This is a genomic window from Flavobacterium turcicum (genome assembly GCF_011365745.1).
Classification (GTDB): Bacteria; Bacteroidota; Bacteroidia; order Flavobacteriales; family Flavobacteriaceae; genus Flavobacterium; species Flavobacterium turcicum.
The window spans coordinates 115,344-173,014 of record NZ_JAAOBY010000003.1 but is presented as its reverse complement, the minus strand read 5'-3'; the positions used below and the strand labels follow the sequence as shown (position 1 = coordinate 173,014).

The 57,671-nt window shown below is 34.9% G+C and carries 49 protein-coding genes and 2 tRNA genes (2 of these 51 cut by a window edge); 28 read left to right on the top strand and 23 right to left on the bottom strand.

What is annotated here, in order from left to right:
• The 4 genes from G9Q29_RS07560 to def all read right to left on the bottom strand — a co-directional run.
• On the bottom strand, positions 1–915 hold the 5' portion of the coding sequence (locus G9Q29_RS07560) for an APC family permease (protein WP_166135144.1). The gene continues 540 nt to the left of window position 1, outside the view; 915 of the gene's 1,455 nt are visible here — the first part of the coding sequence; its start codon is at positions 913–915; its stop codon lies beyond the left edge, outside the window.
• A gap of 50 nt (positions 916–965) precedes the next feature.
• Entirely contained in the window at positions 966–1,739 is a 774-nt protein-coding gene (mazG, locus tag G9Q29_RS07555) for a nucleoside triphosphate pyrophosphohydrolase (protein ID WP_166135141.1), read from the bottom strand.
• Between the two features lie 80 nt (positions 1,740–1,819).
• Positions 1,820–2,293, bottom strand: a complete 474-nt coding sequence (locus G9Q29_RS07550; protein ID WP_166135138.1) for a DUF5606 family protein — start codon at positions 2,291–2,293, stop codon at positions 1,820–1,822.
• Positions 2,294–2,375: 82 nt separating this feature from the next.
• Positions 2,376–2,963 (bottom strand): peptide deformylase, encoded by a 588-nt coding sequence (gene def, locus G9Q29_RS07545; protein WP_166135135.1) that lies wholly within the window; start codon positions 2,961–2,963, stop codon positions 2,376–2,378.
• A gap of 193 nt (positions 2,964–3,156) precedes the next feature.
• On the opposite strand from def, the gene G9Q29_RS07540 reads away from it, so the two are divergent.
• Entirely contained in the window at positions 3,157–5,364 is a 2,208-nt protein-coding gene (locus tag G9Q29_RS07540; RefSeq protein ID WP_166135132.1) for an FUSC family protein, read from the top strand.
• Between the two features lie 62 nt (positions 5,365–5,426).
• Here G9Q29_RS07540 and G9Q29_RS07535 read toward each other — a convergent pair whose 3' ends face one another.
• Both G9Q29_RS07535 and ruvX read right to left on the bottom strand, forming a co-directional pair.
• Positions 5,427–6,923 carry a malate:quinone oxidoreductase gene (locus G9Q29_RS07535; RefSeq protein ID WP_166135129.1) on the bottom strand — a complete coding sequence of 499 codons (1,497 nt, stop codon included), beginning with the start codon at positions 6,921–6,923 and terminating at the stop codon, positions 5,427–5,429.
• A gap of 120 nt (positions 6,924–7,043) precedes the next feature.
• The gene (ruvX, locus tag G9Q29_RS07530; RefSeq protein ID WP_166135126.1) at positions 7,044–7,457 is read right to left on the bottom strand and encodes a Holliday junction resolvase RuvX; all 414 of its coding nucleotides are present in this window, start codon (positions 7,455–7,457) and stop codon (positions 7,044–7,046) included.
• A 195-nt stretch (positions 7,458–7,652) separates the two neighbouring features.
• Here ruvX and G9Q29_RS07525 point away from each other — a divergent pair, with 195 nt between their 5' ends.
• The 4 genes from G9Q29_RS07525 to G9Q29_RS07510 all read left to right on the top strand — a co-directional run bounded on the left by G9Q29_RS07525 (position 7,653) and on the right by G9Q29_RS07510 (position 11,410).
• Positions 7,653–8,468 carry a 2,3,4,5-tetrahydropyridine-2,6-dicarboxylate N-succinyltransferase gene (locus G9Q29_RS07525; protein ID WP_166135123.1) on the top strand — a complete coding sequence of 272 codons (816 nt, stop codon included), beginning with the start codon at positions 7,653–7,655 and terminating at the stop codon, positions 8,466–8,468.
• Positions 8,469–8,493: 25 nt separating this feature from the next.
• On the top strand, positions 8,494–9,477 hold the full coding sequence (locus G9Q29_RS07520) for a glycosyltransferase family 2 protein (RefSeq protein ID WP_166135120.1): 984 nt from the start codon (positions 8,494–8,496) through the stop codon (positions 9,475–9,477).
• 18 nt (positions 9,478–9,495) lie between these two features.
• On the top strand, positions 9,496–10,560 hold the full coding sequence (locus G9Q29_RS07515; protein ID WP_225872908.1) for a glycosyltransferase family 9 protein: 1,065 nt from the start codon (positions 9,496–9,498) through the stop codon (positions 10,558–10,560).
• 64 nt (positions 10,561–10,624) lie between these two features.
• Positions 10,625–11,410, top strand: coding sequence for a glycosyltransferase family 2 protein (locus G9Q29_RS07510; protein WP_166135117.1), 786 nt, complete (start codon positions 10,625–10,627; stop codon positions 11,408–11,410).
• Here the strand turns inward: G9Q29_RS07510 and G9Q29_RS07505 are convergent.
• Both G9Q29_RS07505 and G9Q29_RS07500 read right to left on the bottom strand, forming a co-directional pair.
• Positions 11,393–12,127 carry a Kdo domain containing protein gene (locus tag G9Q29_RS07505; RefSeq protein WP_166135114.1) on the bottom strand — a complete coding sequence of 245 codons (735 nt, stop codon included), beginning with the start codon at positions 12,125–12,127 and terminating at the stop codon, positions 11,393–11,395. The two genes, G9Q29_RS07510 and G9Q29_RS07505, sit on opposite strands and share 18 nt — an antisense overlap.
• Positions 12,128–12,137: 10 nt before the next feature.
• On the bottom strand, positions 12,138–12,923 hold the full coding sequence (locus G9Q29_RS07500) for a DUF5672 family protein (RefSeq protein WP_166135111.1): 786 nt from the start codon (positions 12,921–12,923) through the stop codon (positions 12,138–12,140).
• A gap of 174 nt (positions 12,924–13,097) precedes the next feature.
• Between G9Q29_RS07500 and G9Q29_RS07495 the strand changes: the two genes are divergently transcribed.
• From G9Q29_RS07495 to G9Q29_RS07475, 5 genes are all read left to right on the top strand, one after another.
• Positions 13,098–13,664 carry an L-threonylcarbamoyladenylate synthase gene (locus G9Q29_RS07495; protein ID WP_166135107.1) on the top strand — a complete coding sequence of 189 codons (567 nt, stop codon included), beginning with the start codon at positions 13,098–13,100 and terminating at the stop codon, positions 13,662–13,664.
• A 57-nt stretch (positions 13,665–13,721) separates the two neighbouring features.
• Complete coding sequence (locus G9Q29_RS07490; protein WP_166135104.1) at positions 13,722–14,105, top strand: GxxExxY protein; 384 nt, start codon at positions 13,722–13,724, stop codon at positions 14,103–14,105.
• A 32-nt stretch (positions 14,106–14,137) separates the two neighbouring features.
• Complete coding sequence (locus tag G9Q29_RS07485) at positions 14,138–15,553, top strand: CCA tRNA nucleotidyltransferase (protein ID WP_166135101.1); 1,416 nt, start codon at positions 14,138–14,140, stop codon at positions 15,551–15,553.
• A 125-nt stretch (positions 15,554–15,678) separates the two neighbouring features.
• Positions 15,679–16,704, top strand: coding sequence for a COX15/CtaA family protein (locus tag G9Q29_RS07480; RefSeq protein WP_166135098.1), 1,026 nt, complete (start codon positions 15,679–15,681; stop codon positions 16,702–16,704).
• Positions 16,705–16,751: 47 nt separating this feature from the next.
• Positions 16,752–17,525 (top strand): CDP-alcohol phosphatidyltransferase family protein, encoded by a 774-nt coding sequence (locus G9Q29_RS07475; protein ID WP_166135095.1) that lies wholly within the window; start codon positions 16,752–16,754, stop codon positions 17,523–17,525.
• A 487-nt stretch (positions 17,526–18,012) separates the two neighbouring features.
• Here G9Q29_RS07475 and G9Q29_RS07470 read toward each other — a convergent pair whose 3' ends face one another.
• From G9Q29_RS07470 to G9Q29_RS07440, 7 genes are all read right to left on the bottom strand, one after another.
• On the bottom strand, positions 18,013–18,939 hold the full coding sequence (locus tag G9Q29_RS07470) for an SMI1/KNR4 family protein (RefSeq protein ID WP_166135093.1): 927 nt from the start codon (positions 18,937–18,939) through the stop codon (positions 18,013–18,015).
• A 43-nt stretch (positions 18,940–18,982) separates the two neighbouring features.
• The gene (locus G9Q29_RS07465; protein WP_166135090.1) at positions 18,983–19,750 is read right to left on the bottom strand and encodes a LytR/AlgR family response regulator transcription factor; all 768 of its coding nucleotides are present in this window, start codon (positions 19,748–19,750) and stop codon (positions 18,983–18,985) included.
• Positions 19,751–19,816: 66 nt separating this feature from the next.
• The gene (locus G9Q29_RS07460) at positions 19,817–20,125 is read right to left on the bottom strand and encodes a 2TM domain-containing protein (protein ID WP_166135087.1); all 309 of its coding nucleotides are present in this window, start codon (positions 20,123–20,125) and stop codon (positions 19,817–19,819) included.
• A gap of 5 nt (positions 20,126–20,130) precedes the next feature.
• Complete coding sequence (locus tag G9Q29_RS07455; RefSeq protein ID WP_166135084.1) at positions 20,131–20,442, bottom strand: 2TM domain-containing protein; 312 nt, start codon at positions 20,440–20,442, stop codon at positions 20,131–20,133.
• Positions 20,433–21,764, bottom strand: coding sequence for a 2TM domain-containing protein (locus G9Q29_RS07450; RefSeq protein WP_166135081.1), 1,332 nt, complete (start codon positions 21,762–21,764; stop codon positions 20,433–20,435). The genes G9Q29_RS07455 and G9Q29_RS07450 overlap by 10 nt, the downstream gene beginning before the upstream one ends.
• Before the next feature lie 52 nt (positions 21,765–21,816).
• Positions 21,817–22,437: a hypothetical protein gene (locus tag G9Q29_RS07445; protein ID WP_166135077.1), complete on the bottom strand. Its 621-nt coding sequence runs from the start codon at positions 22,435–22,437 to the stop codon at positions 21,817–21,819.
• Between the two features lie 231 nt (positions 22,438–22,668).
• Positions 22,669–24,828 carry a TonB-dependent receptor gene (locus tag G9Q29_RS07440; protein WP_166135067.1) on the bottom strand — a complete coding sequence of 720 codons (2,160 nt, stop codon included), beginning with the start codon at positions 24,826–24,828 and terminating at the stop codon, positions 22,669–22,671.
• 280 nt (positions 24,829–25,108) lie between these two features.
• On the opposite strand from G9Q29_RS07440, the gene G9Q29_RS07435 reads away from it, so the two are divergent.
• From G9Q29_RS07435 to G9Q29_RS07405, 7 genes are all read left to right on the top strand, one after another.
• Entirely contained in the window at positions 25,109–25,666 is a 558-nt protein-coding gene (locus tag G9Q29_RS07435) for a sugar O-acetyltransferase (protein ID WP_166135535.1), read from the top strand.
• A 72-nt stretch (positions 25,667–25,738) separates the two neighbouring features.
• Positions 25,739–26,134, top strand: a complete 396-nt coding sequence (locus G9Q29_RS07430) for a hypothetical protein (RefSeq protein WP_166135064.1) — start codon at positions 25,739–25,741, stop codon at positions 26,132–26,134.
• A 47-nt stretch (positions 26,135–26,181) separates the two neighbouring features.
• The gene (gene gloA2, locus G9Q29_RS07425; protein ID WP_166135061.1) at positions 26,182–26,571 is read left to right on the top strand and encodes an SMU1112c/YaeR family gloxylase I-like metalloprotein; all 390 of its coding nucleotides are present in this window, start codon (positions 26,182–26,184) and stop codon (positions 26,569–26,571) included.
• Between the two features lie 131 nt (positions 26,572–26,702).
• Positions 26,703–27,242 (top strand): plasmid pRiA4b ORF-3 family protein, encoded by a 540-nt coding sequence (locus G9Q29_RS07420; RefSeq protein ID WP_166135058.1) that lies wholly within the window; start codon positions 26,703–26,705, stop codon positions 27,240–27,242.
• Positions 27,243–27,326: 84 nt separating this feature from the next.
• Positions 27,327–27,686: a four helix bundle protein gene (locus G9Q29_RS07415; RefSeq protein WP_166135055.1), complete on the top strand. Its 360-nt coding sequence runs from the start codon at positions 27,327–27,329 to the stop codon at positions 27,684–27,686.
• Positions 27,687–27,734: 48 nt separating this feature from the next.
• Positions 27,735–28,793: a nucleoid-associated protein gene (locus G9Q29_RS07410; RefSeq protein WP_166135052.1), complete on the top strand. Its 1,059-nt coding sequence runs from the start codon at positions 27,735–27,737 to the stop codon at positions 28,791–28,793.
• A gap of 154 nt (positions 28,794–28,947) precedes the next feature.
• On the top strand, positions 28,948–31,311 hold the full coding sequence (locus G9Q29_RS07405; RefSeq protein WP_166135049.1) for a GAF domain-containing protein: 2,364 nt from the start codon (positions 28,948–28,950) through the stop codon (positions 31,309–31,311).
• Between the two features lie 2 nt (positions 31,312–31,313).
• Here G9Q29_RS07405 and G9Q29_RS07400 read toward each other — a convergent pair whose 3' ends face one another.
• Positions 31,314–32,483, bottom strand: coding sequence for a Pycsar system effector family protein (locus G9Q29_RS07400; RefSeq protein ID WP_166135046.1), 1,170 nt, complete (start codon positions 32,481–32,483; stop codon positions 31,314–31,316).
• 25 nt (positions 32,484–32,508) lie between these two features.
• Between G9Q29_RS07400 and G9Q29_RS07395 the strand changes: the two genes are divergently transcribed.
• Complete coding sequence (locus tag G9Q29_RS07395; RefSeq protein WP_166135043.1) at positions 32,509–36,240, top strand: metallophosphoesterase; 3,732 nt, start codon at positions 32,509–32,511, stop codon at positions 36,238–36,240.
• Here G9Q29_RS07395 and G9Q29_RS07390 read toward each other — a convergent pair.
• Positions 36,223–37,098, bottom strand: a complete 876-nt coding sequence (locus G9Q29_RS07390; protein ID WP_166135041.1) for an SdiA-regulated domain-containing protein — start codon at positions 37,096–37,098, stop codon at positions 36,223–36,225. The genes G9Q29_RS07395 and G9Q29_RS07390 overlap by 18 nt on opposite strands.
• Before the next feature lie 58 nt (positions 37,099–37,156).
• A complete protein-coding gene (locus G9Q29_RS07385) occupies positions 37,157–38,221 on the bottom strand; it encodes a hypothetical protein (protein WP_166135039.1) in 1,065 nt (354 codons plus the stop codon).
• Positions 38,222–38,521: 300 nt separating this feature from the next.
• Between G9Q29_RS07385 and G9Q29_RS07380 the strand changes: the two genes are divergently transcribed.
• The 7 genes from G9Q29_RS07380 to G9Q29_RS07350 all read left to right on the top strand — a co-directional run bounded on the left by G9Q29_RS07380 (position 38,522) and on the right by G9Q29_RS07350 (position 50,164).
• The gene (locus G9Q29_RS07380) at positions 38,522–40,351 is read left to right on the top strand and encodes a sensor histidine kinase (protein ID WP_166135037.1); all 1,830 of its coding nucleotides are present in this window, start codon (positions 38,522–38,524) and stop codon (positions 40,349–40,351) included.
• On the top strand, positions 40,341–40,742 hold the full coding sequence (locus tag G9Q29_RS07375; protein WP_166135035.1) for a response regulator: 402 nt from the start codon (positions 40,341–40,343) through the stop codon (positions 40,740–40,742). Before G9Q29_RS07380 ends, G9Q29_RS07375 begins: the two co-directional genes overlap by 11 nt.
• Before the next feature lie 64 nt (positions 40,743–40,806).
• Positions 40,807–41,703, top strand: coding sequence for an ABC transporter ATP-binding protein (locus G9Q29_RS07370; protein WP_166135033.1), 897 nt, complete (start codon positions 40,807–40,809; stop codon positions 41,701–41,703).
• A gap of 72 nt (positions 41,704–41,775) precedes the next feature.
• Positions 41,776–42,612, top strand: coding sequence for an ABC transporter permease (locus G9Q29_RS07365; protein WP_166135030.1), 837 nt, complete (start codon positions 41,776–41,778; stop codon positions 42,610–42,612).
• A gap of 12 nt (positions 42,613–42,624) precedes the next feature.
• Positions 42,625–44,730, top strand: a complete 2,106-nt coding sequence (locus G9Q29_RS07360) for a choice-of-anchor L domain-containing protein (RefSeq protein ID WP_166135027.1) — start codon at positions 42,625–42,627, stop codon at positions 44,728–44,730.
• A gap of 24 nt (positions 44,731–44,754) precedes the next feature.
• Positions 44,755–49,704, top strand: coding sequence for a T9SS type B sorting domain-containing protein (locus tag G9Q29_RS07355; protein ID WP_166135024.1), 4,950 nt, complete (start codon positions 44,755–44,757; stop codon positions 49,702–49,704).
• Between the two features lie 103 nt (positions 49,705–49,807).
• Positions 49,808–50,164, top strand: a complete 357-nt coding sequence (locus G9Q29_RS07350) for a hypothetical protein (RefSeq protein WP_166135020.1) — start codon at positions 49,808–49,810, stop codon at positions 50,162–50,164.
• 465 nt (positions 50,165–50,629) lie between these two features.
• Here G9Q29_RS07350 and typA read toward each other — a convergent pair whose 3' ends face one another.
• Positions 50,630–52,426 carry a translational GTPase TypA gene (gene typA, locus G9Q29_RS07345; RefSeq protein ID WP_166135017.1) on the bottom strand — a complete coding sequence of 599 codons (1,797 nt, stop codon included), beginning with the start codon at positions 52,424–52,426 and terminating at the stop codon, positions 50,630–50,632.
• A gap of 164 nt (positions 52,427–52,590) precedes the next feature.
• Here typA and G9Q29_RS07340 point away from each other — a divergent pair, with 164 nt between their 5' ends.
• Together G9Q29_RS07340 and G9Q29_RS07335 are read left to right on the top strand one after the other, a co-directional pair.
• The gene (locus tag G9Q29_RS07340; RefSeq protein WP_166135014.1) at positions 52,591–54,306 is read left to right on the top strand and encodes a PAS domain-containing sensor histidine kinase; all 1,716 of its coding nucleotides are present in this window, start codon (positions 52,591–52,593) and stop codon (positions 54,304–54,306) included.
• A complete protein-coding gene (locus G9Q29_RS07335; RefSeq protein ID WP_166135011.1) occupies positions 54,306–54,707 on the top strand; it encodes a response regulator in 402 nt (133 codons plus the stop codon). Before G9Q29_RS07340 ends, G9Q29_RS07335 begins: the two co-directional genes overlap by 1 nt.
• Before the next feature lie 107 nt (positions 54,708–54,814).
• Here the strand turns inward: G9Q29_RS07335 and rpsT are convergent, their stop codons facing one another.
• The 4 genes from rpsT to proS form a co-directional block, all read right to left on the bottom strand.
• Positions 54,815–55,066, bottom strand: a complete 252-nt coding sequence (gene rpsT, locus G9Q29_RS07330; RefSeq protein WP_166135008.1) for a 30S ribosomal protein S20 — start codon at positions 55,064–55,066, stop codon at positions 54,815–54,817.
• 129 nt (positions 55,067–55,195) lie between these two features.
• Positions 55,196–55,267: transfer RNA gene (locus tag G9Q29_RS07325), tRNA-Glu, on the bottom strand.
• Between the two features lie 46 nt (positions 55,268–55,313).
• Positions 55,314–55,385: transfer RNA gene (locus G9Q29_RS07320), tRNA-Glu, on the bottom strand.
• A 78-nt stretch (positions 55,386–55,463) separates the two neighbouring features.
• Entirely contained in the window at positions 55,464–56,942 is a 1,479-nt protein-coding gene (gene proS, locus G9Q29_RS07315; RefSeq protein WP_166135005.1) for a proline--tRNA ligase, read from the bottom strand.
• Positions 56,943–57,042: 100 nt separating this feature from the next.
• Here proS and G9Q29_RS07310 point away from each other — a divergent pair, with 100 nt between their 5' ends.
• Positions 57,043–57,671 carry the 5' portion of a hypothetical protein gene (locus tag G9Q29_RS07310; RefSeq protein ID WP_166135002.1) on the top strand. It continues 403 nt past the right edge of the window, so only the first 629 of its 1,032 coding nucleotides appear in the window; its start codon is at positions 57,043–57,045; its stop codon lies off the right edge, out of view.

Below are 57,671 nucleotides of genomic sequence, written 5' to 3'. Positions count from 1 at the left end.
AAACATAATTCCGTTGGCAGCAATATCAGTAGCTGCAGGCGTTCCTTGCAAAGGTAATAATGCCAAATAAGCCACATTGGCTAAAACGTAAACCACGGTAACGATTAAAGTTCCCAGAAACAAACTACGTGGAATATTCTTTTTGGGATCTTTGATTTCACCGGCAATAAAAGTCACATTATTCCATGCGTCACTAGAAAATAAAGAGTTAATTATTGTTGCTCCAGCTGCTCCCAAAAGCGCTATCCCGGCAAGTTTTGATACAGTAACTGAACCGTCAGGCTGTATTACGGTTTTACTAGCTTCCCACATGTTTTCGAAATTATCCGACAAAACGTTGGTTTGCAACCCCACATATAATCCTAAAATAATCAATGCAAATAGGGCAATCAATTTGGCAGATGTAAAAATAAGTTGGACTGTTTTACCGCTTTCAACTCCTTTGGTGTTGATGTAAGTTAGTAAAACAATACTAAAAATAGCCAGTACTTTTTGATAAGAAAAAACAAAATTTTCGCCTACTGTAAATAACGTTTGATCTAATACTGGAAAAAAAATAGCGGCATAATTTGCAAAAGTTACTGCTATCGCTGCAATAACTCCGGTTTGAATTACCGTAAAAACTGTCCAACCGTACAGGAAAGAGACCAACCTACCGTAAGCGCGCTGTATGTACACAAATTGTCCACCGGCTTTTGGCATCATGCCTGCCAGTTCCCCATAGCTCAATGCTGCAGCCACAGTAATGATTCCGGTTATGATCCAAATGACTAACAACCAAGCAGCAGAACCAATATCTCTGGCCATTGCTGATGTTACAATAAAAATTCCAGAACCAATCATGGAACCAGCAACTAAACTCGTTGCATCAATTAATCCTAATGATCTTTTTAACTCGGTTTTATCTTCTGACATTGGTAATTTTTTATAAATCTAAAACTAAACTTTAACTCTGAAAACAAAAACTACAACTTCTTTGCCTCTTCCCAAAAAACATCCATCTCTGCTAATGTCATATCCATGAGAGGTTTTCCCATTTCACCAGCTTTACTTTCTAAGTACTGAAAACGTTTGATGAATTTTTTATTGGTTCTTTCTAATGCATCTTCGGGATTCACTTTCAAGAAACGCGCGTAATTGATCATAGAAAACAAGACATCGCCAAACTCAGCTTCTATTTTATCTTGATCGCCAGCTGCAACCTCAACTTGTAATTCTTGCAATTCCTCTTGCACTTTGTCCCAAACTTGTTGTGGTTCTTCCCAATCAAATCCAACACCTTTCACTTTGTCTTGAATTCGGCTGGCTTTCACTAAGGCTGGTAAACTTTTTGGGACTCCTTCTAAAACTGATTTCTTGCCCTCTTTAAGTTTCAGTTTTTCCCAATTTTGTTTTACTTCTTCTTCATCTTCAACAACCACATCCCCGTAAATATGTGGATGACGGTGAATCAATTTCTCTGAAATTTCATTACATACATCAGCAATGTCAAAATCATTAGTCTCACTTCCTATTTTGGCGTAAAAAACCAAATGTAACAACAAGTCGCCCAACTCTTTTTTTACTTCAGTCAGATCATTATCTAAAATAGCGTCGCCCAACTCATAAGTTTCCTCGATGGTAAGGTGACGTAAGCTTTGCATGGTTTGCTTTTTATCCCAAGGGCATTTTTCACGCAAATCGTCCATGATGTCCAATAATCGTTCGAAAGCTTTCAGTTGGTTTGCTCTAGAGTTCATCTGTATTGTTTTTTAGTAAAAATAAAAAAATCCTGTTCAGAAAAAACTGAAACAGGATTAATTTGTTATTTAGTTATGCGCTACTCTTTCTTAGCTTTTGCTTTTTTAGCAGGCGCTTTTTCTTCGGTTGCTTCCGTTGCTTCTTCTTCTGGAGTTGCCTCTGTGGCAGTAGGACTTACCAATAAATCTTTTGCTTGTAAAATACCGTACCAATTTAAAATTTTCTTGATATCTGATGGGTACACGCGCTCTTCATCGTAATTTGGCAAAATTTCTTTAAAGTAAGCTGCTAATTTAGCGTTGTCTTCTTTATGTGAAAGTGCTGGACCATTATTTTCTTTATCAGCAATAGTTTGCATGATTTCGGCCAACGGTTTTTCACCTTCGTACGTATAAATTGAAATTTCAGAAAGCAAACTTACATTGCTTTTTAAATTTACTGTAATTTTTTTTCCATCAGCCAATGATTCAGCTACGAATCCAGTTCTGGTTTGTACTCTCAAAATGTATAAACCTGGTTTCCCAGAAATAGCTAATATTTTTTCTAAATTCATGTTGGTGTAATTAGTATTAAGAATTTGATTAATTAATTGCTGCGTGTGGACCAAAAATCATTCCACTTGTCGCGTTTGGAATTTATCTTCCTTTTTTACCAAAAAATTTCATTCGGTATTCTTGGAATGTCTTTCCTTCAAGGATGTTTTTTAATTTCTTTTGAATCAATCTTTTTTTCAAGGAAGATATTTTATCGGTAAATAAAATTCCTTCAATGTGATCGTACTCGTGTTGAATTACGCGAGCGATGAGTCCGTCAAAAACTTCTGTTTTTACCACAAAATCCTCTTCACAATATTCTACAGTAATAGTAGGATTACGATATACGTCTTCACGAACGTCAGGAATACTCAAACATCCTTCGTTAAAAACCCACTCTTCGCCTTCTTCTTTGACCATTTTGGCGTTGATGAACGTTCTTTTGAAACCATTCAATTTTTGTTGTTCGGTAGCCGCTAAATCGTCGTCATCACTAAAAGGAGTAGTGTCGATTACGAATAATCGCAAAGCCAAACCTACTTGAGGAGCAGCCAAGCCCACACCATGCGCATTATACATGGTCTCGTACATGTTCGCGATAGTTTCTTTTAAATTAGGATGCTCAGGTGTTACCACCTCGCCTACTTTTCTTAAAACGGGATCACCGTATCCTATAATTGGTAAAATCATGGTGTTGAAATATTAATGATAAACGGAACCAAGACAGTATTGCCTTTTGTTTCGGTGTGCAAAAATAGTAAAAAATTAGACATTGAATAATGCGTAGGTCATTATTCGTAAGTAATAGTCATTTTTAATAAATCAGATCGGGATTTCTTTTGCAGGAGAGCGCTAAAACGTATCTTTGTTTCAATACGGTTATATGTTACAATCTATCTCAAAAGTTACCAACACTACTTATTTTACCAATGCTGTAAAAGTGACATTGGCAGCGGTCATCCCGGTACTAGTCTTGTCCTACTTTGATCATTTTCAATGGGGATTCACAATGGCTTTGGGAGCAATTTTTGTGTATCCCACTGATATACCATCGAGCTTACAACACAAAATAAGAGGGATGCTTTTTACAGCAGTCCTAGTAAGTACCTTAACCGGATTTGTGCAATTACTAATGCCGTACTCTGTTGTGTTTTATCCTTTAATGCTACTTTTGCTGTTTTTTATTTCAATGCTTTCGGTATACGGGCAGCGAGCGAGCATGGTATCTTTTACAGGACTCATAGCTATTTCTTTGGCATTTGCAAATGTAAGCACGGGTGCAGCAATTTTTACACATGCCGCATTTGTTTTAGTTGGGGGACTATTTTATTCACTTATCTCTGTTATTTTTCATTATATCAGACCCAACCGCTATGCTGCGCTTGAAATGGCTTCTTGTATTAAGCTTACTGCGAAGTATTTAAAACTAAGAGGTGACTTATGGAGTATTGATGCAAACCGAAAATCTATAATAGAGCAACAATTGCATTTGCAAGTTGACCTCAATACCACACAGCAAAATTTAAGAGAGGTCTTGATTGGTAGTCAAACTGCTGCCGGTTCCTCTGAACAAAATAGAAAAATGCTATTGATTTTTATTTCCTTAGTTGAAATTCAAGAATTGGCTCTTTCTACTGCATTTGACCATGATACCTTACATCAAAAATTCGATGCCCATCCGGCAGTATTGCGTACTTACCAAAACCTAGCTTACAACCTAGCGGCTAGCTTAAAAAAATTATCAAAAAACATTAAAAAAAGTAAGATACATCAAAGCGAGCACACTCTGAATAGCGATTTAAATGCCTTGCAAGAAGCTATTATGAGTTATCAAAAGGAACTTGGTACAACTGCAGCTGCAGAGGGTGTTTTGATGTTAACCACTATGTTGCACTACGCTGAAAAGCAAGTTGAAAAGATAAAAATTGTTGAGCGAGCTTATTCTTCGACATTTAGTAATGCAGATTGGAAAGGAATTGACAAGGACTTAGAAAAATTTTTAACCCCAGAGTATTATCCTTGGCGAACTTTAGTTCAAAATTTTAGTTTTTCATCGATACTTTTTCGACACTCCTTACGATTAACGCTAACACTAGCCGCAGGTTTTGCATTAGGCCATAGCTTTGATTTTCAAAATGCCTATTGGATTTTGCTCACCATCATCGTAATTATGAGACCTGGTTACGGCCTGACAAAAGAGCGTTCTTTTCAGCGAACACTTGGAACTATATTTGGCGGTGTTTTAGCATTTGGCCTTTTGTTTGTGGTTAGTAGTACGCCATTTCTTGCGCTACTATCCATTATTTGCATGCTATTGGGATTTACTTTTACACAAGTCAATTATAAATTAAGTGCCACTTTTGTAACTATGTATGTGGTATTTATTTACGGGATTTTGACACCAAACAGCAGTGATTTAGTACAATTTCGAATTTTAGATACAGCTATAGGTGCAACTCTAGCATTTTTAGCCAATTATATTTTATGGCCATCATGGGAGTTTTTACATGTACCAAAACATCTTGAAAAGGCTATTAAAGCCAACCAAGATTATTTAAAAGAAATAGCTCTTTTTTATCAAACTAAAGGTGCAATTACTACCTCATACCGCTTGGCTCGCAAAAATGCTTTTGTGGAAACAGGAAATTTAATGGCTTCTTTCCAAAGAATGGTGCAGGAACCTAAATCAAAACAGGTGCATTTGGCACAAACCTATAAATTGGTGGTACTCAACCATTCCTTACTTTCCTCACTTGCTTCGGTGGGAACTTATATACAATCACATAAAACAACGAAAGCGTCAGAAGCATTTCAAATTGTAGTGCAAGCAGCCATTCAAAATTTAGAACAGGCTATTTTGATTTTACAAGCAAATGCAACCAACGAAATATTTGAAACTGATAACGAAGCTGTAAAAATTAGATTTTCAGAACTGCAACAAGTAAAAGAAAAAGAAATAAAGGCCAATATTGGACTGGATGAAGAAGCTTTTCAAATCAAAATGCAAGAAGCCCAATTGATAATTGAGCAATTGCTTTGGCTGACTAACTTATCTAAAAACATTGTCAAAGCAACGAAAAGCATGCAATAAAAAAAAAGGTACTAAATAGAAGTTTTTCTACTTAGTACCTTTTTAATTATAATAACAAAATTTTAGTTCGTCAATTTCAAAACTTTAGATGTTTCCTCGCGAACTTGCGCTAACAAAGCTGGATTTTCATTCAACTTTTGACCATACGAAGGAATCATTTTCTTTAATTTATCTTGCCACTCGGCTGTTTTCATCTCTTCTTTGTAACAACGCCCTAGCAAATCAATCATGATTGAGACTGCTGTTGAAGCTCCAGGTGATGCACCTAATAAAACAGAAAGTGTTCCATCAGCAGTAGCGATTACCTCGGTACCAAATTCTAAAACACCACCTTCTTTTTCATCCTTTTTGATAACCTGAACACGTTGACCGGCACGTTCTAAAACCCAATCCTTAGATCTTGCTCCTGGCACATATTCACGCAAGGCATTGATTCTGTCTTTAGGAGATTGGCGTACTTGCTCAATCAAATATTTGGTTAACGGAATATTTTTGATACCCGCAGCGATCATCGGAATGATATTGTCTGGTTTTATTGAAAGAGGCAAATCAGAATACGAACCATTTTTTAAGAAACGAGTTGAAAAACCAGCAAATGGACCAAAAAGTAATTGTTTTTCACCATTAATCATTCTAGAATCAATATGAGGAACCGACATTGGTGGGGCACCCACACTTGCTTTACCGTAAACTTTCGCTTCGTGTTTGGCAATAACATCAGGATTCGTACATTTTAGCCATTGTCCGCTTACTGGGAAACCACCGTAGCCTTTTCCCTCTGGAACATCAGCTTTTTCTAGCAAAGGCAATGAACCTCCACCAGCACCAATAAATACGAATTTTGTGTATGCTTTTCGTTTTTGTCCCGTGGCCAAATCGGTAATTTTAATTCGCCACGATTTATCATCACGTTGTTTTAATTTTTGAACTTCGTGATTAAAATGCATGGTAACACCATCCATTTTGGTAAGATATTTAAAAATACTGCGTGTTAATTCTCCAAAATTCACATCAGTACCTAATGCCATAGATGTAGCTGCTACTTTTTCACCTTCTTTTCGGCCATCCATTACTAGTGGCATCCAATTTTTAAGTTCGGCAACATCTTCGCTGTATACCATTTCTTTAAACAAAGGACTAGTTTGCAAAGCTGCAAATCTTGTTTTTAAGTATTGTACATTCTTTTCACCCCAAACAAAGCTCAGGTGTGGTATGCTTTTGATAAAATTTTCTGGAGAAGGCACTTTATTTTCTTGCACTAAATAAGCCCAAAATTGTCTAGAAACCTCAAATGATTCAGCAATACTGATGGCTTTGTTAGGATTAATGCTACCATCTTCGGCTTCAGGGGTATAATTTAATTCACAAAAAGCAGAATGCCCAGTCCCTGCATTATTCCATGCATCAGAACTTTCGGCAGCCGCCATATCTAATCGTTCGTAAATTTCTATTTTAATATCCGGTTGTAATTCTTTCAGAATTAAACCTAGAGTAGCACTCATTATTCCAGCTCCAATAAGCACTACTTCACTATTTGTACGTATGGTTGTATCAGACATAACTCGGTTTTAGACTGCAAAGATAAATCATATAATTGCAAAAAAAAGCATAAAATAAGCCCAAAAATCTACATTTTTCAAAACATTTTGGTTCGAAAACGTTATTTTTTCTTGAAAACGCTATTTTTTACGAGCTAAATAATCTTGTAACATAATTGTAGCTGAAATTTCATCGATCAAACCTTTATCCTGACGCTTCTTTTTACTCATTCCGCTATCAATCATCGTTTGAAATGCCATTTTTGAGGTAAAGCGTTCGTCCATGCGAATCACAGGCATATCCGGAAAATGATTGCTAAAATGTGTTACAAAACCTTTAATGATGGAGGCGCTCTCAGATGGCTGTCCGTTCATTTGTTTGGGTTCTCCTATCAAAACCGCCTCGACTTTCTCTTTACTAAAATACTCTTTCAAAAAAGGAATAGCTGTTGCTGAAGGAATCGTTGTTAATCCTGATGCTATAATTTGCATTTCATCAGTAACTGCAATTCCAGTGCGTTTTTGACCGTAATCAATAGATAGAATTCTTGGCATTAGTTTTTTTTTACAAAGATAAGTATTTGAATCAACTGTCAAACAACGATGATTAATACTAATTTTGATATCTAAAAACGCTAGTTTTCATGCCGAAAACAAAGACCTATAATAAAGTTAGAAATGTAACATTTTGATAGCAATTTGCTATTTTGCTTGTGTCTAAAATTGGTATATTTGCCAAAAATTTATAACATGAATCCATTACAAACAATTATAGAGCAAGCTTGGGAAAACCGAGCCTTATTGCAAGAAACTACAACTACTGATGCCATTAGAGCGGTAATCGAGCTAGTTGACAACGGACAACTTCGAGTTGCTGAACCAGTTGCTGACGGATGGCAAGTAAACGAGTGGGTGAAGAAAGCGGTAGTAATGTACTTCCCTATTCAAAAAATGGAAACATGGGAATCGGGTATTTTTGAATACCATGATAAAATGTTACTAAAAACAGGTTACGCTGAAAAAGGAATTCGCGTAGTTCCAAATGCTGTAGCACGTTACGGAGCTTACATTTCAAGTGGTGTAATTTTGATGCCAAGTTATGTAAATATTGGCGCTTATGTTGACGAAGGTACAATGGTAGATACATGGGCAACTGTAGGTAGCTGTGCACAAATTGGTAAACACGTTCACTTAAGCGGTGGTGTTGGTATTGGTGGTGTTTTAGAGCCATTACAAGCTGCGCCAGTAATCATTGAGGACGGTGCTTTTATTGGATCTCGTTGTATTGTTGTTGAAGGTGTACACGTAGGAAAAGAAGCGGTTTTGGGAGCAAATGTTTGCTTAACTGCCTCTACAAAAATTATTGATGTAACCGGAGAAACTCCAGTTGAAATGAAAGGATATGTACCGGCTCGTTCAGTAGTTATCCCAGGAAGCTATACTAAATCATTCCCTGCAGGAGATTTTCAAGTTCCTTGTGCATTAATCATCGGACAAAGAAAAGCTTCGACTGATTTAAAAACATCTTTGAATGATGCTTTACGTGAATATAACGTAGCAGTATAAATTAATCTCTTTACTACTTATTCTATTGGATATATCAATAATTATTGTCAATTACCGCGGCTGGAAAGCGCTAGACGAGTGTTTAGAATCGCTAACAAAAATCAGTGAATCACAGCACTCTTTTGAGGTTATTGTGATTGACAATTTTTCGAATGACGGTCAATTGCCGAACTTTCAAGTTAAATATCCACAGTTTATTTTTAAAGAAAACACAGGTAATAATGGTTTCTCTAATGGTTGCAACACAGGTGCAAGCATGGCAAAGGGAAACCATTTCCTTTTTTTAAATCCTGACACCAAACTCACTACTGCAGCTTTAACTGTTTTGGTAGAAACTGAAATTGCAAAACCTGAAATTGGAATTTTATCTTGTTTGCAGATCAATGAAAATGATAAATATTATAAACAAAATAATTTGTTTCCGGCGGCAGGACGTTTTTTTGGTATTTCGCGATCTATCTATCGTAAGTTGAATTCAAATGCTTTAAAAAATCGATTTCAAAACACAAACGAATTGTTTTATCCTGATTGGGTGACTGGTGCTGTCGTAATGATCAGTAGATCGTGGTTCGAGAGAATTAATGGTTGGAACGAGGATTATTGGTTGTATTTTGAAGATGTTGATCTTTGTAAAAAAGCAGTTAAAATGGGAGCTAAAATAGCGGTGACTCGCAAAGCAACCATTTTTCATCAGCATGGAGGTGCCTCTCGTTTGAATGTAGTTACCAAAGCGCTGACAAAAACAGAAGTTATTATCTCTAAACATACCTACATAAGCAATGAATTTGCAGGCTTTACTAAGTCATATTTTCAATTCATATTGGTTGTAAGTGTATTACTTGAAAAAAGTATTTTATCCCTTTTTAGTTTGGTTTTATTTTTTGTTCCAAAACTAAAAGTACACCGACTCATGTTGCGAAATTTAACAATGTACTACAAACATGTTCTTCAAAACAAAACTTGGATTAGTCCACGCGCAATGAATTTTAAAAGAAAAATTGTTCTTTAAACCTACTTGATTATTTCCATGAAAATATTAGTAATTCAGCAAAAAATGATCGGCGATGTATTGGTAAGCTCTATTTTGTGTGATAATTTGCGCAAAGGATATCCTAATGCACAAATTGATTACATGGTTTATCAATCAACAACTCCAGTGCTTGAAGGACATACAAGTTTCGACAAATTGATCCTATTCGAAAAAAAACACCAAAATAGTAGATGGGAATATTACAAATTCATTCGATCGATCCGAAAAGAGAGATATGATATCGTTATTGACGCTTACTCGAAACTTGAAAGCTGGTTGGTCGTTTTATTTTCAGGTGCAACTAAAAAAATATCGTATTGGAAAAAAGGGCGCTCTTTTCTATACACTGATACTGTTGTCAGACATGAGCAAGCCACAAGCAATGCGGGTCTAATTATAGAACAACGTTTATCATTACTCAACCCATTACAATTGAATGTAAGCTTGGACAATTTCCCTAAAATTTACGTAGCTGAAAATGAAAAAACATTTGCTCAAAAATTGTTCGAAGAACATGAAATAGATACAACAAAAAAAACAATAATGTTAAGTATTCTTGGTAGTAGCCAAGATAAAACTTATCCTTTGTCTTACATGGCTCAAGTGATAGATTTCATTGCCGACCATTGTGATGCAAACCTACTTTTTAATTACATGCCTCAACAAAGCAGTGAAGCTACTGAACTATTAGAGGCATGTAAATCGAGTACTCAAAGTAAAATTTATCCAAAAGCAATTGGCCACAGCATACGCGATTTTATTGCCATTATGAATGCTTGCGATTTTATTATTGGTAATGATGGTGGTGCTATTAATATGGCAAAAGCACTCAAGAAACCCTCATTTATCATCTTTTCTCCTTGGATTGATAAAAAAGGCTGGGCTACTTTTGAAGATGGAATTCGACATGTGTCTTTGCATTTGAAAGAATTCAAACCTGAATTGTTTTTATCAAAATCAGCGAAAGAAATCAAACAAGAAAGTGACAATTTATACCATAAATTTCACCCTGATTTAATTTTTCCTGCTTTAAAGAATTTTTTAAATACGCATGCTAAATGAACTATTTGAGTGCAATTTCTCAAATGCAAACGTTTACTTTTATTTTTAAAACCAATCCTAGATAATGACCACAGATTTCCCACTTGCTTTATCCGTTTTGATCATAACGCTAAATGAGGAGCATCAAATGCCTACCTTATTGAGTGATCTTGATTTTGCAAGCGAAATTATCGTGGTTGACTCCTTTAGTACAGATGGTACAGCAGAAGTCTCCAAAGTGTTTTCTAAAGTAAAATTTTATCAAAATAAGTTTGAAAACTATGCTGCCCAGCGCAATTATGCATTATCATTAGCAAGCAATGATTGGGTTTTATTTCTCGATGCAGACGAACGTTTGACACCTGAATTGCAAAACGAAATTAAAACTACTTTACAGAATCCTGCTGCAGTAGCGTATTTGTTTAGGCGCACATTTATGTTTGAAAATGAAATATTACGTTTTAGCGGAAATCAAACCGATAAAATATTCAGGCTTTTTAACAAAAAATATGCTCAGTACGCAAATGATAAATTGGTACATGAAAAACTGCACGTACAAGGAAAAATTGCTGCCCTACGCCATCGATTGATTCACTATTCATACACCGACTATAATTCATACAAAGCGAAAACAGTCAGATACGGTGAATTAAAGGCTCAGGAGAAATTCTTAAAAAATGAAAAAGCGTTACTTGGCAGTTCTTTTTTTCATCCCCTCTATAATTTTTTATACAATTATATTGCTCGATTGGGTTTTTTAGATGGCAAAAAGGGACTAATCATTTGTTACCTAAATGCTAATTCGGTTCGAGTTAGATATCAAAAATTAAAACAACTTTGGAAGGAATCCAGCTTACCTCCAAAAAAGTAGTTTCTGCTTTCGAGCGCGCTTTCTGTGAAATTTAGTTTGAAAATCGATAGTGTAAAAATTCATTTTTGTAAACACTTCATCATAAGGAATAGCAGCTAATTTGCTATACTCATCACTCATAACAGCAATCATTTCCTCTTTTGGCGTAAGCCTAGAAAAGTTTTTCATTCGCAAATCAAAACTCATTTCACGATGAAAATTCATTCGATTTAAATCAACTAAATAAAAACTATAGCGTCCGTTGTCGTCATTTTTTATCAGTGTGTTTCCGGGCGAATGATCTAAAAACTCGATTCCTTTTTCATGCAACAAAAAAGTAAAAGCGGTAAATTGACGTAAAATATTTTCATGATCCGGATAATCAGGCTGCAGGACTAATTCTCGGTAAGTTAACTCTGTTTGTAAATGCGCACTTGCATAAAAACTAGATTGCAAACCCAACCAATTAAAATGTTCTACATAGGCCAAAGGTTGTGGTGTACCAATGCCATTTTCTAACAATCGAGTAGCGTATTCGTAAGAGCGTCGCGCTTTTGATTTACGAAAATATTTGTACGCAATTTGATTGATAATATTGGGAATTTTAAATGATTTGATATTAACCATCGCACCATCCACTGAAAATAATTTGATTATGTTTCGCTGACCGTCACCAAAAACAGTTCCAGTTGTTTTAAAATTCTTTATGCAATCGGCTATAGATTCAGAGGCCATCATTTTTTACTAATTATTTTTTATACTGCTGTAAAAGTGGTTTCCAAAAATGGGTCACCTTATTTTTATTAATACCATGGCAACCAAACGGCATTTGATTGTTATTGAGCTTCATGGCCAATTCAGGCTTTCTATCCATAGCAAAGCCAAGTGCTTCTTGATACAGAGGAATTTTAAAATTTGGATATAATTCTGGTACACGAATGGACCAAAACACATCTTCAATGGCGCATAAATCACGTTCTTTATCGGCCAACAATTTTTTAATAGCGTCTTTTTGTTCGGTTGCTATTATAAAGTGAGTAGCCGTTTTACGTAGTGAAAATCCACCATTGCCTACTTTGTAAAAAATCACATCCCTTCTTTTGGTGCGGTGTGATTTAAATGGTTTTAGCACAGCATTAATTTGTTTCAATGGGAATTTTTCTTGAGTTGCAATCCAAGGTGCTCCAACATAATCATAGTCTTTAGCACACCAATCGGCCAATTGATCTGAAAAAACAAAGGCGTCCAACTGGTAAATTAAAATAAACTCCGATTTTATAAAACGTTCATAAAAAGTAGAAGAAAGCAACAACTGATTGTATCCATCAATACTTTGAAAATAAGATTTTGGAAAATACTCGACCTGTACTTTTGGATATTTACCCGTAATAAAACTTGTATCTAAACCTTCTGGTTGTACTAAAACGATGTCGTAATTGGATAATACAGCGTGACATTGCAAAAAGGATTCTTCCTCCAATTCTCCAAAAAAACTTCTGTATACAGGAATAACTACTTTTACTTTTTGACTCATTCGATCTTGAATTATTTATAACACACACCCACTTAAAAACTACTTGATAGACTATACTTGTTATGAATTGACAAAAATAATCTTATAATTAAGAAAAACATATTTATTGAAAATTAAATTTATAGCAATCCTCTGGGATATTGCTTAATTTTGCATCGAATTTATCTCAGAAAAATGGATATTAACAACGAAATACACAAAGCTTACGAAGTTATCAAGGAAGGCGGAATTATCTTGTACCCTACTGATACTGTTTGGGGAATTGGCTGTGACGCCACAAATCCTGATGCTGTAGCCAAAATATACAAACTCAAACAAAGAGCCGAAACGCAAAGCATGATTGTGTTGATGAATGGCGAAAAAATGATGTACAATGTTTTTAAGGACATTCCGGAAGTAGCTTGGCAAATAATAGATTTATCTGAAAAACCTACCACCTTAATCCTTGACAATCCTAGAAATGTGGCTCCTAACGTTATTTCGGCAGATAAATCGCTTGGTGTGCGCATAGTAAAAGAGCCATTTTGTTTTAAACTAATGGAAAAAATGAAAAAACCACTAGTTTCAACTTCAGCAAATATCTCTGGCCAACCCACGCCTATTGCATTCAAAGATATCAATCCAGAAATTATAAAAGGTGTAGACTATGTTGTAAATTTGCACCAAGATAAAATTGGAGGAAAACCATCAACTATTATCAAATTAACGAGCGATTCGCAGGTGAAGGTTATTCGTAAATAATTATCTAATAATGCTTTTCACCGCAGATTCGCAGATTATTAATTCATTTCCTCCTTTATGTCAGAAGTATATTTAAATAAAGATAAAACGTACCAAATAATTGGAATTCTGTTTGAAGTGCATAAAAACTTAGGCAAAGGATTCTCTGAAATCGTTTACAAAGATGCAATTGAATACGAATTAGACGAACATAATATAATTTTTGAACGTGAAAAGGAGTTTGAAGTACAATACAAAAACACAACCCTGAAACATAAATTTTATGCCGATTTTGTCGTGTTTGGTAATATCATTCTTGAAGTTAAAACTGTAGATTGTTTCAACAATAACCACTTCAATCAATGTATTAATTACCTAAAAGTCTCTGGATATGAATTGGCTTTATTAGCTAATTTCAATTCAAAATCCCTCGAATACAAGCGCATCGTGAATACAAAATAATAAAAATAAATCTGCGAATCTGCGGTTAAACAATGAATTACAAACAAGCATTAAACAATAAAATATTCGAAATCATCTCCCAAGCTTCGCAAGAACTGAACGTAGAAAGCTACGTGATTGGTGGCTTCGTTAGAGATTACATTTTAGGAAGAGATTTCAAAAAAGATATTGATGTCGTTGCCGTTGGTAGCGGTATCGAATTGGCATTAAAAGTATCCCAACTTTTGCCAAACAAACCAAAAGTACAAGTTTTTAAGACCTATGGCACCGCCATGCTGCGTTTTGAAGATACAGAAATTGAATTTGTTGGTGCTCGAAAAGAGTCGTATCAATCAGATAGTCGCAACCCAATTGTTGAAAATGGTACTTTAAAAGACGATCAAGACCGTCGTGATTTTACGATCAATGCCTTGGCTATTTCCTTAAATGAAGGAACTTATGGCGATTTACTCGATCCGTTTGAAGGTCTGCAAGATATGGATAAAAAGATCCTAAAAACACCTTTAAATCCTGACATTACTTATTCTGACGATCCGTTACGAATGATGCGCGCTATTCGATTTGCAACGCAATTGAATTTTGAAATTGAAACCGAATCGTTGCAGGCTATTACTAAAAACGCCGAGCGAATTAAAATCATTTCTGGCGAACGCATCGTTGATGAACTCAACAAAATTTTACAAACTGCTAAACCTTCTGTTGGCTTTTTATTATTGTATAAAACAGGTTTGTTAGATTTAATTTTGCCTGAGCTTACAGCCTTAAATCAAGTCGAAGAAATCGAAGGTCATACACATAAAAATAATTTTTACCACACTTTAGAAGTGGTAGATAATATTTGCCCAAATACGGATGATGTTTGGTTGCGATGGGCTGCTTTGTTACACGATATTGGTAAAGCACCTACCAAACGATTTAATAAAAAACAAGGATGGACGTTTCATGGACATGAATTTTTGGGCGGTAAAATGGCCAAAAAAATATTCGAACGCTTGCACATGCCTTTGAACCACAAAATGAAATTTGTTCAAAAAATGGTTTCAATGAGTTCAAGACCGATCGTTTTATCTCAAGATTTGGTAACCGATAGTGCGGTTCGCCGATTGGTTTTTGACGCCGGTGAAGACGTTGAAAATTTGATGATTTTGTGCGAGGCAGATATTACCACCAAAAACCCAAACAAGTTCAAGAAATACCATAAAAATTTTGAAATAGTTCGTAAAAAAATCATTGAGGTAGAAGAGCGTGATCATATTCGTAATTTTCAACCACCAATTAGTGGAGAAGAAATCATGGCGATTTTCAACTTAAAACCTTCTATGGAAATTGGCCGTTTAAAAGAGGCAATCAAAGAAGCAATTTTAGAAGGCGAAATCCCGAACGATTATCAAGCAGCCTATGATTTTATGTTGATCAAAGCAGCAAAGATGGGTTTGGCCAAAGTTTAACTATTGTTTCAAATAGCAATGCTGGGCTTTTAGCTATTTTTGCGAAAACAAAACAATTGCAATTTTAGCGCTAAAAAAATAAAAAAACGGTCGATAGAAAGACCTCAATTTTTCTACCAATTCAGATGAAAAAATACTTTTTAAAATCAGCAAAAATAGCCTTAGTACTGGTTTATTTGGTCATATTTGCCGGAGCTTTTGTTCGATTGACAGGCTCTGGAATGGGATGCCCAGATTGGCCAAAATGTTTTGGATACTACATTCCACCAACCGAAAAAAGTCAACTTCTTTTTACACCTTCTAAACAGTATGAAAAAGGGCAAGTGATTATCAAAGATGAAGCTCTTTTGGTGGCCAAAACTGACTTTACCTCAGCTAGCAATTTTAACGCTGCGAATTGGGAAAAATATACCAAACACGACTACGCCATTTTTAACCCAATGCACACTTGGGTCGAATTTATAAACCGCCTTTTTGGGGCCTTAGCGGGAATAGCTTGCGTCATTACATTTGCGCTAGCCTTTGGATACCGCAAAGAAAATAGCAAACTAATTTACCTGTCCTTTGTCGTGTGCATTTTGATGGGATTTCAAGCCTGGTTAGGTAAAACAGTTGTCGACTCTGATTTGAGTCCGTATAAAATTACCACACACATGCTGGCGGCACTACTTATTGTTGCATTGCAATTGTATGTTATTTTTAATGTTCAAAAAAACAATAAACCTGCAGTTAACGCTCCTACGAAATACAAGAATCTTTTAATATTTGCTTTGTTGCTAACTTTAGTTCAAATTATTTTGGGCACTGATGTTCGTGAACAAGTTGATATCGTTGTAAAAACAGGAGCGCCAGAAATCATGTGGTTGCAAAACCCAAGTTGGATTTTCTACTTTCACCGTTCCTTTTCGATAGTTGTTTTGGCTATCAATGCCTATTTATTGTACCTCAACAACCAATGCAATTTAGGATATAGCAAAACCAAATGGATTATATATTTGCTTGCTTTAGAAATTGCTTCGGGCATTGCCATGTATTACTTTGATTTTCCTTTTGGAACACAAACGATTCATTTGGTTTTGGCAACAGTGTTGTTTGGTGTGCAATTTTACCTATTTTTGGAAACCAGAAAGAAAAATATCCTTTCTGTATAATACCCTGACTATATTGTCGCAGTTCTTGTTGCCTATTTAAAATTAAAATGTCAAAACTTGCTAGCCAAGATCAGTTTTTAGATTTGTCTGATTACGGAAGATCATTTGGAAGATTGCTTGCCAATCAATTAAAAAACACTCGCTTTACGCCCATACACGTTACATTACTTTTTGGCCTTTCGGGTTTAACAGCCATTTATTGTATGCTAGTAGGCGCTTATGTTTGGGCTGCTTTTTTTATTGTTCTAAAGTCAGGCATTGATGCCGCTGATGGCGAATTGGCTCGACTCAATAATACTCCATCATACACCGGAAGGTACTTAGATAGTGTGTTTGACATTATCCTAAATTTTATGTTTTTGATGACAATCTGTTACATCTCAAAAACAACTTTGTTACCAACATTGCTAGCCTTTTTTGGTATTCAGCTGCAAGGCACATTGTATAATTATTATTACGTTATTTTACGTAATAAATCAGTTGGCGGTGATACAACAAGCAAAATATTCGAATACAAATCGCCACGTGCTTTGCCTGGCGAAACGCAAAAATCAGTAGATATTTTGTTCAAAATTTATACTGTTGTTTATGGCTTGTTTGACAAAATCATCCACACGCTTGATGCTGATGCGTACAAAGTAAAAACATTCCCTAACTGGTTCATGACCTTACTTTCTATTTATGGTTTGGGTTTTCAACTTCTACTAATTGCCGCTTTACTTGCCTTTGATAAAGTAGAATGGATTATCCCGTTTTTCATTTTTTACACAGGGTTTATTTTGGTTTTAATTGCTATTCGAAAAACATTCTTCAAGGTTTAAACCAACATAGATATAATCTATAACTCTACACTAAAGCACTAAAAACCAGTATTTATCTTCTTTTATATTAAAGTTAAATATGAATTGTTTTGATAAGCTTTTCTATCAATAAAGCCAACTATCTAATGGTCGGTGAATTTTTATAAAGTTATTTATCAGCAACTAACTAAGATTTAAATATAGTTAAACCGATTATTTTTTTCTTTTTAATTTGTCCCAAAATAACCATTTAAAATTGAGGAGTATCATCACAATTAAAATAAGGCCAATCCAAAAATAGTCAAGTAAAGAAATGTTTTTGAAGTGAGGTTGCATTATCTTTCCAAATAGACCTTATAGTATAAGGAACAAGTAAATAAACAGTTGCCAATAAAAATAAAATTTTAAAAAATTTCTTCATATCAATGAACTTTTGATTGTAGAATAATAAACATTTTCAGACTATTATTAAAAGAAAAGTTGATAGTTCATAACCGTAAAAAAGTGTTTATTTCGAAACAAGATCTTTTAAAATTTCGTGCAAATGATTTTCAGAATTTAGTACGCTATTTTCTGCTTTAGCAAATTCATTTAATATCTTATCGAACAAATCTTCGAGATTTTCTGCCAACACGAACATGTCTTCTTCATCTCGACCAAAGTTGATAACTTGTCCCCTTTTTCCTTTTGAATCAGGGTCAAGATCGATTCCGATATAGTTTCCAGCATAATCTGAAAATATAGGCAACCATTTATAATGAAAATATTTTTGTTTGATTGCTTGCGACGGAGTTGACGTGAACGGAATTTCATTATCAAAGTCGTATGCAAATCGTTCCAATTCGTAGTTTCCATCTGAAAAAATCACAAATCGTAACTCGTCCCAGCGATAAGTTGGCTGTTCAAGATTATATAAATCATTGACGCATTCTTCAATTTCGCTTGTATCTACCCGCATTATCTCTCTGTTATGAGCTGTTGTGCTTTCAGATTTATAAAGATAAGGACCTCCAAAACTATTGAGCCCACATTGAAATTCTATTTTATACCAAGCTTTTTTTAAGCCAAAAAAGCTGCTTTTAGGTGCCAATTTGGCGTAGAAAGCAACAATTTTCTTTATTAAATAATCTGATTGATCAGGGTTAGCAATGGTATTTTCTTCATACTTTATTAGAGTTCTACTGAAATTTAATTGTCGAATAATTTCCTCCGAGTTGCAAAATTTTTCTCCAAAAAAAATCCCATTGCCACTATCATTCTGCCCATTTGCATATTCATAAAGTGCTATAATTTCATTTGGTAATTTTTCCTCTAGCAAGGCTTCAATTTCTTGAATCGCATTACTGTCAATTGGCTCATTCAGTGTCCCAAATTTTATTTTAGTTTGTTCTTCTTGAACTCTTATAATTTCCTGTAGTTTTTCTACAACATTCATACGCAATTCTGTTTAGTCATAAAATATGCTAACTAACCCATTTTTATCCCAACCAATTTTTAAAATCAGCCACTTTTTCGCGGCTTACAATTACCTCATCATCCTTGTACGTAGGTAGCACAACGCGCAAGCGAGAGTTACTATACATTACTATTTCTTTAATGGCTTTCATTGGCACAATAAATTTTCGGCTAATGCGATAAAAATCTTTAGGATCTAATTCTTGCTCAAGCTGCTCCAAAGTAGACTCAATCAAGTAATTCCGATTGTCAACAGTATGCAAGTATGTTCCTTTGTTTTCGCTAAATATACATTCAATTTCGTCGACTGCTACTACTTTTAAATGCTGACCAATTTTTACAGTAAAGCGTTTCTTGTAGCTTTTGTCAAACGGATTAGCCAGCATTTTTTTGATTTGTTCAAAATCGATTCCTAGGTTTGGAGTAGACACTACTTCTTTGGGCAACAATGATTTGAATTTACTTACCGCAACTTCAAGATCATCTTCATCAATTGGTTTCAAGAGGTAGTCAATACTGTTTAACTTAAAAGCTCGCAAGGCATATTCATCATAAGCCGTTGTAAAAATGACAGCACTTTTAATTTCAACTTTTTCGAAAATTTCAAACGATAATCCATCCGATAGCTGAATATCTAGAAAAATCAAGTCCGGATGTTCGTTTGTAGAAAACCATTCCACCGCCTCCTCTACAGAGTGAAGCATCGTTTGCACTTGTACGCCTAACTTTTCTACTTTACGTTGTAAAAGTCGTGCAGCTGGTTTTTCGTCTTCTATAATTAATGTTGTCATGAATGGTTATGCTTGTTTTACAAATGATCGTTTGGCTTTTATTTCTGAGTAAAAATAAGAATTTAGTTATTCCCAATTCGAGTTTTTTTGTTTCTCCATCAGCTCTTTGATTTTACGCTCTTCCCAGTCGCGTCCTAAAAATACTGGAGGTAAAAAAACCGATAATCCATGTGCGGCCAAACCAATTCCCCAAAAAATTGCAGTTGCAAAATTTCCCCATTGAAAATAGCTTTCGTCTGACTTAAGATTTTGTGTGTTCAACACTACAATCATAATGTTGATAACAATGTAAACAATAAGGTGCGTATAAAAACCCTTAATTTTTCGAACTCTTTTTAGTGCATTATCGTATGCTATTTGATCTGTTGTAGTCATGATTACTAGTAGGTATTAGTTTTGTTTTTCTCTGCTTGTATGTATTGCTCAATTTTTCTTTCTTCCCAATCTTTTCCGAATACTGGAATCCAATTAAAAACTCTAATCGCGTGAAATAAAAGTCCTATTCCCCAACTTCCGAAAGTCCAAAGGAAAAATAAATAGTTTGGAGAATATCTAAAATTTATTAGGATCAGAATTCCATTTACAAGTATAAATGCAGCAAGATGCGAATAAAACCCTTTTAATTCCTCCACTTGCTTTTTAGCGCTTTGATACTGCTCAAATTCGCTATTGTTTGGTTTATTTAGTTCCATTTGTTTGTTTTGTTTTTGTTTAAAATCTGTTGAATTTTTTGTTCTTCCCAATTTTTACCGTACCCAAAGGTCTCGAGTGCATGAAAGGTAAGTCCCATTCCCCAGCCCAGAAGCGGGAACCAAAACCACTGAAAAGGATGTGGCGAACTCAGGTTAACGATGATTAAAATTGGGATTACAATACAGTACGAAATTAAATTTCCGTAAAATCCTTTTAATTTTTCTACTCTTTCTTTAGCTCTTGCGTACGCTAAATTTTCGTTGCTAATTGTATTTGTTTCCATAGCGGCTATTTGTTTGGTTAAAATAGGAATCAGCACTTTAAAGTCTGTTTCCGTTTGTTCTACTAAAACTTTTCTCTTTGATAGCAAGGCATAACGGCTTACAATGTTTTGCAATCCTACACCTTGACGGTCTTGTAATACTTCTTTTTTTTGCAAATTGTTTTGAACTACCAAGTAATTATCCTGAATGTAAATTGTAATTTGCAAGGGTTTGTTTTCACTTACTACATTGTGCTTGATGGTGTTTTCTAGCAACAATTGCAAGGATAATGGCACTACCCTAGCTTCTAAATTATCAAAATCAGTTGGTAATTGAAAGGTGATGCTGTTTTCAAATCGCATTTTCAATAAATTCATATAGGTTTTGGCAAAAGCCAATTCCTCGGCAACACTTACAAGCTCTTTGTCTTTTTGTTCTAAAACGTAGCGGTATATTTTAGATAAAGAGGTGGTAAAACGCTGTGCATTATCAGGATTTTCTTCGATTAAAGAACTCAAAACATTCAAACTATTGAACAAAAAATGCGGATCAATTTGGTTTTTTAAACTCTCGAATTTGGCATTGGCTGTACCTGCAATAATTTTTTGTTCCTTGACTTTATTCTCATTATACGCTTTGTAAAAGGAAATAGCGTGTACGGACAGGGTTACAAAAAAAGTAATGATGATAGCAAACAAATATTTTGAAGGTTTTTCGTTTGCCAAGAAATAGTCAAATGTTTGATTTTCATAAACTACCACTTCAAAAACATGCATTAAGAAAATCACTAGTAATGAAACTAAAAAAGAACCTGTAAAACCTGCTACCAATCTCTTAATTGAAAATCGATCTGTAAAAAAAGAGTCTAATTTTATAAACAAAACCGCATTTGCTGCATAAAGTGAAAATGTATACAAGGCAGTAAATAAAAACTGTGTGACTAAATGGTGGTCTAGTCTTACAGTGCTTCCCATGACAGCGTTAATGATTTGCATAATAACAAATATCAACACGGTGAGTTTAATTACTTTTTGAAGTTGTTTATAAAGTATGTTCATTTTAAGTATTGTTTTGTATTGCGCCAGATTCAGCAAAGACTAATAATGATGTTTATTTGCATTTTTTTTGAGCAGCTAAGGCGTTATTCAAACCCCAACTTGGCGCAAATGGACTTTCAGGTTTAAAAGTAGCAAAAAGTCCGATAGCTTTTTCAATTTGCGCACACATTGGTTTGGTATCCGTTCCCCAGAATTTCGCTCCGCCTATTTCGAATTCGGCTTTGTTTAAAATTACGCGAGGATTTTGCGGTGCAAGTGCTTCTGCCTGTGCATACAAATCCATTACAGTTCCAGCTAATTTTTGACCGTTTGTCATTGGGTCAGCAGCAATCCAGGCGGTGTGAATCATAGCTTGAATTACAATTAACTCGGCATTTTTTGGATTTTTATCCATTTCAATGTCAATAGCTTTTTGTGCTTTGCTCAATAAAAGGTTTAATTTTTCGGCATCTTTTGTTTGGAATGCAGTTGTGGTATTTATCAAGCCAATGTAATAATTAGGCAACCAACTATTTTTTTCGGCTGCTGCAATACGCTCCAATAAATCGGTTGCCTCAGTTGATTTTCCTTCGCCCCATAATTGTAAGGCTTTGCCCATTCCTTGCTCAAATTGTGTTTGTGCACTTAATAAACTAGTAATAAGAAACGCGATGATAGTGATAATTTTGCTCATGATGTTTTGTTTTTAAAGTTGATTTTTTTGTGACGATTGAAACCTTGTTGTTATTTGATGATTCAAAAGTAGATTGCTTTTTACAGCTTAAAAATTGATTCCTACCGAACTGTAGAATTTAATGGATGAGTTGTATTTTTAGTTGCAAAGGTTCTGAGGTTCTGAGGTTCAAAGTAATAAATTTCAAAATTCGCATTCTTTGTACCTTAGTGTCTTTGCGACTTTGAACCTTTATAAATTTCTTAGCTGATTATCTTTTTTATCTTTGCTGATGGTCCAAAAGAAACCAACAAAGAAAAAACGATCTGCAGTAGGAATAATTTCTCTACGGTTGTAAATGCCAGCGCTGTTTGGATTTTTAGCGTATTCGTACCCAAATACATTTTGAGTTCCTAAAATATTTGAGACAGAGAAATATAAAATTTTCTGCGGAGCCAATAAATACGCCCAATTAAAGCTTAAATTGTTAAAATCTTTCGTTTTACCGTTCATGAATTTTGTTTCATTGGGATTGTTGTACGGTCGGCCAGAACTATAGGAATTCGTAAATCCTATTTGCGATTTCCAGTTTGTGATAAAGTATTTTGTAACAATAGACAAGCTGTGATCAGCAACAAAACTTGGTGTAACTGCGGCCTTGAAATTTCTATAATCTCTTTCGGTATCTATATAAGAATAGGAAATCCAGTATTCTAAATTTTTAACAGATTTTTCATCTCTCCAAAACAAGTCTAAACCTGTAGCGTATCCTGAACCAGAATTATCATAATTTGAATTAAATGCAGCTACATCAGTATCAAATTTTACTAAATCACGATAATTTTTGTAATAGGTTTCGGCTCTAAAAGTTTTTCCGTTTTTAGCATACTGAAAGTTTAATAGATAATGTGATGCTTTTTCACTTTCTAAAGGAGTATTTGACATATACTTTAGATAATCAGCGTTAGGAGTTTGAGTAAAATCGCCATAAGCAAATGAAAACTGACTGTTTTTAGCCATTTTGTATGCAAAAGAAACTCTTGGCGAAATAGCGTTTTCGTTTAAAACACTATTATTTGCTGCGCGTATTCCCACTTTTGCAGCCCATTTTTTAGAGAAGAAAATATCAGCCTCAGAGTACACAGCTGCAATGTTTGAATCATATCCACTGTTAAAAATCATACCTGAATTTTGGCTGAAATCCTCATGGAATTGGGTAACAAAATAATCAGCTCCAAAAGACAATTTTAATCGATCTGAGAAACTTTTTTTCAACTTCACTTTTAAATGAGCTGCATTTTCTTCATTAGTCACTTTATCTGAATCTAAGTTTATGGCATTGTTGCTGTAGCCATAACTCAATCCAGAGGTGATTTGCCAGTTGTTCCCAAAAACTCCTTTGTAAGACGTATTAAAATAGAAATTGTCGTTGTTTAAATCTACTCTTATTTTCTCTGGAGCATTGATGTTTTCTTGATTGATATCAAATTTTGAAGCATCAAATGCAGCGTATACTTTTAAAATACCATTGTTGAAATTATAACGATATACCGTTTCACCAGACAATGATTGAAAAGGACTGTTCCAATCTACGTTTTGAGGAATCGCAGCTTGATAAGGAGCGAGATTCAAATAATTAGCATTTACGCTCAAGGAACTCTTTTTCCATTTTTGGGTATTCCCCATTCCTAAACCTACGGTCATCAAACTAATTTCGGTTTTGTTTTGATCTGGATTATCTTGAGTATTGAGTAACAACACGCTGGACAAAGCTTCGCCATATTCTGCAGAATAGCCACCGGTGGAAAAAGCGATTCCGCTAAATAAAAACGGTGAAAATCGGCCACGAGTAGGTAAATTGTTAGAAGTTGCACCATAAGGTTGCGCTACTCGAATCCCATCTACAAATGTTTGTGTTTCATTAGCCTCGCCACCACGAACAAACAATCTTCCGTCCTCGCCTACTGTTTGCGTTCCAGGTAAGGTTTGCAAAGCCGCAATGATATTCCCTGCTGATCCTGCTGTGGTCACAATATCTAGCGGTTTTAAAACCGAAACTCTCGATTTATCGCCCGCTTCAAATGTACCTGCAGTAATTACAACGGCATCGAGAGCAACAGCGTTTTCGCTAAGAGTAAAAGTTTTTTCTTGGTAATTTGCCAAATCAATTGGGGTGCGCAAATTTTCAAAAACCAATGAGCTAATCACCAGAATTTGCTGTCCTGTTGCCGTGGTCGTAAAAGAAAATTGACCTAGTTCATTGCTGCTACTGCCATCATAAGTTCCTTCAAGATAAACATTGGCACCCGAAATAGCTTTTCCTTTTTGGTCGACTATCTTGCCCGAAATCGTAGTTTGCGAAAAAATGCAAGTGGTAAGCAATACTAAAAACAGCGTAAATATGGTTTTCATAAGATTTGATTTTTTATTTCGTTTCAAAAGTATTGGTCTTACTTGGTGCCGCAAATTCTAAAATACCGAACTGTTGAAAATACCGTCTGAGTTGTGAAATTTTTATTTTTAGGCTACATTTACCTTGTTGCAATAAATAAGTATACTGGGAATCGCGTGAGGGATAGTAGTGAAAATCCTTTGCTGACCCGTTGTAAAAAAGGGGCAGGAAAGATTGTAACGAATAGCCCGACCGGAGCTTTTGCGGAGGGCACGCCCAAAAAAATGAAACAGAATGGATTTGAAATCAGAGAAAGAAAAAATGATTGCTGGCGAATATTATTTAGCTGGTGATCCTACATTAGTAAAAGACCGCCGACGAGCGAAGTTATTGTTGCACCGCTTGAATGTAACGGAGTATAGAATGACCAAAAAAGCGCGCGAAATTATTCAGGAATTGATTCCTAATGCTGGCACCAATTTATATATTGAACCACCGTTTCATTGTGATTACGGGTACAATATTGTGTGTGGCGATAATGTGTATTTTAACGTAAACTGTGTGGTGCTGGATTGCGCTACGGTAACTATAGGATCGAATGTTTTTATAGCGCCGAACGTGCAATTGTATACGGCTACGCATCCACTTGATGCGGAATTGCGCAAAACGCTCGAAAATGCTTTACCAATAACGATTGGCGATGATTGCTGGATAGGTGGCAATAGTGTTATTTGTCCAGGAGTGACTATTGGCGTAGGTTGTGTAATTGGTGCAGGATCTGTGGTTACGAGAGATATTCCTGATCATTCACTTGCAGTAGGAAATCCTGCGAGAGTGATTCGAAATTTAAAAGCATAAGGTTTTTATAATTTTTTTTGGCTACTACAAAAAAATCCTATCTTTGATTTACTAACAACAAAAACATAGAAAATGAAACAGCTTAAATTAGTATTGGTATTTGCTTTATTTGTAGTTGCCAGTTCAGTATCGGCACAAAGTACTTTTGACAAATGGCCGGCAATTAAAGAATTTCACGGTGTAATGTCGGAAACTTTTCATCCAGCCGAGGAAGGTAATTTAGCACCAATCAAGGCGCGCTCTGAGGAAATGGTTCAAAAAGCAGCTTCGTTATTAAAGTCGGATATTCCAACTGAATTTAGAACAGATGCTATTTTAGCTTCGGCAGAGCGTTTGCAATTGCAAAGCAAAGCCTTACACAAATTGGTTGTAGCCAAAGGCGATGATGCTGCTATCGTAAAATCGATTACTACGTTGCACGATACCTTCCATGAAATTGTAGGTTTATGCTCCGACTCTAAAAAATAAAACACCAAGCCCAATCGAGTGATTGGGCTTTTTTTTGCTCACTTACTATGCTTTCACTTTCAAAAATTCACCATATCGCTATTATTTGCAGTGATTATCAAAAATCCAAAAAATTTTATACTGAATTTCTCGGCTTGCAAATACTTCACGAAGTGTATCGCGAAGAACGCCAATCGTACAAACTAGACTTAGCGCTGAACGGCGTTTACATACTCGAATTGTTTTCATTCCCAAATCCGCCCCAAAGGCTGTCTCGTCCTGAGGCAGCGGGTTTGCGTCATTTGGCATTTGAGATAAATGACATTGCAGCTACTCACCGTTTGTGCCTGCTTGAAGGCTTAATTGCTGAAGAAATTCGGGTTGATGAATACACCAATAAATCGTTTTTCTTTATCAGTGATCCTGATGGTTTACCGATAGAGTTTTATGAAAAATAAAGTCTAAAAATTCGGCTTGCTTTGAAATCCGTACAATGGCAATACACAAAAATCTTATCAACAAATCGAGAAAGTAAAATTTAAATCTGAAATTAAATTTTACCTTTGACCTTTCAATAAAAACAACGATTATGGTTTATAAATTTAGAGTCATTCTAGACGCCGAGGAAGATATTTTTAGAGACATTGCAATACTTGAAGACGATACTTTAGAGGATTTACATAATGCTATTTTCAATTCTTTTGGTTTTGACGGAATGGAGGTTGCTTCTTTTTATACGTGTGATGAAACTTGGAATCAAGAGGAAGAAATTCCGATGTTTGATACCGGCGATGTTCCTGGTGAACAAAAAACCATGAGTGACTACAAATTGTCGGACATTTTAGATAAAGAAAACACGAAAATCATTTACGTATACGACTTTATCAATATGTGGACGTTTTTAGTAGAATTAGCCGCTATTGAAGAACAAGTTGCCGGAAATTTCTATCCTGAAACTTTATTTTCTCACGGTGAAATGCCCGATGAAGCAATGGAAAAAAACTTTGAAGCCGATAATGCAGATGATTACAATGACGAGTTCGAAGATGGCTTTGATGATGATGACTTAGACATGTTTGAAGGCGATGACAGTTTTGAAGATTACGGTTTTGAAGAGAATTGGAATTAAATTTAAAAAGGGACTGAGGGACTAAGTGGCAAAGGTTCTGAGGCTTGAAGTAACAAAGATTCAAAGAATTTTAAATAAATAGTAATGAGCACATTTCGAGATTTACTAATTTGGCAAAAATCAATGATTCTTGTTACAGATATTTATCAGTTAACAAATACATTTCCCAAAGAAGAAATTTACGGATTAACTTCACAAATTAGAAGGTGTGCCATATCAATTCCAAGTAATATTGCTGAAGGATACGGAAGAGATGGCAACAAAGATTATTTGAAATTTTTGAATATCGCAACTGCATCCTTGTTTGAAATACAAACTCAAATTGAAATAGCATTCAATTTAAAATACATCACTGAATTACAATTTAACAATATATACGAAGCAAGTAGAGAACTAGAAAGAATGATGTGTTCCTTTATTAGAAAAGTAAAAGAACGAAATTAAAACCTTTGTTTCTTTGCCACTTTGCTGCTTTGCACCTTACCGAGTAATATGATCAACTTATTCAACACCCATATCGAAAATTTATCCATTCACAGAGTGGGTAACAAGAGTAGAAACGAAGCTATATTTTTATCAGAGCAACCGTATGCGTTGCAAGATGAAATTGTGCCTCTAATGAAGGAATTTTTCTTTAAACCGTTTCGCGAAAAAGAAGAAAATTATTTCCAATTTGCACATGAAATCGATTTGGATTACAACGACATGTTCAAATACGCCACCGAGATTTTTGACAATCCAAACAGCGTTCACGAGGTTTCAAAAAAAATCACCACGCATTTGTTTGAGCAATCCAATCATCCACATATCAAAAATGGTGAGGTTTACGTAACCTATTTAACCAATTTAAGCATTGACAACAATGTAGTTGATGCCATTGGTATTTTTAAGAGTGAAATTCAAGCCGACTTTTTACAATTCGAAGAAAAGGCCTCTCAATTAGAAATGATTTTGCAGCAAGGTGTAAGTTTGAATAAACTTGACAAAGGCTGTTTGATTTTTAACTACAAAAAAGAAGAAGGATATAAAATTTTGACCGTAGATAGCAACCGTTATGACGCACGCTACTGGTTAGAGCACTTTTTATCCGTAGATGCTTTTGAGGATGAAAATTTCATTACTAAAAAGTATTTAAAATTCTGTCAAAACTTTGCAAAAGATGTTGTTTTCCCGGCAGAAGATAAAAAAGAAGAAGTGATGTTCATGAACCGATCTGTAAACTATTTTGCAAAAAACGATCAGTTTGAAGAAACTAACTTTTTAAATGAAGTTTTAGATAATCCAGATTTGATTCCGGAGTTTAAAAACTACAAAACCGACAAAGGCGAGAAATACAGCATTGAGGACGTTACCTCCTTCCCTATTGCGAATGCAGCCGTTTCTGATGCCAGAAAATCAATAAAAAATGTCATCAATTTAGATACGCACATTCAAATTAAAATGGATTTTATCAATCCTGAAAGTGCTGAAAAATTTGTTGAAAAAGGCTGGGATGAAGAAAAACAAATGTACTATTACCTGGTTTACTTCAACAAAGAAGAAAAAAACTAATATTTACCTGCAAGAAAACAATCCTTGCTCGTATTACTATTCTATCTCCAAATGTAAATTGCATTTGGAGATTTTTTTTAGAAAAATAAAATGATTAATTAGCATTTAAAAACAGTGTTTCTTTGTAAATTTACCCTTCAAAAAATCACAAAAAATGGCGCAATTTTTCTTTAAAGAAAGTCCGTTCAAAACCTTAATTTCTTTTCACAAACTCATTGAAAATTTAGAAGAAATTGCCAACAGCGATGTGGATTATAGAGCCAAATACGCGCAAGCTCTTTTACAAGAAATTGAACCTTTTCCGGAGTTTAGAACCGGTATCGAAGATTTTGATTTGATTTTTGAAAAATCTGCCTTGATTAAAAACTTATTGGCTGATTTATTCCCAACGGCATTGACGCACAACGAAATTAAAGCTGTTGCCATTCCGTTTCAAAATTTTACTTTTAATTATACCGAACGCTTTAAAAAAATTGTTGACGAAGCTGGTGTTTTGTTTGATATTGCCATAAAAGACTTTGATGCCGATCAATTTTACGTCATGAGTTGTACGCTCATACTTAACGAAATTTACGGTCAGCAGATTGATTTTAACAAACCTTTGTTTTATGAAATTCCGAATAAAAAAGGAATCATGAACCAATACCGAATTTTGTACAATGCTGACTTTTTAGAAATATTACCAACGGATTCAGCTCCTGAAATTACTCCTGAAGACATTGATTTACTGATGGATAATTTTGATAACATCGCTTTGTGGAAAGAAAAATTCCCAGTAGAAAGTTGGATTTTAAAAGGATTTGGTATTGCCATTTTATTCGATGCTACCACTGAAAGTTCGATATCAAAGCTAAAAAGTAATCTTTTGAAACCTGATAAAGAACAAATTGCAATTCAAGAAAATTCTGAGTCAATCTTTAGATCTATTTTTAAAATAGCCGACTTGCGAGTGGGAATCCTTTTGTACAATGCGGAAGAAGATCAATTTATAAAGCCCACCATTAACGACAGTAGCTTACATAGTTTTATACTAAATGAACAGCAAGAAATAGCTTGCCAAGATGGCTTTTTGGGCTGTTCGTTTGAGAATTTGTTATCCAATAATCAAATTGTATCTATTTCTAATGTTTCGAATTTTAGTCAAATACCTGGCAATGAACAATTAGGACAACATTTATTATCCCAAAACATTCAGAGTTGTGTTTTTGCACCTATTGTAAAAAACGGAGTATTACTTGGTGTACTGGAACTCGTTTCAGCAAATCCGCGAGCATTAAACAGTATCAATGCTAGTAAACTAGATTTGATTTTGCCGTATTTAATTGATACCGTCGAACGTTACAATATTGATATGCAAAACCAAATTGAAGCAGTCATTCAACGTGAATACACCGCTATTCATCAAAGTGTGTATTGGAAATTCAGAAAAGAAGCGCTCAAGTACGTGCAATTGCAAACACGCGATTACATTTTTAAAGAAATTGTTTTCAAAGAAGTGTATCCGCTGTACGGCCAAATTGATATTAAAGGCTCATCAGAACATCGCAATAAGACCGTAACTGATGACTTGAAAAACCAAATACAAGCGCTCCTAAACTTGTTTAGCAACGATAATTCCAGCACTAATTTGGTACTCGTAGAACAACGTAAATTTGAACTTCAAACCCTGATTTCCGAACTGGATCAGCCCTTTAAAGCAGATACCGAGCAGCAAATTCAGCATTATATTGAAAATGAGATTCATCCTATTTTAAAAACTACCAAATTTAGCGAGGCTACGCAAATTGAAGTCAATAATTATTTTGAGAGTTTGGACGAAAAATCTGGACTATTTTATCACTCCCGAAAAAAGTTCGACAATGCGCTTTCAATCGTTAATAAAAAATTAGCTTCGTTACTGGATGCTAAACAAGCAGAAGCGCAGAAAATTTTTCCTCATTACTACGAACGCTTTAAAACTGATGGCGTAGAACACAATTTGTACATTGGCGCCTCTATTGCACCAACCAAAAGTTTCGAAAATTTGTATCTGCATAATTTGAGATTATGGCAATTACAAACCTTGTGCGAAATGGTTATGGAGCACAACCAACTTAAGTTTTCTTTACCCTACGAATTAGATGTAACTACTTTGATACTAGTGTTTAGTTCTCCTATTTCTATTCGTTTTCGAATGGACGAAAAGCGTTTTGATGTTGACGGCACCTACAACGCACGCTATGAAGTAGTCAAAAAACGAATTGACAAAGCACACATCAAAAACAAAAAAGAGCGCATTACAGGACAAGAAAAAATTACAATTGTGTATTCACACAATAACGAGGAACAAGAATACCTCAACTACATTAAATTTTTACAATTCAAAAAAATACTCGAACCTACAATTGAACAGTTTGAAGTAGAAGATTTACAAGGTGTTTCTGGCTTGCGCGCCATTCGTGTCAAAGTATGCAACAACATATCGTCTCCTTTAGAGAAATTGTATTCATACCAAGATTTACTCGATGAAATTCAATAATGTTATACCATTTTAAAAGCGATGACAAACGCAATTACGGAGACAATAATTCCGATCATGAAAAAATTGTAGGTCAATCGCAAAAGGCGGTATTTTTTTTCGAGCACTACACCTAAATAATACAAATCTTTAATCATTGAATTGTATAAATAATCCTTGTCTTTCATCATCTCGTTCATTGCCCATTGGTACTCTTCGAGTGGCATTTTATAGAAATTCCCAAAGAAAAGCAAATTGACTTTTTGATTCTCAATATCTTGGCGCGAAAAAACACCTTTCGTCACCTTTGGGCGTGTCGATAAAATAGCAAAAATGATAGTGGTGACACTTGACATCAACATGATGAATGTTGGGATCATCAAATGCACATTTTTAGGACTATCTAATTTTGGGATCAAAATAGAAAGCGCGATCGAAATAATAATAGCATTTACAGATAGTAAAATATTGGCTTTACTATCCGCAATCCCGCTCAATGTCGTATGATTGTTGAGCGTGACTCTAAACAAAGTATCAACAGCTCGATCGGGCTTTTCTTCTTTTTTACGATTTTCAGCAACCACTATTTCCTCTTTTGATTTTGATTTATCAATTTTCTTTTGCAATCTTTTCTTGTTTTTATCTTTTAACGGTTGCCAATTAGCAATGGCAAATGTGGTGTAATATTGGTGTTTGTTTGCAAGAAAGTTTAAATTTTCTTGCCACCACTCAGCATCAGAAAATGTTTTTTGATCTAAATTATGCCATTCTGCGCGCAATGCACCACAAGAATCTACATATTCTCGTTTTGAAAGATGGTAATAATCGGCATCCTTGATAATTTTTTCTAATTTATTTTGCGGTTCATAGCTGTAAACCGTTGTCATGATGAGTTGTGCAACTTGTTCTTGATAAGCAAGCAAGTTGGGTTGTGTGGCTAAAAACTCCTTAAGAAACACTACACTACTCTCTTCGTGTTTTTGACAGCCATTGATATAACCCATATCATGAAACCAAGCAGCAAGAAGCAACATTTCTAGCTCTTTCTCCGTTACACCTTCATGTGCAGCAATAATTTCAACAGCGGCCACAACATCTTTTGTATGACTGATATTATGATAGGTATATGAATTAGAAAGTTTATCTTTGAACTGTTTTTCTACGAATTCTTTGGCTTGTTCTATTAAATTCATGGATGTATTTTTACTCAACTAAATTATGAAATTATTTTCAGTTAGCCGTTTTAAAGCTTTGATTAAACGAGTTCTTTTTTTAAGTGTCCTAATATTCATCATTCAATCGTGTGCCACATATCATGCACAATATGGCAAAAACAGCAAAAACCCAACTCAAAACGCAGTTGATAGTTCAAAAATTGCCCATACCTTTTTTTTAATTGGCGATGCAGGAAATACCAACGAAAAACAAGCGCAAGAAACGCTACAATTACTTCAAAAACAACTTTCAAAAGCACCTAAAAAAAGTACTTTGCTATTTTTGGGCGATAATATTTATCCAAAAGGCCTACCTGATCATGAATTTACCAATGAACGATTAATTGCCGAGGACAAACTGACCAAACAACTCGATTTGTCTAAAAATTTTAAGGGATCAACCATCTTTATTCCGGGCAATCACGATTGGTACAGCGGTTTAAAAGGATTAGAACGTCAAGCTCAATTTGTTACCAATTACCTAAATAATAAAAAATCTTTTTTACCAAGTAAAAGTTGTGCTATTGAAGACTTAGAACTGAACCACAACCTAACTTTAGTTACCATTGACAGCCAATGGTTTTTAGAAAATTGGGATAAGCATCCTACCATAAACGATGAATGCAGCATCAAAACGCGTGAAGATTTCTTTACCGAACTAGAAAGCATTTTGGTAAAAAATCAAGATAAAACAGTCGTCCTAGCCGTTCACCATCCACTGATGAGCAACGGATCACATGGCGGACAATTTTCATTTCAAAAGCAATTGTTCCCACTTGAAAAGAAAATTCCGTTACCAATAATTGGCTCATTGATTAATTTAATCCGAAAAACATCTGGAATAAGTCCGCAAGATTTACAAAACAAACCGTATGATCTTTTTACAAAAAGAGTAAAAACCTTGCTGCAAAGTCACGCAAATGTTATTGTTGTTTCCGGTCACGACCACAATTTACAATACCTCGAAAAAGACAATATCAAACAAATAATTAGCGGCGCTGGCTCTAAATTTGAAGCCGCAAAGGCTGTTTTTCCAAACGATTTTTCATACGGAAAAAATGGTTTTGCCAAGTTGTCTATTTTCGAAAACGGAGCTTCGAAAGTTGCTTTTTTCGGAATCGAAAATCATCAAGAAAAACTTCTTTTCGAAAAACAAATCAGCACAGCTAAGCAGGATTATGATATTAAAAGTTTAGCTGAAAATTTTCCTAAGCAAACAACTATTCAAATATATAACGCCTCGCAAACAAAAAAGTCAAGTTTATACCGTTTTTTCTTTGGTAAACATTACAGAACCTATTATAGCCAACCCATTACTGTACCTACAGCAACCTTAGATTCACTTTTAGGCGGACTTACGCCCAAACGCGCAGGCGGCGGACACCAATCCAACTCCTTGCGTTTACTTGACCGCAACGAACGCGAGTACGTAATGCGCGGCATGAAGAAAAGTACAACACGCTTCCTCCAAGCTGTTGCTTTTAAAAAACAATTCATTCAAGATGAGTTTGAAAACACTTATGCCGAAAGTTTACTCGCTGACTTTTACACCACTGCACATCCTTACACTCCGTTTGCTGTTGGAAACTTGGCTGAAACAATTGGGGTAGCGCATACCAATCCAAAATTATTTTATGTCCCGAAGCACGCGGCATTAGGAAATTTTAATGAACAGTATGGTGACGAACTATATCTCGTTGAAGAACGCCCAACCGATAGCCAACTTGGCGTAAAAAGTTTTGGTTCTCCTACCGCCATTGTAGGTACTGATGATGTTTTAAAGAACTTACGAAAAGACGAAAAATATGCCGTTGACGAAAATGCCTATATCAGAGCGCGTTTGTTTGATATTTTAATTGGTGATTGGGATCGTCACGAAGACCAATGGCGCTGGGGCGAATACCGTGTGGGTGAAAAAATAATTTATAAACCCATTCCTAGGGATCGTGATCAAGCTTTTAGCAAATACGATGGTACTTTGGTATTTGTATTGATGAATAACGTGCAGTTGCGACACATGCAAACGTTTAAAGACCATTTAAAAAAAGTAAAAATTATGAGCCGCGAGGCCTACCCGCTTGATTTGGCTTTTTTAAAAACTAGTACTTTGGCAAATTGGATGCAAGAAGCCACTTTCATTCAAAACGAATTAACAGATGAAGCTATAGACAAGGCCTTTAATTCTCTACCACAAGAAGTTCAAGACGTCACCATTGAATCTATCATAACAAAACTAAGAAAACGTAAAAAACAATTGTTGCTTGGTGCAGAAACCTATTACAAAGTGTTACAACATACCGTTTTATTGGTTGGTACGGATAAAAAAGACCGATTTGAAATTCGGAAAAACACTAAAAACCAAGTTGAAGTCGCAGTTTTTAGAAAGAAAAAGTCTGGTGATGAACTGCAATACAGCAAGCAATTTTCAGACAATACTACCAAAAAAATATGGATTTATGGTCTTGATGATGATGACGAATTTCAAGTTACAGGTACATCATCGTCCAAAATAAAAATACGTTTAATTGGTGGCCAAAACGAGGATACTTACCAAGTAGAAAAAGGCGAGAACGTTAAAATTCACGATTTTAAAAGTAAAAACAACAATTACCAAGTTGATGCCAAAACAAGCATGCGCATTACGGATAATTATGATAGCAATTTATACAACTACAAAAAACCAAATTACAATTATTTTACAGGCTTACCTAATATTGGTTTTAACCCTGATGACGGCATCAAACTAGGAATTGTAACGGGTTACATCGTGAACGATTACAAACAGAATCCGTACACTCAAAAACATACTTTAAAAACCAACTATTACTTTGCTACTAGTGGTTATGAGGTCATTTACAACGGTAAATTCCCAAAGCTTTTTGGTAAATGGGACGCCGATGTTGAAGGACGATTTACAAGTCCGAACTTCTCTATCAACTATTTTGGTTATGGAAATGAGACTAGAAATAATGAAGAAGATTTTGGGCGTGATTTCAATAGGGTAAAAATTAGAATCTTAAAGGTAATGCCCTCACTTAAAAAAATTGGCTTGTTTGGTGGTACATTTCAAATACAAACCGTGTACGAAAGCATCAATGTTGAAGAAACTCCCAACCGTTTTATTGAAAATTCAACTCAAGTGCGACCTGAGGTTTTTACCAATCAGCATTTTGCGGGAGCAATGGTTAAATATAGTTTTGAAAACTATGATGAACCTGCATTTCCTTCAATGGGAATGGGATTTAGTATTAGCGGAAGCTGGAAAACAAACCTCGAAGATAGCAAGCGTAATTTCCCAACGGTTGAAAGTAAACTGAATTTTAATCATAAAATTGATGCCAAAGGTAAGGTTGTACTAGCTACAATTGTAAAAGCCAAACACGTATTAAACTCTAACTTTGAGTTTTATCAAGGTGCCACTTTGGGCGGAGATTATGATTTGCGAGGTTTTAGAAACGAACGATTCTTAGGAAACCAATCGTTTTATCAAAGTAGTGATTTACGTTTTAACATCGGAAAAATTAAACGCAGTATTATCCCGATGAGTTTTGGAGTTTTGGCTGGCTACGATTACGGCCGCGTTTGGCTGAAAGGAGAAGAATCAGACAAATGGCATCAATCAGTTGGTGGCGGTGTATGGTTGAACGGACTCAATGTGCTAACGGCCAGACTCACCTATTTTAAAAGCAACGGTGAGCCAGCGCGCATCGCTTTTGGTTTAGGATTTGGATTTTAACTTTTTTAAACTTGTTATATATAGTTTTCCGCCATCGCTTCCTGCTTTTTCATCAGCAATCAGAATCGTTTCAGGATCAATAAATACGGCCGACTCTTTTTGCGAAAAGTGACCAAGCTCTAAAGTAGTTTGTGTTCCGTTTAAAAAATTCCCATTGGAATAACCCTCCAAAAGAATTAGTTTATCGTGCGTGAGTAAAGCAACTTTTGCCCCGTCAGGACTTATTGTAGCGCTTGTTATCGCGCAATGATTATAATTGTCGCAAGTTTTTAAGGAACCTAACAATACCGCTGCATGAGTTCCAGCTTTGTTAGGCACTCGATACAATAGAGCTGTGCCATCAAAATTTTTACTGCGGTTTTTGGTAAACAAATAAAAATACCCTTGGTGCTCAAAAAAACCTTCCACATCGTACAAAAGTTCTTTCTTGGAAGGTGGAAAATCGTTTTGCTCCGGATAATAAAAAGCAATTTCGTAGGCTGCATTTGTTTCGCCATCCGTTAAAGACGAATGATCTACTTTATAAATCACCAAATCCTTGCGCTCATTATCATTATTTCCAAAATCACCGATGTAAATATTGCCCTCTTTATCCTGAGTAATATCTTCCCAATCGGTATTGGTAGCATTGGTAATTTCGCAGGTCTTGGCAATTGACCCATTTTTATCCAAACCATAAATCTTATTAGGATTGCCGCTGTCTGCAAGCGCCCAAAGCATTTCCGCTTTGTTATCAAAAGTGATTCCTGAAACTTCCTTTAACTTTTTTGGAAGCTCGAATTGTTCTTGCAATACAGTTGAATCTACTTGACAGGCTCCAGCTAGAAGCGCTATAATTGGTATCCAATGTTTTTTCATACTCGATTTTTTTATCTAACCTTTATTTTAGTTGTTATATTTAGGAAACGGTACTCCGTTACATTTTATTTTTAAACAAATTGGTGTTTTTGAAATTCCGAATAATGAACTCAAAAGCGGCCGACATAACAGTTCCCATTGATTTTGCTTTTTTAAAATTCATGTCATTTGTGTAGCGATACAATTCCATTTTGAGCTGTTGCAAATGAGCCTCAGGTGCCAATTCGTCTTCGCCCATAATTTCGAGCAAACGATTAATACGGTTTTCGGCCGACAGAATTCGTTTGGCCAAAACTGCACGTTCTTCATCTTTGTATTGCTCAATCGAACTTTCTTGCAATTTGTCTTTCACTAATTTTACCATCGGATAATTCTCCTTGAAAAATTGCGGACGATACACTTTAAAATTGCCTTCGTAACATTGCTGATCAAAATCAATTGCTCGAATTTTATACACCACATGATCAAAATCGTGTATCGGAACAATAACATAATTATAGGAGCGCATGTCACCTAGCAAACGAATCATACAACGCTCATTGAATTTTACAAACTCTTTAGCAATTTGTGCTTTTTCAGTTTCAGAGCGCTCTTGCAAAAGGGTTTTGATAAAAACATCTCCGGGAATTCCCATAATATGCTCTTCGATAAGAGTATCTTTATAAACCAAAAAATTGATTTTATCTGGTGATAAAATATGCTCTAACTCTAGTCCGTAAATCCTCGAAGCATCGGCTTTTTTGACATAAAAATGCGTGTAGTTGTCGTTTAGAATATTTCGAACCTTTATTCGAAACGGTTTTGAATTACCAAACGTACAATAATCAATAGAGTCAATATTTAAAAACTTGATGATACTCAAATTTCCATCAGAGTGTAATAAAGAATAGATTTTTTTTAAATTTAAGTCAATTTCTTCGCGCTCAAATTCACTGTAATACACTCTAATCCATAACGTATCCTGATCATTTCTATCATACACAGTAACCGAGCCCGAAAAACGCAGCAAATCATCATAAAAAACAGATACTTCAGACAGACGATCAAAGCGTTCAAGGTACTCTAACAGCGCTGAATTGACAGGATACGATGGCTTTTTAAAAACCATAATTGGCTCACTCATGTTAAAAGGATTTATAACAAATTTACAATAAAACTGTAGACAAGCTGTTGGACCAAAAGTGAAATATTCACTTTTTTACAAGCATTTTTTGTCAAAACCCTTCAAAAATATGCTTTAAAACTAGTTATTATTCAAATCACAAATAACCCAATCCTAAACTACTGAAATGAAAACAATTACAAAAAAATTCGTAATTAATTGGTAAAAAAACTAACTTTTTGTGTTAAAAAAGGAGGATCTTTTAATATAAATTTTATATTTGGTCGCCCCAAACAAATTAAAATTATATAAAACCTACCCATGACGGAAAAGCTTGAACTCTATTTCAAGGCTGCACAATCAGCTAAGATTGGCATCTGGAAAATGAATTTGGACACCAATGAGATTTTTTGGGATGCGGTGACTAAAAAAATCTTAGAACTTCCGGTTGACTTTAAGCCTGTACGCGGTAGTGGAATACGCTTTTACACCGAAGGCGAAAATAGAGATCGTATTGTAGAGCACATGAAACTTGCCATTGAAAATGGAATTTCCTTCAATGATAAGTTCCAAATTACCACTGCAAAAAACAATATTCGATACATAGAATGCATCTGCCAAGTAGAAAAAAAAGATGGAAAGCCAACTAATTTACTAGGTACATTTCAAGATATTACCAATGAACAAAATCTTATCAATGAGCTACAGCTTAATGTTGAAAAATTTTCGTCTATTTTTTCGAGTGCCAATGATGCCATTTTTATAATTAACACCTCGACTGGCCTAATCACAGATTGTAACCCTAGATCAAAAGAGCTTACCGGTTACCATATTTCTGAATTAAAAGGTTTACATAATTCGCAGCTTTTTCCAGAAGAAGCACGCAAAGAGGTGCGATTTTTTTTAAAATACAATCTAGAACGCAATGAATATACGGTAAATGAGACCGTTATAAAAGCTAAATGTGGAGAACTCGTACCGGTAGAAATTGCATCCGGAAAAAAATTCATTGTTGATAACATCACCTATTTAGTATGTTATATACGAGATATCAGTGAACGTAAAAAATCAGAAAAAGAACTGAATTTGCTCTCTCTAGCAGCCTCAGAAACGACTGACACAATTGTAATTGCTAACGAAAATGGTATTGCTATTTGGGCTAATCAAGCCTATCTTGATTTAACTGGATTAAGCATGGACGAAGTTATTGGTCACAAACCAGGCTATTTATCAATAGGCCCTGAGACCGATCCTCAAACTTGTAAACTGTTGCGGCAAGCGGTAAAAAACAAAGAAAGTATTAAAATTACAATCTTAAATTATAATAAAAAGAGCGAAAAATATTGGTACGAACTCAATATTACAACTGCTTTTGATGCTCAAAATAATTTTGTCAATTTTATAGGCGTAGGTCGTAATGTTACTTCTAGGATTGAAAAGCAATTAGAACTAAAAAAATTACTCGAAGTTACTAGTAATCAAAACAACAAGCTTTTCAATTTCACCCATATTGTTTCGCACAACATTCGATCACACACAAGCAATTTAGCTATGGTTGTCGATGTAATTGAAAATACAGATGATGTGAACGAAAAATTATCTTATTTCGATTTATTTAAAGAAGGAACTGAAAAACTCTCTGAATCGATTGATTATTTGAATGAAATTATTACCATTCAACAAAAAACAAATATTGAGAAAAAAGAAATTCTGTTAAAAGAGCAAATCGAGAAAACTAAAATGGCCTTGCGTCTCGCTATTCGCGAAAGCAAAATTATTATTACCGATTCTATTCCCGAGGATTTAACCGTATCGGCCATCCCTGCCTATTTAGACAGTATTCTACTAAATTTATTTACAAACGCTATCAAATACAAATCAGCTAAACAAACAGCTACTTTGCACATTGAATACGAAAAAGTTGAACCATATATCGTACTCCATTTTAAAGACAATGGACTAGGGCTAAACCTCAACAAAAACGGTCATAAAATTTTTGGAATGTACAAAACCTTTCATGGTAATGAAGATGCAAAGGGTATTGGATTGTTTATTACCAAGAATCAACTGGAGGCTATGAATGGCAAAATTGAAGTTGAAAGTATCGAAGGAGAAGGGTCTAATTTTAAAATTTATTTTAATGAAAAATAAATTGACCTATATCATTGATGATGATAAGTTAACGGCTCGTTTGATGACCATTTTAATTACCAAAAATAATTTTTGCGAAAAAATAGAATCATTTCCTAACGCACAGAGCGCTATTGATGTATTGCGAGAAAATGTACGCAATCAATCAGAACTCCCAGATGCTATTTTACTAGACCTTAATATGCCTATAATGGATGGCTGGCAATTTTTAGATGAATTTATGTTACTACCTTTTCTAAAAGACATTCATGTATTTATCATGACCTCATCTATTGATCCTGCAGATATTGAAAAATCAAAAAAATATGCTGTGGTGAAATACTATATCGACAAACCCATTACCATTCAAAAACTGCAATACATGCATCAAATTATAGAGGGAACAAATTAAAGCTGCAATTTAGTAACAAAAAAGGTACTATTTCGTCCTACTTTAAAACTAAACAACGAAACCTTTGAAACCTATCCTTACTATTGAAAACCTCAACAAGCGCTACGGCTCCGTTCAAGCACTCAACAATGTTTCCTTTACCATTCAAAAAGGTAATGTATACGGAATTCTTGGTCCGAACGGAAGCGGAAAATCAACAACACTAGGTATTGTACTAAATGTGGTCAACAAAACTTCAGGCCAATACAGTTGGTTTGGTGGAAGCATGGCTACGCATGATGCCTTAAAAAAAGTAGGTGCCATTATTGAAAGACCTAACTTTTACCCCTACATGACAGCACAAGAAAACTTAGAACTTGTGTGCAAAATTAAAGGTATAAACTACGCCAAAGTTCATGAAAAGCTGGAACTTGTTGGATTACTAGAGCGTAAAAATAGTAAATTCAGCACCTTTTCATTAGGGATGAAACAGCGATTGGCAATAGCTTCGGCTTTATTGAACGATCCCGAAATTTTAATTTTAGACGAACCTACAAACGGTCTCGATCCTCAAGGAATACATCAAATTCGAGACATTATAAAAGTAATTGCTGCGCAAGGAACCACAATTTTACTTGCCTCACACCTACTTGACGAGGTCGAAAAAGTATGCACACATGTCGTTGTGTTAAGAAAGGGCGTGATTTTATACACTGGTTTAGTAGATGGAATGGCTGCAAACGAAGGCTTTTTTGAACTGCAAGCAGCAAATAACGAACAATTGCAAAATGCACTTGCACAGCATCCCGCAGTACAAAAATGTAATATTGAAAATGAAAAAGTTTTGGTTTATCTAAAAGAGCCACTTGAAGCCAAAGATTTGAATCAATTTCTGTTTGAACGCCAAATTGTATTACAGCATTTGGTAAAAAGAAAAAACAGTCTCGAAGAACAATTTTTGACGCTTACTAGTCAAAAATAACAACATTTTTCCAAATCAAGGTGGAGCATCTGCCTGAGCCAAACAATTAATTTCGTATTAAAACTACAATCCATGAAGAGACTTCTTACTATCGAACTACAAAAAATATGGAAAAATAAAGCCAGTAGAGTACTAACCCTAACTTACTTTATCTTACTCACCTTTATAGCCCTTATTGCCTCTATCAAATTTGATATCGGTATTTTCAAATTCCATTTAGCCGAAATGGGCATTTTTAATTTTCCTTTTATTTGGCATTTTAACACTTATATAGCTGCGATTTTAAAATTATTCTTAGCGATAGTAATCGTATCAATGATGGCCAACGAATACAGCTATGGTACACTGAAACAAAATTTAATTGACGGAATGAGTAAAAAAGAATTCATTCAATCTAAGTTTTTAACGGTGCTATTATTCGCCACTTTATCAACTCTTTTTATTTTTATACTTTCATTAATTTTAGGATTTAGCTTTTCGTCCTATACTGAATTTGGAATTGTATTCTCTGATTTAGAGTATCTTTTAGCTTATTTTGTAAAATTAATTGGATTTTTCTCCTTCTGTTTATTCCTTGGAATCTTAGTAAAACGCTCTGCTTTTGCGCTTGGTTTTTTGTTTGTTTGGAATATTATTGAAGGTGTTATCATCGGTATTTTAACCTTTAAAATTTTCCCTCAAAGCGATACCGCTGCAAAAATTACGCAATTTTTACCCTTACAATCAATGTCTAATCTGATTGTTATGCCTTTTACACGATTATCGGTTGTTAAAAATTTAGGTAATCAAATAGGAGTTGAAAACACTAATAGTTATGCTGTTGAACCAAGCGCAATAGTAATAGTATTGGCTTGGACTCTGATTTTTATATACTCTTCTTATCGATTGTTAGAAAAAAGAGATTTGTAGTACCTTTACGGGATGAAAAATCCGGTTTTCAAATTTACATTATATACATTAATTGCTTGTGCTAGTTGGTTTTCGAAGGCACAAGCAATTCGTGTTGATGACACTTTTACAGCCAACCAATTAGTTCAAAATGTACTCACAAACAGTTCGTGCATTGCAACTCAAAATGCTAATGCTACGGGTGATGATTTTTCAGGAAGCAAAAAAAGTTATGCCTATTTTAATGCCAATGGGAGTAACTTTCCGTTCAAAGAAGGAGTAATTCTAAGCACATCAAGCAGTCAAAATGCGGCTGGCCCTTACACCAATAGTGAAGGTGAAGGAGATTTACGATGGTTAGGTGACCGAGATTTACAAATAGCTTTAGGCAGGAACAATACCATAAATGCCACAGTGCTCGAATTCGATTTTACCGCCTTAACCAATACCATTAGCTTTAATTATTTGTTTGCTTCAAACGAATATCAATTGTATTTTCCTTGTGAATTTTCAGATGGTTTTGCTTTTTTAATCAAAGAAGTAGGTAGCACGGAGCCTTACCGAAATATTGCCACCATTCCAAATACAACTATTCCAGTTTCATCAACCAATATCAGACCTTTTACTCCCGCTTTTAACAATGGAATCATATCTAAACCGAGTTGCGAGGCAATGAATCAGCAGTTTTTTGCCGGTTTTAACACTACCTCAAGCCCGATTAATTACAGTGCCCAAACCGCTATTTTAAATGCAAAAACAACAGTAGTTGCAGGAAGAAATTATCACATAAAACTTGTGATAGCCGATGATTCAAATGAATTATTCGATTCGGCAGTGTTTATAGAGGCGGGAAGTTTTCAACCGCAAATCGATTTAGGACCTGAACAAACTGTTTGTAACGGGGAATCAATAGTTTTAGATACAGGATTTAGCGATTTAAGATATCAATACCAATGGTTTAAAGATGGAACAACTGTACCTATTGCAGGTGCCAACAACCCAACTTTCCAGGCCACTGATGCGGGAGAATATACTGCAAAAGTAACGCTCAACGGCTCTGGAATTACTGCTTGTGTAGCAACAGGCAATACAAAAATCAGCTATAAACCAGCACTACGCACCACGCTAATGCAATGCGGAGATAGTGGCAATCAAGCATTTTTTGATTTATCAAGCGCTACTAATGATTTAAGAATTTCAGAAAGTAGTATCATGACCTTTTATGAAACCTTTGCTGATTATCAACAAAAGCGAAATCCTATAACTAATCTAAAAAATTATTACTCCTCAACAACAACAATTCATGCTCGTATTTCAAGCCCACAAGGTAGTTGCCAGGACTATGCTGCAGTGCAACTCACTGTTTTAGCACTAGACTCAAACTTGCCAACCATAATCTTGTGCGATAATGATGCGATTCAAGATAGTATTATGACTTTTGATCCCGAAAAAGTATTGAGTCCAAAAATTTCTCCTAGTACGGTAGTTGCGACAAGCAAACTAACATATTATTACAATCAAGAAGATGCTGCTATGAAACGTAATCAGCTCAACAATAATTTCACCACAACCACTAATCCGCAAATTCTTTATGTTCGTGTAGAAAACAATGCTAATTGTTCGGGCATTTACCAAATTGCGGTTGCAATTCAGCCGTACACAAATGCATCTATTAATCTAATAGAAACTATCATGGTTAGTGATTTTTCTAATAACAACACTGCTATAATCAACACCATCCCAACGGGTAATTATGAGTATTCTATTGACGGCATAGCTTTTCAAAGTAGCTCCACTTTTTCAAGTTTGTCAGCTGGTAAGTACGTTGCCTATGTTCGAGATATAGAAAATTGTACGATCGATTCGCGTCAATTTTTAGTATTAGATTATCCCAAATTTTTCACTCCAAACGGTGATGGTTTTAATGATACTTGGTTCATTAAAAACCTTGATTTATACCCAAAAGCTAATCTTTCAATTTTTGATCGCTACGGAAAATTACTCCGCGAAGTTTCAGGGATTAATGCTACTTGGAACGGAATTTATAATGGCCAACTTTTACCAGCAACTGATTACTGGTTTCGATTGGTTTTAGATCAAGACAACATCATAAAAGGGCATTTTTCTTTGAAAAGATAAATTTTTATTTGCTATTTTTAGCGCATGAAAAAAACATTACTCGCTCTCTTTCTGTTACTTTCGGTTGCTACATTTGCACAATTTAGTAAAACACATTACATACCGCCCTTGTCAGGCTCAGATTTAATTGCTGCTCAAGATCAGTTTCTATATATCTCTACACCAAGTACAACTCCCGTTAAAGTAAAAATTAACGCTATTGGCGCTGGTACTACTGAAATCACCGTATCTAAAAATGCTCCAATTGCTTATAATGTGGGGTTTGGTACGGATACCCAGCTACATGCCAGCCCAAGTTTACTCAATATGCCACTATCAAATAAGGGTTTTATTATTGAGGCCGAAAGTTTGATTTATGTTGCGGCAAGAGTATTAGCAGGCGGAAATAATCAAGCGGGTTCACTCGTATCTAAAGGACTTTCTGCTATTGGACAAGAATTTAGAGTTGGTGCATATGTTAATACTAGAACAACCAATAATGCAGCTTTCCGCTACACTTTTATATCTGTATTAGCTACAGAGAACAATACTGTAGTAGAATTCGATGATATTAAAGAAGGGGTAACTTTAGTAGGAAATCCAACCGTAGGCAGCACACCGCCTAGTGTAACCCTAAATAGAGGTCAAAGTTATATCATAGCAACCGAAGACACTAGTTTAGCCAACAAAGATGGTCTAATAGGTGCCTTAGTTAAGGCAGACAAACCCATAGTAATGAACTGCGGATCTTTTGGAGGAACTAATGGAGAGGTAAATGGAAACCTAGATTTAGGTTTTGATCAGATTGTGCCAGCATCTATAGTAGGACAACAATATATTTTTGTTCGTGGTCCTGGGCTGAATGTTACAGAGCGCCCACTTTTGGTTATACATGAAAATAACACAGATATATATTTAAACGATAGTACCACTCCTTTTAATACCACACCATTAAATGCTGGTCAATATGTTATTCTTGATGGTACAAACTATTCTGCCAATGGTAGTTTATATGTTCGAGCTACCAAAAAAGTTTTTGCATACCAAAGCGTAGGTGGCTCAACACAAGCTAATCAAGAGCTTTTCTTTGTACCAGCTATAAATTGTTCTACTCCCAATATTGTAGATAATATTCCATTAATTGAAGAGATTGGATCAAGAACATTCACTACAAATAGTGGGCTAAACATTGTAACTGAAAAAGGAGCAACTATTGAAATTGCGATCAATGGAATTCGTCAGCCAATTGGCGTTTCACCCCGAGACGTGGTTGGTAATCCTGGCTTCGAAACGTATTCCTTGTTTGGATTAACGGGCAACATAGGCGTTTTTTCGACAAAACAAGTATATGTTTCGTACTTTGGTTCTAACAGTGCGGCTACTTACGGAGGTTACTACTCAGGCTTTGATATTAAACCCGAAGTTATTAGTGAGGGAATTACTGCGACTGGCTCCAGTTGTATACCAAACGTAACACTCCGTGTGAGTTCGCTTTCCTCTTATGATTCATTTGAATGGTTTTTCAATAATACGCCAATTCCAAATTCAAATTTCAATTTCTATAGGCCAACCCAACCCGGTTATTACCAAGTAAAAGGTAGTATTTCAGGTTGCTCATCACCACCTGTTTTATCTGATTTAATACCAGTTAGCGCATGTACCACTGACATGGACAATGATGGTACAAACGACAATATTGATATTGACAACGATCAAGACGGCATTACAAATTGTACGGAGTCCTACGGAAACATTAGTATTGATACTAGCAATCCATTAAGTGGATCTATAGCTATTGGCAATTACTCCAACTCTTTTACAGCGTCTACTAACACATCATCAACTTCAAGTTTAACGCCACTTTCAGGAAAAAATGATGGAAGTTTTGTCTCTGAGGTACCTGCTGGAAAAGGAAATTTTGTAACCTATATTACTAACTTTAATAAACCAATGACAGTTGGTATTAGGTATGTAAAAACGGCAAATAGTTCTGATTTAATGAACGCCGATGCGGAATACATAATTAACTCAGAAGTAAATAAAAACATTACAGTTTTAAACCCTACAGATCAACTTTTGATTGACACGAACTATGATGGTATTTATGAAAGTGGTGTCGCTGAATTTTCGTCTTTCGAAATTCGATTTCGTGTAAAGAGCAATACACCTTTAGCAGCAGGTACTGGTACTTTTCAGTTTTTAACTAACTTAGCCAATTCAATCAAATTCACCCACAAGAATTTATCAGATAGTAATATCAATAAATCTACATTTGAATTATTTGCCGTTTGTGTTCCAAAAGATTCAGATGGCGATGGTACAGCGGATCAATTGGATGTTGATAGCGACAACGATGGTATTTCAGATGTAATCGAGGCACAAAACAATACTTTCAAACCTATTGCCAATACTGATATCAATAAAAATGGTTTAGATAATGCTTTTGAACCAGGTTTTACTCCTTTTGATAAGGATCAAGATAGTATTCCTGATTATTTAGATTTAGACAGTGATAATGACGGAATTCTTGATGCTGTAGAAACTGGAAACGACCTAGATGCTGATGGTGTTCGCAATTTCAGAGATTTAGATAGCGATAAAGATTTATGTACCGATGTCATTGAAGCAGGCTTCATTGATTCAAATAATGACGGTTTACTTGGTGGTACGCCTATTTTGGTAGACCCAAATGGTATAGTTACAAGCGGAACTGGATATACATCTCCAAATGCAAACTATTTGATTGCTGCGCCAATTATTATTAACACTCAACCATCAAACACTGTTGTTTGCGACCAACAAGATGCTTCTTTTACTATCGATGCAATTGCAATTTCTACATATCAATGGGAAGAATCTATAGATGGTGTAAATTGGACAACACTGACAAACAATGCTGTTTACTCTGGTGTAAACACCGCTACGATTACTATTAACAATGTAACAAATAGTATGAATAACAATAAATACAGAGTGTTTTTAAACAGAAATGGAAACTCTTGTGGATTGTATTCTGCTACTGCAAATTTAGTTGTAAATGCTTTACCTACAATCACAAATGCAATCACATTAGTGCAATGTGATGACGATACCGATGGCAGCTCAACGTTTAACTTAACACAAAAAAACAATCAAATTTCAACTAATGCTGCAAATGAGGTTTTTACTTATTACACAAATGCAACAGCAGCAGCATCTAAAAACAATACCTTTTTAATTACAAATCCAATTGCTTATACTACAACAAACACAACAGTTTACGCAAGAATAGAAAATGCAAACGGTTGCTTTAGAGTTTCAACAATGACTTTAGAAGTTTCGGTAACACAAATTCCGAGTTCATTTAAAATCGACGATTTTGTCCAATGTGATGATTATGTTGATGCCACCAACAACGATAAAGATGGAATTGCAACATTTAACTTTAGTTCTGCTACAGCAAAAATTGTAAACGTACTGCCACCTGGAGGCAATTACACTATAAAATACTATAAAAACGAAGCCGATTTTTTTGCAGAAACTGACACAAACGGAAATTCATTAGAAATTCCTGCTGCTTCAATTTCAAATTATAGAAATAGTGGTTATCCAAATAATCAAACTATCTGGGCACGAGTTGACAGCACAATTGCGAATGACTGTTATGGTTTTACGACTTTTAACTTAGTTGTAGAAGCGCTACCAACTCTAAATGCTGTTGGAACAAATAACATGATTAGAGCTTGTGACGACGACCAAGATGGCTTTTTAGTTTTTGACACCTCTACGTTAGAAACTGATCTTTTACAAGGCCAAACCAATGTAACGGTTTCGTATTTTGATGCAAATGGTAATACATTACCTAGCCCTTTTCCGGCAACATTTAGAACTCCAACACAAACCATTCGCGCAGTTGTTACCAACAATACAGCTACTAAATGTGAAGATGAAACTACAATTTCTTTTGTAGTTGACAAACTTCCACAAGCTTTTACCGTGCCATCTGCAGTAACAACAGCATGTGATGACGAAGTAAACCCATTGTTGCAAGACGGGCAGTTTGCATTTAACACAAGTGGGATTGATCAAATCATTAGAGGAAATCAAACAGATATAACGTTAACCTATCTAGATCAAAATGGAGTAGCATTAACTAGTCCATTGCCGAATCCTTTTATTACAAAATCACAAGAAATCACAGTAGTAGTTTCTAACAATCAAAACACGACTTGTACAGCCACTACTGTATTGCGTTTTGTTGTAAATCCGCTACCACCAATCGACCTAAATTCAGATGGTGCAGATGATCAGCTTGTATGCTCAAACATCCCTACATTTATGGTAGAACTTAATGCGGGATTACAAAATGGTTCATCAACTACTGATTATAATTACAAATGGTTTAAAGATAATGTACTCCTACCATTAGAGACTAATTATACTATAAAAGTAAATACAGCGGGAACTTATAGTGTAGAAGTTGGTACTGCTCAAGGATGCTCTAGAACGAGGATTATCAAAGTAACAGCTTCAGACATTGCAACAATAAACAACATCGAAATCGAAGATCTTACGGATATAAGTACTGTAATCATTAAAGTAAGTGGCTCAGGTGATTATCAATATAGTATTGATGATAGCGATAGTCTTTTCCAGGACAGTAATGAGTTTACCAATATTCCGCCTGGTATTCATGAAGTATATGTAAGAGACAAAAATGGCTGTGGTGTAGTTAGGAAAATAATTGCAATAACTGGAGTGCCAAAGTATTTTACTCCAAATGGTGATGGATATAATGATTACTGGAATGTGAAAGGAATCAATAGCGAATTTAATCCCAACACAATCATTTATATTTTTGACCGCTACGGCAAATTAATCAAACAAGTAATTCCTACAAGTCAAGGCTGGGATGGAACTTTTGCAGGACAACCTATGCCATCTGATGATTATTGGTACACTGTAAAACTACAAGACGCTCGCGAGATAAAAGGGCATTTTAGTTTAAAAAGATAATACTTAAAACTCTTTAAACTAAAAGCTATTCACGATTTAAAGTAATAGTTAGTTGAATATAAAGACGGACTACTACTTTAAAAAGTGTTATAAAAAAATAAATATGAAGAATTATATCAAATATCTCGCAATGTTTATATTGATTTTAGGATCAATGACGAGTGAGTGTTTCGCTAATTCTGAAATCAGCTCTAGTTCCTATTATCAAGGCTTAAATCTCAAAAAAAGCAGTGAAGCAGAAAATCTAAAAGGAACAAAATTTCTTTTTGATACAATTCATGATGTAAAATCAAGCTTCAAAATTAGCTTGGATATTAATCCCAAGTATCTTAACCCAGCTGATGCTACATATGTTACCAAATTTAAATTACAGAGTGAATTGTTTCAAATATTGAAACCTGTTCGGTATCAAAAACTATATCTAAAAGCATTATTTGATTTCACTAATTATACCCTTTAATTCCAAACATAGTTTGAAATTCATTTTTAAATCTTTTATATGATTTAAGAAAATAAAAAGGTGTGTAATGTAACGAAATAAAAATGCGTAAACTTAAAAATACAAATAGTCTAACTACTTGTAAAAGAATAATTACTGGAATAAAAAAGAAATCAATTGTAATACTTACTTCAATAATGCTAGGAATTGCGATGGGGTTTAATGAAAATGAAAGCGTACTTCATAAAAACTCAAAACAAACCGAGTGGCAAAATAAAAAAGAGTGAGAATTTTAAAAGATAATTCAAGTTTATTCTGATTATTTACCTTCTTAAAAGTAGATTCTCTCTTACTCTTGATGGGAACGGCATCCTTTTATAACACCCCTTTTTTGGGGTGGTATAAAAGATATAGTGTACAGCAGGATTAGGTCCAAAAAAAAACCATCAACTTACGCTGATGGTTTTTATATACAATTCAAATAAATTAGATTTTAAATCTTTTTCTTTCTGTTTCTGTTAAATATATTTTTCTTAAACGAATAGATTTTGGTGTAACCTCTACATATTCATCTTTTTGAATGTATTCTAACGCTTCCTCTAATGAGAAAATAATTGGAGGGATGATTCTAGCTTTGTCATCATTTCCAGATGAACGTACGTTAGATTGTTTTTTCTCTTTCGTTACGTTTACACACATATCGTCTCCACGAGAGTTTTCACCAATTACTTGACCTTCATAAATTTCAGCATTTGGCTCTACGAAAAACTTACCACGATCTTGTAATTTATCGATAGAGTAAGGAATTGCTTTTCCTTTTTCCATAGAGATTAATGAACCTTTGTTACGTCCAGCAATTTCTCCTTTGTAAGGCTCATATCCAATAAAACGGTGTGACATAATAGCTTCACCAGCAGTTGCAGTTAACAATTGGTTACGTAAACCAATGATTCCACGAGATGGAATATTGAATTTTACGATCATACGGTCACCTTTGGTTTCCATACTTAGCATTTCACCTTTACGTAATGTTACGAACTCAACCGCTCTACCTGATAGATTTTCTGGCAAATCAATAGTTAACTCTTCAATTGGTTCACATTTTTTACCATCAATTTCTTTGATGATAACTTGTGGTTGACCGATTTGTAATTCGTATCCTTCTCTTCTCATTGTTTCAATAAGAACAGATAAGTGAAGTACACCACGACCAAAAACCATGAATTTATCAGCAGAATCAGTTTCACCTAACTTCATAGCTAAGTTTTTCTCCAATTCTTTTGTTAAACGCTCTCTAATATGTCTTGATGTTACAAATTTACCCTCTTTACCAAAGAAAGGAGAGTCATTAATTGTAAACAACATACTCATTGTAGGCTCGTCAATATCAATGGTTTTCAAACCTTCAGGGTTTTCATGATCAGCAATAGTATCGCCAATTTCAAAACCTTCAACACCAATAATAGCACAGATATCTCCAGCGATAACCTGCTCTACTTTTTTACGACCAAGACCTTCAAAAGTATGTAATTCTTTGATACGAGATTTAGAAATACTTCCGTCTCTTTTTACTAACGAGATTGGCATACCTTCTTTCAAAACACCTCTTTCAAGACGACCAATAGCAATACGACCTGTAAAAGCAGAGAAATCTAAAGATGTAATCAACATTTGTGGAGTTCCTTCAGAAACTTTTGGTGCTGGTACGTTTTGGATTACCATATCTAACAATGGCTCAATATTTTGTGTTTGGTTTTCCCAGTGATCAGACATCCAGTTATTTTTAGCTGAACCGTATACGGTAGGAAAATCAAGTTGCCATTCTTCAGCTCCTAATTCAAACATCAAGTCAAAAACTTTTTCATGTACCTCCTCAGGAGTACAGTTTTCTTTATCAACTTTATTGATTACAACACAAGGCTTCAGACCTAAATCAATTGCTTTTTGTAATACAAAACGGGTTTGTGGCATTGGCCCTTCAAACGCATCTACAAGAAGACATACACCATCTGCCATGTTCAATACACGCTCTACCTCACCACCAAAATCGGCGTGACCAGGAGTGTCAATAATATTGATTTTTGTTCCTTTATAAGTAACCGATACGTTCTTAGAAGTAATTGTGATACCTCTTTCACGCTCTAAATCGTTATTATCAAGAATTAGATCACCTGTGTTTTCGTTGTCACGAAATAGTTGACAGTGATACATAATTTTGTCTACCAAAGTAGTCTTACCGTGATCGACGTGAGCAATAATTGCAATGTTTCTAATAGATTCCATCTGTGATTTTTAATGGGTGCAAAGGTACACTTTATTTTGATATAAAAAATATTTATCCAATAGTTTACATATACTTAACTCATTACGAGCAAAAATCAACTGATTAAAGAAATAAGTTGAATGCGAAACTTACTAGTTAATTAATTATTATTTATATTTGAGTAATGAAAAGCAAAACCAACCAAGTCACACTCATTTACATCATCATTTCCCTTTTTGTGGCAATTGTTAGCTACAAAATTGCTTGGCATTGTATTCAACCACAACACCTCTACCTGTACTCCTTTGCTAAAGATTTCGTTTTTATAATACTAACTGGAGTTCTTTTTCGATATATTTTGGTTAAAAATGACAATCGTAATATTGCAATTTTCAAACAGTTAAAAAAAACAAATGACGAAATAAAAGAGTCAAACGAAAAATATGATATTGTAGCCAAAGCAACTAGCGATACGATATGGGACTGGACTCTTGAAGACGATAATTTTTTATGGAATAAAGGAATTGAATCGGTATTTGGCTACGAAATTAATGAGGTCGGAAACACATCTACTTGGTGGTTCGACAAAATTCATCCTGAAGACAGTATCAAAATGTCGATAAGACTTTACTCTTTCATTGAACAGAAAACCGAGAAATGGCAAGATCAATACCGCTTTAAATGTGCTGACAACACATATAAATACGTATTAGACCGCGGTTTTTTAATTAAAGATGAATCTGGCAAAGTAATCAGAATGATTGGAGCCATTCAAGACATAACCAAACAGAAGGAAGAAGAACAAAGACTCAAACTCTTAGAGACTGTCATTACACAATCAAAAGATTCTGTTTTAATTACTGAAGCAAAATCAGATAAAAATCAAATTCCAAACATCATATACACGAATCCTGCTTTTAGCCTAATGACAGGATACACAAGCGAAGAAATGTTTGGTCAATCGCCTGATTTTTTCAATAGTCCAAAATCAGATCTAGAAGCATTACAAACTATTTTAAACGCCATTGACAAAAAAGAAGAATGTTTAATTGAAACAGTAAGCCTCTCTAAAAACAAAGAAGAATATTGGATTCGCCTTTCAATGATACCTATTTTTAACACCGAAAACGAAATATCTCATTGGATTTCTATCCAAAGAGACATTAGTGAAGATAAAAAACGTGAAAAAGAAAAAGAACAATTAATTAGAGAATTAACTCAAAACAATAAAGACTTAAAGCAGTTCTCCTACATTACATCGCACAATTTAAGAGCTCCATTATCCAACCTAACTGGCTTACTCAATTTACTAGAAGACATACCAATTGAAAATCAAGAACTACAAGAAATTCTTGCGGGATTCAGCAAATCTACCCACCAACTAAACGAAACCATCAACGACCTTGTTAAAGTTATCATTATTAAAGATAATCCTTCCATTAAAAAAGAGGACATTCAAATTGCTGAAATATTCGAAAATGTATTCAATCAACTCTCTTTTCAAATTGAATTATACAAGCCAATTATAAAGTTAAACTTTGCAAATGTTTCTATAATAAACACCAACAAAGCATATATTGAAAGTATTTTGTTAAATTTACTTTCAAATTCTATTAAATACAAATCAGAGAACAGAAAATTAAAAATCACAATAGCTTCGCAAAAAACTGACGAAGGCATTTTATTGCTATTTAAAGATAATGGAATTGGTATCGATTTAGAACAACACAGAAACAAAGTATTTGGCTTATATCAAAGATTTCATAATTACCCAGATAGTAAAGGACTTGGTTTATACTTAGTAAAATCGCAAATAGAAACGATGGGAGGATCAATAGAAATTGAGAGCGAAGTAAACAAAGGAACTACGTTTACATTAATATTTAAAAATAAAAACTAATGTTAAATCAAATTTTATGTATTGATGACGACCCCATTACTCTTATGCTATGCAAAAAAGTCATAGCCAAATCTAACTTTTGCCACGAAATCATAACATCATCTAACGGAGAAGATGCACTACAACACTTCGCCACAATGAAAGAAAACATAAGCATTACGCGTCCCGACCTCATTTTTCTTGACCTTAACATGCCTATTATGGGTGGATGGGAATTCCTGAATTTTTTCAAAAAAACAGATTTTTCAGAATTCAAAACAATTAAAGTGGTAGTACTATCATCAACAATTGATCCCGAAGATTTAGAAAAATCAAAGCAATACGAAATGGTTATCGATTTTTTACCAAAGCCTATAAGTACGCAAATGCTAATCTACCTATCTGATAAAATGGGTTTTTAATTTAGAAAACTAAAATCAACGTACCCAAAACAAAAACGGCTTCAATTATTACAAAAAACAAAAAAGCCTCACTTTAGTGAGGCTTTTACTGTATATTCTTTATCTAACTATAGTTTTGAAACTAATTTAGTTAACTTAGATTTTAAGTTAGAAGCTTTGTTATCATGAATGATATTCTTCTTAGCTAACTTATCAATCATTGAAATTACGCTTGACAATTTAGCACTAGCATCAGATTTATCAGTAGCCAATCTCAACGCCTTGATCGCGTTACGAGTTGTTTTATGTTGGTATCTGTTTAATACTCTTTTCTTTTCGTTACTTCTAATTCTCTTTAGAGCTGATTTATGATTTGCCATTTTATTGCTTTTTTTATCTTTTATTATTTCTTTTAATTAGTCTTTATTAAACAACTCGAAAGTTATCTTATATTAACAGAGCATCAAGACTCAAAAACCCTGTTTAAACACTAAACTAAGAAAAAGTAGTAGCCCGTAGCGGAATCGAACCGCTCTTACATGGATGAAAACCATGCGTCCTAACCGATAGACGAACGGGCCATTATTCTAATTAAAGTTTAGAAAACTTATTGCAGTAAAAAAATAGTAGCCCGTAGCGGAATCGAACCGCTCTTACATGGATGAAAACCATGCGTCCTAACCGATAGACGAACGGGCCTTGCTTCTCTAATGCGGATGCAAAAATACAACTATTTTTAGAACGCACAATAGGTTCTGCATTTTTTTTTATTTTTTTTTAATACGCCTTCGCAAAGAATACTCTTCCCGCCGATGGCGCACCTGTAAGGACACAAACCCCCTCTTCTTTCTCTTGATCAAGAGGTACGCATCGGATGGTTGCTTTGGTTAAATCTTTTATTTTTTCCTCGGTAGCGGCAGTACCATCCCAATGGGCTGATACAAATCCTCCTTTAGTCTCTAAAATCTCTTTAAATTCATCAAAATTAGAAACTTTTGTAACATGCGTATTTCTATACTCTAACGCTCTATTAAACAAATCAGCTTGAATTTGCGCTAATAAGTCCTGTATGTATACTTCAATACCGTCACTTGCAACAACTGTTTTAGTCAACGTATCGCGACGTGCTACTTCAAAAGTACCATTTTCAAGATCCTTAGGTCCAACTGCTATACGAACTGGAACCCCTTTTAACTCCCATTCTGCAAATTTAAAACCTGGCTTTTGAGTGGTTCTATCGTCAAATTTGACAGTAATATTTAATTTTCTCAATGCCAAAACTAAGTTATCAACAGCCTTTTTGATTGTTGCTAACTGTTCGTCACTTTTGTATATAGGAACAATTACAACTTGAATTGGCGCTAAACTTGGTGGCAAAACCAAACCTTGATCATCTGAATGCGTCATTACTAACGCCCCCATCAATCGTGTTGAAACTCCCCAAGATGTTCCCCAAACATACTCTTGCTTGCCTTCGGAATTAGCAAATTTAACATCAAATGCTTTTGCAAAGTTTTGACCTAAAAAGTGCGATGTACCTGCTTGCAATGCTTTTCCATCTTGCATCAAAGCCTCAATACAGTATGTTTCTTCTGCACCTGCAAAACGCTCTGTTTCTGTTTTTAATCCTTTAACCACAGGAATCGCCATAAAATTTTCAACAAAATCAGCATACACATTCATCATTTTTTCTGACTCTTCCACCGCCTCTGCTCTTGTCGCATGTGCAGTATGACCTTCTTGCCATAAAAACTCGGCTGTTCTTAAAAACAAACGTGTTCTCATTTCCCATCGCACTACGTTTGCCCACTGATTAATCAATAGTGGCAAATCTCTATACGATTGTACCCAACCTTTATAAGTAGACCAAATAATAGCTTCACTAGTTGGTCTAACAATTAATTCTTCTTCTAATTTTGCATTTGGATCAACAATTAGCTTTCCAGGCTTATCCGGATCATTTTTTAATCTATAATGTGTAACCACCGCACATTCTTTTGCAAAACCTTCCGCATTTTTCTCTTCAGCCTCGAACATGCTTTTAGGCACAAACAACGGAAAATATGCGTTTTGATGACCTGTCTCTTTAAACATTCGATCTAATTCAGCTTGCATCTTTTCCCATATTGCATAGCCATAAGGTTTAATAACCATACAACCTCTTACCCCTGAATTTTCGGCTAAATCAGCTTTTACCACCAATTCATTATACCATTTCGAATAATCTTCCGCTCTTGTAGTTATGTTCTTACTCATACTGAATAGTTTGGCACAAATATTGCTCTGTTAATTTAAAATAAATAGTTCAGCAAAACTAACTATTTTTGTAATGTGCAACAATAAAATCTCCATATATATGAAAACTAGTACTCTTACTTTAAAAAATCGTGCGCTGCTATCCTCCATGGGTATTTGGTGCATTTTATTTGCATCTTGTGGCTCATATCAAAACAGCTCTTACTACGATTCAGATGGTATTTATGGCGCAACTTACGAGCGTGCACCTGAAAGAAAAGTAGTAGTGGATAATAATAGTCCTTACAAAGACTACTTTAGTTCTTTACAAAACAATGATCAAAATGTAACCATTTTTACAGATGTAGACAACTACAATTCATACGATACTGAAAACGACTCTATTTCCAACAACAGCTATCCTGGATGGGGCAACAATCCTCAAACTGTTGACATAAACATTTACAACAATGGTTGGGGCGCTAATAATTGGGGCTGGAATGGCGGTTTTGGATGGAACAATTGGGGATGGAACAATAATTTCGGTTGGGGTGGCTACCCAGGTTGGGGATGGAACAATTGGGGATGGAACAACAACTTTGGTTGGGGTGGCTATCCTGGCTGGGGATGGAATACAGGTTTTGGATGGAACGCCGGATTTGGGTGGAACAATTGGTACGGAAACAACTGGGGCTATACCACAACATACAACAATCATGTATATACACGTAACGCAGGACGAAGAGGATC

Excerpts from the sequence above, each read along its gene's own strand:
- mazG (WP_166135141.1), bottom strand. The coding sequence starts at position 1,739 with ATGAACTCTAGAGCAAACCAACTGAAAGCTTTCGAACGATTATTGGAC.
- G9Q29_RS07550 (WP_166135138.1), bottom strand. The coding sequence starts at position 2,293 with ATGAATTTAGAAAAAATATTAGCTATTTCTGGGAAACCAGGTTTATAC.
- def (WP_166135135.1), bottom strand. The coding sequence starts at position 2,963 with ATGATTTTACCAATTATAGGATACGGTGATCCCGTTTTAAGAAAAGTA.
- G9Q29_RS07540 (WP_166135132.1), top strand. The coding sequence starts at position 3,157 with ATGTTACAATCTATCTCAAAAGTTACCAACACTACTTATTTTACCAAT.
- G9Q29_RS07535 (WP_166135129.1), bottom strand. The coding sequence starts at position 6,923 with ATGTCTGATACAACCATACGTACAAATAGTGAAGTAGTGCTTATTGGA.
- ruvX (WP_166135126.1), bottom strand. The coding sequence starts at position 7,457 with ATGCCAAGAATTCTATCTATTGATTACGGTCAAAAACGCACTGGAATT.
- G9Q29_RS07525 (WP_166135123.1), top strand. The coding sequence starts at position 7,653 with ATGAATCCATTACAAACAATTATAGAGCAAGCTTGGGAAAACCGAGCC.
- G9Q29_RS07515 (WP_225872908.1), top strand. The coding sequence starts at position 9,496 with ATGAAAATATTAGTAATTCAGCAAAAAATGATCGGCGATGTATTGGTA.
- G9Q29_RS07510 (WP_166135117.1), top strand. The coding sequence starts at position 10,625 with ATGACCACAGATTTCCCACTTGCTTTATCCGTTTTGATCATAACGCTA.
- G9Q29_RS07505 (WP_166135114.1), bottom strand. The coding sequence starts at position 12,127 with ATGATGGCCTCTGAATCTATAGCCGATTGCATAAAGAATTTTAAAACA.
- G9Q29_RS07500 (WP_166135111.1), bottom strand. The coding sequence starts at position 12,923 with ATGAGTCAAAAAGTAAAAGTAGTTATTCCTGTATACAGAAGTTTTTTT.
- G9Q29_RS07495 (WP_166135107.1), top strand. The coding sequence starts at position 13,098 with ATGGATATTAACAACGAAATACACAAAGCTTACGAAGTTATCAAGGAA.
- G9Q29_RS07490 (WP_166135104.1), top strand. The coding sequence starts at position 13,722 with ATGTCAGAAGTATATTTAAATAAAGATAAAACGTACCAAATAATTGGA.
- G9Q29_RS07485 (WP_166135101.1), top strand. The coding sequence starts at position 14,138 with ATGAATTACAAACAAGCATTAAACAATAAAATATTCGAAATCATCTCC.
- G9Q29_RS07480 (WP_166135098.1), top strand. The coding sequence starts at position 15,679 with ATGAAAAAATACTTTTTAAAATCAGCAAAAATAGCCTTAGTACTGGTT.
- G9Q29_RS07475 (WP_166135095.1), top strand. The coding sequence starts at position 16,752 with ATGTCAAAACTTGCTAGCCAAGATCAGTTTTTAGATTTGTCTGATTAC.
- G9Q29_RS07470 (WP_166135093.1), bottom strand. The coding sequence starts at position 18,939 with ATGAATGTTGTAGAAAAACTACAGGAAATTATAAGAGTTCAAGAAGAA.
- G9Q29_RS07465 (WP_166135090.1), bottom strand. The coding sequence starts at position 19,750 with ATGACAACATTAATTATAGAAGACGAAAAACCAGCTGCACGACTTTTA.
- G9Q29_RS07460 (WP_166135087.1), bottom strand. The coding sequence starts at position 20,125 with ATGACTACAACAGATCAAATAGCATACGATAATGCACTAAAAAGAGTT.
- G9Q29_RS07455 (WP_166135084.1), bottom strand. The coding sequence starts at position 20,442 with ATGGAACTAAATAAACCAAACAATAGCGAATTTGAGCAGTATCAAAGC.
- G9Q29_RS07450 (WP_166135081.1), bottom strand. The coding sequence starts at position 21,764 with ATGAACATACTTTATAAACAACTTCAAAAAGTAATTAAACTCACCGTG.
- G9Q29_RS07445 (WP_166135077.1), bottom strand. The coding sequence starts at position 22,437 with ATGAGCAAAATTATCACTATCATCGCGTTTCTTATTACTAGTTTATTA.
- G9Q29_RS07440 (WP_166135067.1), bottom strand. The coding sequence starts at position 24,828 with ATGAAAACCATATTTACGCTGTTTTTAGTATTGCTTACCACTTGCATT.
- G9Q29_RS07430 (WP_166135064.1), top strand. The coding sequence starts at position 25,739 with ATGAAACAGCTTAAATTAGTATTGGTATTTGCTTTATTTGTAGTTGCC.
- gloA2 (WP_166135061.1), top strand. The coding sequence starts at position 26,182 with ATGCTTTCACTTTCAAAAATTCACCATATCGCTATTATTTGCAGTGAT.
- G9Q29_RS07420 (WP_166135058.1), top strand. The coding sequence starts at position 26,703 with ATGGTTTATAAATTTAGAGTCATTCTAGACGCCGAGGAAGATATTTTT.
- G9Q29_RS07415 (WP_166135055.1), top strand. The coding sequence starts at position 27,327 with ATGAGCACATTTCGAGATTTACTAATTTGGCAAAAATCAATGATTCTT.
- G9Q29_RS07410 (WP_166135052.1), top strand. The coding sequence starts at position 27,735 with ATGATCAACTTATTCAACACCCATATCGAAAATTTATCCATTCACAGA.
- G9Q29_RS07405 (WP_166135049.1), top strand. The coding sequence starts at position 28,948 with ATGGCGCAATTTTTCTTTAAAGAAAGTCCGTTCAAAACCTTAATTTCT.
- G9Q29_RS07400 (WP_166135046.1), bottom strand. The coding sequence starts at position 32,483 with ATGAATTTAATAGAACAAGCCAAAGAATTCGTAGAAAAACAGTTCAAA.
- G9Q29_RS07395 (WP_166135043.1), top strand. The coding sequence starts at position 32,509 with ATGAAATTATTTTCAGTTAGCCGTTTTAAAGCTTTGATTAAACGAGTT.
- G9Q29_RS07390 (WP_166135041.1), bottom strand. The coding sequence starts at position 37,098 with ATGAAAAAACATTGGATACCAATTATAGCGCTTCTAGCTGGAGCCTGT.
- G9Q29_RS07385 (WP_166135039.1), bottom strand. The coding sequence starts at position 38,221 with ATGAGTGAGCCAATTATGGTTTTTAAAAAGCCATCGTATCCTGTCAAT.
- G9Q29_RS07380 (WP_166135037.1), top strand. The coding sequence starts at position 38,522 with ATGACGGAAAAGCTTGAACTCTATTTCAAGGCTGCACAATCAGCTAAG.
- G9Q29_RS07375 (WP_166135035.1), top strand. The coding sequence starts at position 40,341 with ATGAAAAATAAATTGACCTATATCATTGATGATGATAAGTTAACGGCT.
- G9Q29_RS07365 (WP_166135030.1), top strand. The coding sequence starts at position 41,776 with ATGAAGAGACTTCTTACTATCGAACTACAAAAAATATGGAAAAATAAA.
- G9Q29_RS07360 (WP_166135027.1), top strand. The coding sequence starts at position 42,625 with ATGAAAAATCCGGTTTTCAAATTTACATTATATACATTAATTGCTTGT.
- G9Q29_RS07355 (WP_166135024.1), top strand. The coding sequence starts at position 44,755 with ATGAAAAAAACATTACTCGCTCTCTTTCTGTTACTTTCGGTTGCTACA.
- G9Q29_RS07350 (WP_166135020.1), top strand. The coding sequence starts at position 49,808 with ATGAAGAATTATATCAAATATCTCGCAATGTTTATATTGATTTTAGGA.
- typA (WP_166135017.1), bottom strand. The coding sequence starts at position 52,426 with ATGGAATCTATTAGAAACATTGCAATTATTGCTCACGTCGATCACGGT.
- G9Q29_RS07340 (WP_166135014.1), top strand. The coding sequence starts at position 52,591 with ATGAAAAGCAAAACCAACCAAGTCACACTCATTTACATCATCATTTCC.
- G9Q29_RS07335 (WP_166135011.1), top strand. The coding sequence starts at position 54,306 with ATGTTAAATCAAATTTTATGTATTGATGACGACCCCATTACTCTTATG.
- rpsT (WP_166135008.1), bottom strand. The coding sequence starts at position 55,066 with ATGGCAAATCATAAATCAGCTCTAAAGAGAATTAGAAGTAACGAAAAG.
- proS (WP_166135005.1), bottom strand. The coding sequence starts at position 56,942 with ATGAGTAAGAACATAACTACAAGAGCGGAAGATTATTCGAAATGGTAT.